This window comes from Pannonibacter sp., assembly GCF_051860505.1.
GTDB lineage: Bacteria > Pseudomonadota > Alphaproteobacteria > Rhizobiales > Stappiaceae > Pannonibacter.
Window position 1 is genome coordinate 1 of record NZ_JBHYDX010000022.1, and the last position, 57671, is coordinate 57671.

Here is a 57671-nt window from a genome sequence, read left to right on the forward strand (position 1 = left end):
AACAGCGCGGGTTTTCGCCCGTGCGCTACATCTGGCCGCCTCGATTACTGGGCTCCTGCCTGCGCAGGAGCGACGAGGGAGGGGGCCGGGGGCGAAATGGCGATTATCCTCGGGACCTGACCAACGCTCGTCGCTCCTGCGAAGGCAGGAGCCCAGTAGCCCCGGTCAAGATTGGTGAACTCGGCAACTGTTTTTGGCCAAAGAACAGCGCGGGTTTTCGCCCGTGCGCTACATCTGGCCGCCTCGATTACTGGGCTCCTGCCTGCGCAGGAGCGACGAGGGAGGGGGCCGGGGGCGAAATGGCGATTATCCTCGGGACCTGACCAACGCTCGTCGCTCCTGCGAAGGCAGGAGCCCAGTAGCCCCGGTCAAGATTGGTGAACTCGGCAACTGTTTTTGGCCAAAGAACAGCGCGGGTTTTCGCCCGTGCGCTACATCTGGCCGCCTCGATTACTGGGCTCCTGCCTGCGCAGGAGCGACGAGCGAGGGTATGAGCCAGGCCTTGCCTTCCCCTACCCCTCCTTGCCAGGGTCGTAGGCCAGGAGGCGGAGGGCGTTGAGGGTGACGAGGACGGTGGCGCCCGTGTCGGCCATGATGGCAATCCAAAGCCCGGTGAGGCCGAGGATGCTGGTCACCAAGAACACGGCCTTCAGTCCAAGCGCGATGGCGATGTTCTGGTGAATGTTGCCCATGGCCTTGCGTGCAAGGCGGATGAGGCCGGCGACATCGCTGACCCGGTCGCGCAGCACGGCGGCATCGGCGGTTTCCAGCGCAACATCCGTGCCCGAGCCCATCGCGACACCGACCGACGCTTGCGCCAGCGCGGGTGCGTCATTGATGCCGTCGCCGACCATCATCACTCCGCCGGTTGTGGCCAGATCGCGGATCGCACGCACCTTGTCTTCCGGCATCAGCTCGGCTCGGGCATCCAGCCCGAGGGTGCCGGCAATCGCCTTGGCGGTGCGGGCGTTGTCGCCCGTGAGCATGATGGCGCTAACGCCGAGCGCGGACAGCTGGCGAATGCCGCCACGGGCGTCCTCGCGCGGCTCATCGCGCAGGGCAATGAGGCCAAGAAGCTGACCATCCTGCAGGACGCAGACCACCGTCTTGCCTTCCCCTTCGAGCCGGGTCGCCTCCACCTCTGATGCTGCGGCCAGGACCTTCAGCTCCGCCGCATGGCGCGGGGAGACAACCTGAACAAGGCTGCCCTCGACCGTCGCCTCGACACCCTTGCCGGCCATGGCGCGACCGCCTTCAGCGGCCGGAATGGCGAGGGACAAGGCTTGCGTGCGGGCGACGATGGCCTTGGCCAGCGGATGCGACGAGCCGGCCTCGACAGCAGCGGCGGCCTGCAGCAGCGCGGCATCGTCCGCGCCGGCCACCGGCACCAGATCGACCACCTGCGGCCGGCCTTCCGTGAGCGTGCCGGTCTTGTCGAAGGTGACGGTCTTGACGCGGGCGATCGCTTCAATGACCGCGCCACCCTTCATCAGCAACCCGCGCCTTGCGCCAGCCGACAGGGCCGAGGCGATGGAGGCGGGCACGGAGATGACCAGCGCACAGGGGCAGCCGATGAGCAGCAACGACAGGGCGCGGTAGATCCAGGTATCCCAGTCTGCGCCGAGGCCAAGCGGCGGCACGACGGCGACGAGAGCGGCAAGGCCGACAATGAAAGGCATGTAGTAGCGGCTGAAGCGGTCGATGAAACGCTCGGTCGGCGCACGGGCGCTTTCAGCCTCCTCGACCAGCTTGATGATGCCGGCGATGGTGTTATCGGAAGCCGCCCGGGTGACCTCGACCTTCAGCAAGGCTTCGGTGTTGATCGAGCCGGCGAAGACATCGTCGCCCTCGCCTTTCGTGCGCGGCACGCTTTCACCAGTCACCGGGCTCTCATCTATGCCGGAGACGCCGGAGCGAATGACGCCATCAGCGGGGACCCGGTCGCCGGGGCGGACCAGAACGATCTGGCCGGGTTGAAGGCTGTCCGCCGCCACTTCGCGGGTGCCTGCGGGCGTTTCCAGCAGGGCGGTTTTAGGGACGAGACGCGCCAGCGCCCGGATGCCTTCGCGGGCCCGGTCGGCGGCGACACCCTCCAGCACCTCGCCGACGGCAAACAGGAAGACCACGAGTGCGGCCTCTTCCGCCGCGCCGATCAGCAGCGCGCCCGCTGCGGCGATGGTCATGAGCATCTCGATGGTGAAGGGCATGCCGGCGGACAGGGCTGCAAAAGCTCTCCGGGCAACCGGCAGCACGCCGATGACACAGGCCGCGACAAAGACCCAGGAGGCCAAATCCGGCGCCAGCACGTAATGCGAGGCCCAGGCGACCCCGAGCAGCGCCGCAGTCAGCACCACCAGCTTGCCCTTGGCCGTCTGATACCAGCTGCGCCGCTGACCATCGGGCGCAACCGGTTCGTCATCGCCATGCGAATGGGAGTGCGAATGCGGGGGGATACCGGAGAGTTCAGGGGCATGATCATGCGCATGGTCATGGCCATGCTCGGAGCCGTGATCGTGACCGCAACCGCATGCACCCGGTGCAACCTCAAACGCCGGGCCGGACGGGGCCGCACCTCTTGCCGAAATGCCATAGCCGAGAGCGCTCACGGCCTTCTCGATCCGTTCACGTGCCGTCTGCGTCTCGTCGAGTGTCAGCCGAAGACGTTCGCTCATCAAGGTGACCTCGACCGCGCTGACGCCCGGAAGCCGCTCCACCGCGCCCTTCACCTTGCCGGCGCACGACCCGCAGTCCATTCCCGAAATGGTCCATTCACAGAGGACCGGGCCCGTCTTTGTGTCCATGTCAATCTCCACGCCTTCCGGCGACCAAGCGTCCTGGCACCGGCGTAGCACCTCTAGCGACTAGAGCTTCAAGAGGTATTTTTCACCTGCGCAGTCTCCCGGATGACCGCTGCAAACTGTCAAAAAGCACAATCAGGGTCTGGGCCGGGCCATGTAATCATGAGACAGAAGTGCAACTGCGGACCCGTCACATGGGCCTGCGGCCACGTCAGTTGTGAAGCGCAGGCTCTTCCGGGCCTGCTCGTTACAAGGCAGTCAAACAGCGGGGGCCGGCAGGCCTAAAACGGCAGATGATGCCAAAAGCGGCATGCCTGGAATTTCGCCTTGCCGGCTCTTGCGGGAAAGTTCTACCATCTGGTCAAAAAGTTTGAGAGCCAACAGTTAGGGGACAGAAATGACGCAGAAATTCAGTCTTGATGTCAGCCGCCGCAGCCTGCTTCTGGGTGCTGGTGCAACCTTGGCCGGCAGTGCGCTGCTGCCACGAATCGCCTTTGGCCAGACCCCAATCAAGACCGCAGGTATCTACACCGTGCCGGTGGAACAGCAGTGGGTCAGCCGCATCCACATCGCTGCGGAAGCCGCCAAGGCCGCAGGCCAGATCGACTACACCTTCACCGAAAACACCGCCAATACCGACTATCCGCGCGTCATGCGCGAATACGCCGAAAGCGGCGTGAAGCTGATCGTCGGCGAGATCTTCGGCGTCGAGCAGGAAGCCCGCGAAGTGGCGGCCGAATATCCGGAAGTCGCCTTCCTGATGGGCTCGTCCTTCATGCCGGATGCCGCCGTGCCGAACCTCTCGGTGTTCGACAACTACATCCAGGACGCGTCGTATCTCTCCGGCATCATCGCCGGCGCCATGACCAAGTCCGGCAAGATCGGCATGGTCGGCGGCTTCCCGATCCCGGAAGTAAACCGCCTGATGCATGCCTTCATGGCCGGCGTGAAGGAAACGCGCGCGGACGCGACCTTCCAGGTCAGCTTCATCGGCTCCTGGTTCGATCCCCCGAAGGCCAAGGAAACCGCCTTCGCCATGATCGATGGCGGCGCGGACATGCTCTATGCCGAGCGCTTCGGCGTGTCGGATGCCGCCAAGGAACGCGGCGTCCTGGCCATTGGCAACGTGATCGACACACAGGCGGATTATCCCGAGACGGTGGTGGCCTCGGCCCTGTGGCATTTCGAGCCGACATTGCAGAAGGCCATCGCCAACATCAATGCCGGCAGCTTCAAGGCCGACAATTACGGCGTCTACTCCTTCATGAAGGAAGGCGGCTGCTCGCTGGCTCCCATCGGCACGTTTGAGGGCAAGGTACCGGCAGCGGCGATGGACCTCGTCAAGACACGCGAAGCGGCCATCAAGGATGGCTCCTTCACCGTCGAGATCAACGACAACGAGCCGAAGTCCTCGTGACCCAGCAACATCCGGAGGCGCAGGATATTGTCCTGCGCCTCGACGGCATCACCAAACGCTTCGGCCCGCTCGTCGCCAACAACGCCATCAGCCTGACCCTCAAGCGCGGAGAGATCATCGCGCTGCTGGGCGAGAACGGCGCGGGCAAGACGACGCTGATGAACATCCTCTTCGGCCACTACACGGCCGATGCGGGCGAAGTCGAAGTCTTCGGCAAGCTGCTGCCCCCCGGCCAGCCGCGTGCGGCGCTGGCGGCTGGCGTCGGCATGGTGCACCAGCATTTCACCCTCGCCGACCACTTCACCGTGACCGAGAACATCCTGCTTGGCACCCAGCCGCTGTGGCAGCTGGGCCTTGGGCTCGGCCCAGCCCGGGACAAGATTACCAAACTTTCCGTCGACTTCGGCCTTGCCGTCCATCCCGATGCCAAGGTCTCCGCCCTGTCGGTCGGCGAGCGGCAGCGGGTGGAGATCCTCAAGGCGCTTTACCGCGATGCGCGCATCCTGATCCTCGACGAGCCCACCGCCGTGCTGACGCCGCAGGAAACGGACGCGCTGTTCGAGACCCTGAAGAAGGCCGTGGCGCGCGGGCTCTCCATCGTCTTCATCAGCCACAAGCTGCATGAGGTGATGGCAGTGGCTGACCGCTGCCTGGTGCTGCGGCATGGCAAGCTGGTCGCCGAACGCGACACGCACCAGACCTCGGGCGCCGAACTGGCGGCCTTGATGGTCGGCGGTGCAGTCCCGGAGCTGAGCCCCTCGACGGCGAAGCCCGGCGCCCCGCTTCTGCTGCTGAGCCGGGTCACGACGCCGGATGCGGAAGCCGCGCCCGGCCTGAAGGACGTGACGCTCACCTTGCGCGCGGGCGAGATCACGGGACTGGCCGGCGTCTCCGGCAACGGCCAGGCCGCCCTGTCGGACCTCATCGGCGGGCTGATCCGGCCTGAGAGCGGCACGCTGGAGCTGGCGGGAGCAACCGTGGCCGCGTGGTCGGCGCATGACGCCATCCTCGCCGGCATCGCCCGCATTCCGGAGGACCGGCACAAGACCGGCACCATCGCCGATTTCAGCCTGACCGAGAACGCCATCCTCGAGCGCTACCGCGAGGCGCCGTTCAGCCGCAAGGGCTGGATGAACTGGGGCGCGGCCGAGGGCTTTGCCCGCGACATCATCCGGACCTACGACGTGCGCTGCCCAGGCCCGGACGCGCGCATCCGGCTCCTGTCGGGCGGCAACATGCAGAAGCTGATCCTTGGCCGGGTGCTGGAGCCGGGGCCGAAGGTCATCCTCGCCAACCAGCCGGTGCGCGGCCTCGACATCGGCGCGATCACCTTCATCCATTCCCGCCTGATCGCCGCCCGCGACGCCGGCGCAGCCGTCCTGCTTATCTCGGAGGATCTCGACGAGGTGCTGAAACTCTCCGACGTGGTGCATGTCATTTACGAAGGCCGCCTGTCGCCGGGCTTTGCCCGCGGCAGCATGGGGCCGGCCGATCTCGGCCTGTGGATGGCCGGACAAGGATTTGACCATGCGGCTTGAGCCGATTGCCAACCCGAGCCTTGCCCGCCGCATCGGCCTGCCGGTGCTGGCGCTGGCGATGACCGTGGTCTGCGGGTCCCTGCTGGCGCTGACAGCCGGGGCCGATCCCTTCGACACGCTGCGCCTGATCCTGGTCGGCGCGGCAGGCAGCAAGTTCGCCCTGCTCGAAACCTTGAACCGGGCGACGCCGCTGATCTTCACCGGCCTTGCCGTCGCGGTGGCCTTCCGCGCCAGGCTGTGGAACATCGGCGCGGAAGCCCAGCTTTATGCCGGGGCCATTGTCACGGTGCTGATCGGCACCGGGGCCACCGGCCTGCCACCCCTGCCCCTGCTGCTGGTGACTGGCATTGCCGCCATGTTTGCCGGCGCCGCTGTCCTGATCCCGCCGGTGCTCCTGAAGACACGGCTCGGCGTCGACGAGGTGGTGACGACGCTGCTGATCAACTTCATCATGCTGCTGTTCGTCTCCTATCTGCTGGAAGGGCCGATGAAGGACCCGGCCGGCATGGGCTGGCCCAAGTCGCCGGCGCTGGCGAAGGAGGCAAGGCTGCCTCGCATCGTCGACGGGCTGCGATTGCACTGGGGCTTTGCCCTGGCAATCCTGTCGGCCATCGCCGTCTGGGTGATCCAGACCCGCACGACGCTCGGCTACGAGATCCGCGCTGTTGGCCTCAACGCGAAAGCCGCGAAATTCGCCGGCATTCCGGTCAATGGCGTGCTCGTCAAGACCGCCCTCCTCTCGGGCGGGCTGGCGGCGCTGGCTGGCTACAGCGAAGTGGCGGGGCTGAAGGGTCACCTCAGCCTCGATCTGTCGCCGGGCTTCGGCTACACCGGCATCATCGTCGCCATGCTGGCGCTGCTGAACCCGCTCGGCGTCATCCCCTCGGCCATCTTCGTTGCCGGCATCTTCGTCGGGGCCAACAGCATGAGCCGGGCGGCGAGCGTGCCGACCTACATCGCCGACATGCTGCTCGCCATCGCCCTCCTGTTCATGGTGCTGGCGATCCTCCTCACACGCTACCGGGTGAAACGCGGATGAGCGAGATCTTCGACATCCTCCTCACGGCCTCGTTCTGGGCCGCCACGATCCGCATCGCCTCGCCGCTGATCTTTGCGACGCTCGGCGAGCTGATCTGCGAGCGCGCCGGCGTCCTGAACCTCGGCATCGAAGGCATCATGGTCATCGGCGCCTTCACCGGCTGGGTTGCGGTCTACATGGGCGCGCCTTTGTGGTGGGGCGTGATGGCGGCGATGCTGGCGGGCATGGCCTTCGGCCTGCTGCACGCCACCCTGACCGTCCCCTTCGGCCTGTCACAGCACGTGGTCGGCCTCGGGGTGACCCTGCTGGCCACCTCGACGAGCTATTTCACCTATCGCCTGATGTTGCCGCAGGTCACCAGCCCGCCGAAGATCGAGCCGTTCCAGCCGCTGCCGATCCCGGGCCTGTCCGACATTCCGCTGCTTGGCGAGGCGCTGTTCAACCAGACGGCACTGACCTATGCCGCCTTCGTCCTGGCGCTGGTCGTGGCGCTGGTGCTCTACCGCACACCGCTTGGCCTCGCCCTGCGCGCGGTCGGCGAAAACCCGGCCGCCGCCGCCGCCCAAGGCCTGTCGGTGACGGGCCTGCGCATGGGCGCGGTCATTGTCGGCTCCGGCCTGATGGCGGTGGGAGGGTCGTTCCTGACGCTCTCCGCCTTCTCGTCCTTCTTCTTCGAGATGATCAACGGGCGCGGCTGGATCTGCATCGCACTCGTTGTCTTTGGCGCCTGGCGTCCGGGCAAGGCGGTGCTGGGCGCGATCCTGTTTGCCGCCTTCGACGCGCTGCAGGTGCGCCTGCAGCAGACCGGCATCGGCGCCATCGTGCCCTACCAGGTGTTTCTGATGCTGCCTTTCATCCTTTCCATCCTCGCACTCATCATCATGTCGCGCCGCGCCGAAGTGCCGGCCGCCCTGATGCAGCCCTTCAACAAGGGGGAACGCTGACATGTTCGATCTCGTCATCGCCGGCGGCACGCTGCCCGACGGCACCGTCGCCGACATTGGCATTCGCGGCGACCGCATTGCCGAGGTCGGCCAGATCGATGCATCCGTCAAGGCAAGTGCCGGCCGGGTCATCGACGCCAGCGGCGACCTGGTGTCGCCGCCCTTCGTCGATCCGCATTTCCACATGGATGCGACGCTGTCTTACGGCCTGCCGCGCATCAATGCGTCAGGCACCCTGCTGGAGGGCATCTCGCTCTGGGGCGAGCTGCGCGAGATCGCCAGCGTCGAGGATATGGTCGCGCGGGCGCTGACCTATTGCGACTGGGCCGTGTCGATGGGCCTGCTCGCCATCCGCACCCATGTCGACACCACACCGGACCACCTGCGCGGCGTCGAGGCAATGCTGGAGGTGAAGCGCAAGGTCGCCCCCTATCTCGACCTTCAGCTGGTCGCCTTCCCACAGGACGGGCTCTACCGCACGAGAACGGGGCGCGAAAACGTCCTTCGCGCGTTGGACATGGGCGTCGATGTGGTTGGCGGCATTCCCCATTTCGAGCGCACGATGGAGGACGGTGCGGCCTCGGTGAAGGACCTTGCCCGCATCGCCGCAGAGCGCGGGCTGATGCTGGACTTGCACTGCGACGAGACCGACGACCCGATGAGCCGGCACGTCGAGACGCTGGCCGCCGAGGTGACCCGGCACGGGCTTAGCGGACGTGCGGCCGGCAGCCACCTCACCTCCATGCATTCCATGGACAATTACTATGTGTCCAAACTGCTGCCGCTGATCGCCGAAAGCGGTATGACAGTGATCTCCAATCCCCTGATCAACATCACCCTGCAGGGCCGACACGACACGTTCCCGAAGCGGCGCGGCCTGACGCGGGTGAAGGAGATGCAGGCGCTTGGCATCACCGTCGGCTGGGGCCAGGACTGCACGCTGGATCCGTGGTACTCGCTCGGCACCGCGGACATGCTGGATGTCGCCTTCATGGGCCTGCATGTGGCGCAGATGACGCACCCTGAGGAGATGGCGCGCTGCTTCCGCATGGTGACGGAAGACAACGCGAAGATCATGAACCTCGATGGCTATGGCCTGAAGCCGGGCTGCATGGCCTCGCTGGTGGTGCTGGATGCCGGCACGCCGACCGAAGCCCTGCGCCTCAGGCCCGACCGGCTCGCGGTCATCTCGAAGGGCAAGGTCGTCGCCGAGCGAACGCGCAACGACGCCCGTCTTGGTCTTGCTGGCCGGCCTGCAACTGTCCGCCGGAGGCATGCGGCGATCTGATCGCCCCGGGATTTGTCCGGCTCAAAGGAACCAAGGCGCAAGACGCTGCGTTGTGGCAGGCGATCCAAGCCTGTCCTCCTTTTGCCGGACCCTGAATGACCACGGACCAGATCCTTCTTCTCGCCATCCTGACCGCGACCCTGGCCCTGTTCCTCTGGGGACGCTGGCGGCATGACGTCGTGGCGCTGGCAGCGCTTGTCGCCTGTATCCTTGCCGGCCTCATCCCATCCAGGGAAGCGTTTGCCGGCTTTGGCCATCCAGCTGTCATCACGGTCGCCGCCGTGCTGATCCTCAGCCGCGGGCTGCAGACGACCGGCGCGGTTGACCTCCTGACACGGACGATCCTGCCGGCTGGCGCGGGACGGACACTGACCATGGCTGCGCTGCTCGGCCTAGGCGCAGCGCTCTCGGCCTTCATGAACAACGTCGGCGCGATGGCATTGCTGATGCCGGTTGCAATCCAGCAGGCCAGCCGCATCGGCGTCACGCCTGGCCAAATGCTGATGCCGCTCGCCTTTGCCACCATTCTGGGCGGCATGACGACATTGGTCGGCACGCCGCCGAACCTCATTGTCTCCGGCTTCCGGGAGAGCGCGGGCAATGGCGGCTTCGCCATGTTCGATTTCGCTCCGGCCGGCCTTGCCGTGGCGCTTGCCGGCATTTCCTTCGTTGTCCTGGGTGGCTGGCGACTGGTGCCGGTCAAGCGCCCCTCCGGCGCGGACGCCTTCGAAACCGCCGCCTATTTCACGGAAGTCGAGGTGCCGGAAGGCTCGAAACTCAGCGGCAAGTCGCTGCGCCATATCGAGGACAGCCTCTCGCAGATCGAGGCGCAGATCGTCGGTCTGGTGCGCAACAATGTGCGCATCAGCGCGCCGCATCGCGGCCTGACCGTCCGCGATGGCGACATTCTGGTGCTGGAGGCCGATGTGGAAGGCCTTGCCGAGACCCTGAGCGCGCTCGACCTGAAGCTTGAGGCAGAGAAGCGGCCTCGTACAAACCAGGATGATGCGGTACCGGCCCCTGAAACGGACAGCAATGCGGAAGACGACGGGAAAGAACCGGCACCGAAATCCGCCCCCCGGCCGGATGATATCGTAGTCAAGGAACTGGCGGTGCTGCCCGGGTCTACCCTCGTCGGCCGCTCGGCGCGCGACCTGCAGCTGCGCAGCCGTTACGGCTTGAACCTTCTTGCCGTGTCGCGCGAGGACCGCAAGCCGCAGGTGCGGCTGCGCACCTTGTCGCTGCGCTCTGGCGATGTACTGCTGCTGCAGGGGCCGGTCGAGACGCTTGCCGATTTTGCCTCGGAAACCGGCTGCGTGCCGCTGGCCGAACGCGAGTTGCGCCTGCCGCAGAAGCGCAAGGCAATCCTGGCCGGTGCGATCATGGTTGCGGCGGTCGCCCTTGCCACCTTCGGCATCCTGCCGGCAGAGGCGGCCTTCACACTGGGCGTTCTGGTCTCGATGGTGACCGGCACCGTGCCGCCGCGCACCGTCTACACTGCAGTCGACTGGCCAGTGATCGTGCTCCTCGGCGCGCTGATGCCCGTGGCCGGAGCGATGGAGACAACCGGCACGGCCTCGCTCATCGCCGAGACGCTTGTGGAGACCGTTGCCCAGGGCAACGCGATTGCGGCATTGGCCCTCGTGCTGGTCGTCACCATGACGCTTTCAGACGTCATGAACAATGCCGCGACCGCCGCCGTGATGGCCCCGATTGCCGTTGGCATTGCTGCCGCGCTTGGCGGCAATCCGGACAGTTTCCTGATGGCCGTCGCCATCGGCGCGTCCTGCGCCTTCCTGACGCCCATCGGGCACCAGAACAACACGCTGATCCTCGGCCCAGGAGGCTTCTCCTTCGGGGATTACTGGCGGCTGGGGCTGCCGATGGAGCTCATCATCACCGCTGTCGCCTTGCCAGTCCTGATCCTCGTCTGGGGATTATGACCTGGGCCTTCTGATCCGGCGGGCGACGAAAAGTCCGCCCGCCAGCACGAGCGCATAAGCGCCAAAGGAGAGGATCGCAGCGGTCGTCAGCCAGAGGAGCCCGGCCGGCAGCGGCGGGAAAATGAACAGGACGAGTTCCAGCGATGCCAGAAGCGCGTCGATGTTCCAGAGCGCCAGCGTCATGGAACCGGCCGCCAGTGGCACGAAAACCAAATCGGCCAGCGCGAAGGCGCTGACATAACCCCGCTTCCGACACAAGACATAGAGCGTGACGGCGTAGATCCAAACTCCGGCGGACGTGCCCATGGCGAGGCCCGCTGCGCCGTGCTCCGTGCTGAGCAGCGCCTTGAGCGCCACATTGACAACCGTGGCTCCTGCCAGGGCCTTCAAGGGGGTCGTCATGTCGCCGCGCCCGTTGAAGGCCGCAACCAGCGTGCGGATGGCAAGGGCCGCCGGCAAGGCAACCGCATAGGCCGCGAGCACGGCGGCAGAGCCAGCCGTCGCTGCCGCATCGAAGGCCCCGCGCTGGAACAGGACGCGGATCGCGTCCTCGCCCAGAAAGGCCATGGCAAGGCCGATGGGCAGGCCGACCATCAGGCAGATGCGCAGTGCCCGGTCCATCACGCGGCGCGCCTTGTCCTCGGCACCGACCCCGGCATCGCGGCCGATTTCTGGCAGCACCGCCGTGCCCAGCGCGATGCCGATGACGCCGAGCGGCAGCTGATACAGCCGGTCGGCATAGGCGAGATGCGACAGAGCGCCTGTGGGCAGGAAACTGGCAAGAATGGTATCGGCAAAGACGGCGACCTGCACCACGCCGGCCGTGAGCAAAGCGGGTCCGAGGCGTTTGAAGAACAGCGCCACCTCGCCGTCGCGCCGTGGCAGCGGCAGGGAAAAGCCGAGCCCGGCCCGGGCAACGGCGATGGTCAGCAGGATCACCTGCAGGACCCCGCCGGTGAGCGTGCCCCAGGCAGCCGCATGGGCCGCATCGGGGAACCACTGCACCGACAGGAAGGCTGCGATCATCGCCACATTCAGCAGCACCGGTGCGGCCGCTGCGACCGCAAACTTTCGCTCGGCATTCAGCACACCTGACATCAGCGTGACGGCGGACATGCACAGGAGATAGGGGAAGGTGATCCGGGTCAGTTCGATGGCAAGATCGCGAACCCCGTTGCTGCTGCTGCCGAGCCCCGGCGCCAGCAGGAACACCAGCCAGCCGGTGGCGACCAGCGCCAGCGCCAGAAGGACAAGGTTCACCAGCATCAGCCAGGACAGCATCTGCGAGCGGAAGGCGCGCGCGCGCGCCTCCCCGTCTCGCGCCAGCGTCGCGGCATAGGTGGGCACAAAGGCCGCATTAAAGGCACCTTCCGCCACGATGGCGCGGAAATGGTTGGGCAGGCGGAAAGCAATCAGGAACGCATCGGCAAGCGGCCCCGCACCGAGCACGCTGGCCATCACCAGATCGCGCAAGAAGCCGAACAGCCGGCTGACCAGCGTCCAGCCCCCGATGACACTCAGCCGCCGCAACATGACCCGGTCCCCAATCGACGCATTCGCAATGGCCGTGAGGCTTAGGCCCGGGCACGGGAAATGGCCAGCGGTTTCTTGACGACGGCTGGCCAGATCAGGGCAAGAACGCCAAGCTCAGACCAGCCGCGCCTCGTAGATCTCGGTGGCGGCCAGGGCAAGAAGGCGGGTGGCCATCTCCTGCTTCAACTCGGTCAGACGCGCCTCCTGGTCCGGAGTCCGGTCGGGAGTGGCGCCCAGCCGGACGAACTCCTCGCGCACATGCCCCGGGCGGATCGTCACCTCGGCGGTGCGACCACGATAGGTAAAGCGCCAGAGATAGGGCCCCGGCGGCTCGCTGAGCACATCACGTCCTCCAAGCGAACGGTCAACAGTCATGCGGCCATCTGTCAGCGCCCGGGTGACCATCTCCACCGCATCGCGTCCGCCCAGGCCGGAGAAGGCCGTCAAAACGGTGATTTCGCGCCTCTGCAAGGGAGCCTCATCTAGCAGCGGGAATGCCGCCTGCATCGCCTTGAAGGCATGGGCAACGCCACCGGGGAAACCGATGCCATGGTAGCGCAGCAAATCGGCAAACCGAAACGCCAGGGTCTCGTGGCCCTCGGCGACGGTCAGAACATCTTTATCCATTGATCCAGGCTTTCAGGTTGGGCAGGAACTTGTCGAGGAACCGGGTCGTCGCCGGCATGAAATGCGATCCGTGGTGATAGATCGGATCAAGCGAGGTCACGACGAGACGACCCGGCGTGGAGACATCATCGACATAGGCGATGACCCGGCCCTCGCGGTCTTCCGCGAGCACATCGACCCCCGTAGGCACGTCGAAGTGGCCGTGCAGGTGCCAGGTGACATCGTCCTTACCAATGCCGTGCATCAGCGGATGGGATGGTGCGGTGACCCGGTTGCCGAGATCGGCCTCCGGCTCCAGCCACCACCACCAGTTTGTCGGCCGCTCGTGGAACACGATGGCGGGTGCCCAGAGATCGCTGCGGCTTTCGCCCATGGCAATGACAGTCCCACCGGCGTCCAGATGCACGGCGACAGATGATTTCTGCCCGATCATCCGCTGCGGCGGCGTGCGGCAGGGCACGAACAGGCAATCCGACGGCAAGAGACCATCAGCAAGCTGCTCCGGCGGCACGACAAGGTCAAAGAACCGGGCGTAACGCTCCGCCTCCAGGCTCTCGATGTGATAATAGGTTCCGGCGGAGATGGCGATCAGGCGCACAGGCACGGCCCTCCTGCGGCCCAGTCGAGAATGCGGGTCTGCAGCAGCGGGGCTAGATCCCACTCAAGCCCCATCTGGCCGAGATCGTTTCCCGCATGGGAAAAGACCCGACCGCCGCGTGGCCGTGGCCAGACCCAGTCGACCGGAATTCTGCCGCCAGAAAGTCCCGTAACAGCGACAGCACCTGCCGGCAGGGGATTGGCACCGCGGCCATAGAACCCGGCAACGCCCTTGTTGGTCTCAAGCTTTTCCAGCGCAAGACCGTCAAAGATCGGGTGCTCCGCCAGCCGGTGCAGGGTGAAATCCGCCCGCTTTGGCGCGGTCATCGGCTGATAGATGCCGAGCCCGTCCAGCAGCGGACGGACAATGTGCCCGTTGAAGAACCACCTCCCGCCCCGATCCAGAAAGGCTTCCAGATCGGGCTTGAGGACGAGGAGTGCATCCTGGTCCAGGAGATTGCCGGTCACGAAACCTGTTGCCGCAGCAAGGTCTTGGCCACAGAGCGACGCCTGAGACACGATACGGGCGGCGGGATGCGCGCGGACCGTGGCGGAAGGCTCGGCGAAGCCGGAGTTGAGCACCAGAACAGTCATGCCGCAGCACTCCCGGCAAAGGCCGGCACGATGGCCTTGCGGCCGGTTGGCAGCGTCACCCAGTGCATCTCCACACCGTAGAGCCGCTGCATCAGGTCGGGCGTGATCATCTCGGCAAGCGGCCCATGCCGCTCCTCGCCGCCCGGCAGCATCAGGAGGACGTCATCGGCAGCCGCCAGCGCATGATTGGGATCATGCGTTGTGAAGAGAATTGCCCGGTCGCGACGATCACGAAGACGCGCCAACAGGTCCAGCGTGCGGGACTGGTTGCCAAGGTCCAGTGCCGAAGTCGGCTCGTCCAGCACAAGCGCCGGCGAGCCGGTGGCAAGAGCCCGGGCGATCAGCACGAGCTGACGCTGGCCGCCGGACAGGCGGTCATAGCGCAAGCCGGCCAGTTCACCGGCACCGACCTCGCGCAGGGCGCTTTCAGCCGCGGCAATGTCATCCCGTCCGGGTTGGCCGAACAGGCCGATACGGGCAGCACGGCCCATCACCACGACATCAAGACCTGTCAGCCGCGACTGGCTGGCCCCGTGCTGCGGTACATAGCCCGTGACATCGGGAGCGGTACGGCGTCCTTCGGCGAGCACCTGAAGCCCCAGCAGCGCGCGGATCAATGTGGTCTTGCCCCGCCCATTGGGTCCGAGCACGGCCAAGGTGCGGCCGGTGTCCACGGTAAAGGACATGCGCTGGAAGAGCGTGCGCCCCGAAAATACGACGGCGGCGTTGTCCAATCCGATCATGGCCGGTTCACCTGTCTGAAATGGCGGCGAAGGAGCAAGGCGAAGACCGGCGCACCAATCAGCGCAGTCAGCACGCCCAAGGGTATTTCCGCACTGGTGAGCGAGCGCGCGAGCGTATCGACGAAGACGAGATAGGCCGCCCCCAGAAGCGCCGAAGCGGGAATGAGCACGCGGTGATCCTCGCCAACGATGATGCGTGCGGCATGCGGGACGACCAGACCGATCCAGCCGACAATGCCGGCGACGGCGACGGATGTTCCTGTCATCAGCGCGATGGCGATGAACACAAGCCAGCGCTCCTTGTCCGGGCGAACCCCGAGGCTGCGCGCTTCCTGCTCCTCAAGCGCCAGAAGGTTGATGCGATAGCGCAACAGCCAGACGACGAAGAGACCGAGCGTCAAGCCGGGCACGGCAAGGCTGAGCCGGGCCCAGGTGGCGGTGGAGAAGGATCCCATCAGCCAGTAGACGATGGCCGGCAGGGAGGTGTTCGGATCGGCCACGAACTGGACGATGGAGACCAATGCCGCAAACAGGGCGCCGATGACCATGCCGGACAGAATGACGGTAATGACCTCGGTGCGGCCATCGATGCGCGCCAGCAAGCCGACCATGACCAGCGCCGCAAGCCCTCCCGCAAAGGCCATGCCAAGGAGCATCACGCCGGAAATTCCGATCAGGATGGCGAGCGCTCCGCCAAAGGCGGCGCCCTGGCTGATGCCGAGCACCTGCGGGCTGACGAGGGGATTGCGGAAGACGCCTTGCAGAGCTGCGCCGCCGACGGCCAAGGCTGCCCCGCTCAAAGCTGCCAGCAGCACGCGGGGCAGACGCACCAGAGCCACGATCCGGTCGGCCATCTCTGTGCCAACGCCATCGACCGCAGCGCGGGACAGGATCGCCAGGATCTCCATAGGTGCAACGGAAAAGCGCCCGGCAGAAATGGCGTGGATCATGGCAGCAAGCAGCAGCAGCACCAGCGCCGAAAAAATCCCTGCCCGCCGCATGGAAGCGGCAGGCAGCGCCTTGTGGTCAAGAGCGACAGTCATCCCTTGCGCGCAAAGGCGGAATAGTTGGTCTGTCCACCCTGCATGTCCATCCACAGGATGCCGTCAATTTCGTCGTCCGTAAGGTCATGGCCGTAAAGCAGCTTGTAGGCGGTCTTCATCTCGGCGCGCAGGTCATAGGAGAAGACATCCGGGTGCAGCAGGTTGGCGAGCCACATCCAGGTCAGCGGGCTCTCCTGGCTCGGTGGATCCCAGCGGTAGCCGCCAAGCGGCAGCTTGTAGACGCTGCCCGACTGGGCCGCCTTGGTCAGCGACAGGATCGGGTCATTGGCAATCCGCTCCAACCCGAGCTTGGCCTCGAAGCTGTTGAGCAGGATCACGTCCGGGTTCCACTCGGCAATCTGCTCCGGGCTGATGGTAACGCCATTGCCCTCGACAGTCGCCGATGCGTTCTGGCCACCGGCCAGCTCGATGTACCAGGCATTGTAGTTGCCCTTGGTGCCCGACGCGGTCAGGCCTTCCTGTGCTCGCAGCAGGTAGAGCACCTTCGGCTTCTTGTCGGCCGGAATTGCCTTGGACTTTGCGGCAAGATCGGCCTCAACCCTGGAGCGCCACTCGATCAACTCAGCGATCCGCTCCGGTTTGCCCATCGCCGTTGCGGCCATCGACATGTATTCCCGTGTCTTGGCCTCGGTGCCATAGGAGATCAGCATCGCGGTGAGGCCGGCATTGGTGATCGGATCGACATAGTCCTTGCCACGCCCTGCCCACTGGATGACGAGGTCAGGCCGCGTGGCGGCGAGTTCCTCAACGTTCGGAATGAAGTTCGGCGCGGTGATGTCGGACGGAATGTCCTTGGCCTCGGGGAAGATCGTGCCGAGGATCCCTTCAACGATGGCCGACTTGGCGGTCGGGTTCATGCCGACCAGCTTCGAGGTCGCGCCGTCAATGGCGATCAAGGTCGAGGCCATCGGGATCGGAATGGAGGCGATGCGGCCAGCTGGCGCCGCAAGCTCCACCGTGCGGCCTTCATGATCGGTGATGACAATCGGTTCAGCCTGGGCCGCCGTGGCCAGAAGGCCAAGCAGCAGAACGCCTGCAATGCGCATGATCTTGCTCTCTCATGTAACTGCGGGCCTGGCTGTTGGCTAACGCCCCTTTCGAGGTCTTGTCTAAAATTTATGAGTTTTAAAATCAAGTATTAATAGGCCTTGCGTCCCATTCTTTAGGGGGACCCGCCGCGTGCAACCTTGACAGGCGGCACAAGCGACCTGCATGTTGCGCTGCGAACGTGGTTCCGTCGGTGGACGGATGAAAAGGGAACACGGTGAGGCGTACCCAACAGGGACCGAAACCGTGGCTGCCCCCGCAACTGTGAACGGAGAGTGCGTGTCCACTCATGCCACTGGGAGGCCCAAGGCCCGATCCCGGGAAGGCGGACACACACGGCGACCCGTGAGCCAGGAGACCTGCCGCGCTCAGTCACCCGGCCTTCGATACGGGGTGTGTCGAGGCGCGGTTTCCCGTTGAGGTGACACCCAAACCTTGCCGTCTTTCCGGCGGGCGCTGAACCGCGTCCGCTTGCAAGGCGGTGCGTCGTCTTATGCTGGCGCGGGCCTCGCCCGCCGCCAAACGCGGGTGTTTGTCATGAAGAACCGGTTCACCACCGGCATTGCCCTGCCGTGCCTTCTGGCCGGCGGTCTTGTTCCTGCCCTGTCTCTCCCCCTTGCCGCACCAGCCGCATCCGAACCGGAACAACTGGACACGATCGTCATCAGCGCTGGCCGCACGCCACTTGCGGCGGAAAAGGTCGGGCGTGCCTCGACCGTGATCACCGGCGCGAGCCTCGAAAAGTCGCAGGTCCGCTATGTCGCCGATGCGCTGCGCCAGGTGCCCGGCGTCGCTGTTTCCCGTACGGGATCCTTCGGCGGCCTCACCCAGATCCGCCTGCGTGGATCAGAATCCAACCATGTGCTGGTGCTCATCGACGGAGTAGAGGTCGCCTCAGCCTCTTCCGGTGAATTCGATTTTGGCAGCATGCAGGTCGCCGACATCGACCGGATCGAGGTCCTGCGCGGGCCGCAGGGTGCGCTCTACGGTTCGAATGCCGCTTCGGGAGTGATCCACATCATCACCAAGGGTGGCCTGCGCAACGGCTACCGGGTCACCGGGCGCAGCGAGGTCGGTACCGACAAGACGGTCTTGACCGACCTGCTGGTCCAGGGCGGCAATGACCGCATCGACGGGGCCTTCTCGGCGGCGCTACGCCGGACCGATGGCTTCAATATCTCCGACTACGGCAAGGAGAAGGACGGCGACCGCAACATGACCTTGAACGGCAAGGTCCGGGCCGACCTGACCGACACTCTGGTGCTTGACGCCAACCTGCGCTTCGTCAACCGCAAGTCGGACACCGACGACCAGGACTTCGCCTATCCGGACCGCCCGACGCAGGGCCAGGTGATCGACACCTACAGCCACAACAAGACACGGGAGGTCTATGGTGGCGCGGGGCTGACATGGTCCCTGTTCGATGACCTGTTCGTGCAGCGGGCCAGGGTTGAATACACCGACCTGCATCGGCGCGGCCTCAATTCGAACAACCGCAACGGCAATGACGACAATCGCCTGCACCTCAGCTACCAGGGCACGCTTGCCTTCCAGACCGAGAGCTTTCTTCAGGCAGCCCACAGCCTGACCGGTGCCATCGAGTGGGAGCGGGAAAGCTACAAGAACGCCTATCCGGGCAGTCCTGACCAGGGCCGCCGGCAGCAGCGCGACCTGTCCGGCTATGTCGGGGAATACCGGCTGGAACTGATGGAGCGGATCTTCCTGTCCGGCGCCTTGCGCTATGACCGGAACGAGAAGTTCAAGGACACCCTTACCTACAATGCCAGCGCGGCCTATCTGCATCAGGAGACCGGCACCCGGCTGCACGCCTCGATCGGCACCGGAGTTACCAATCCGACCTTTTATGAGCAGTTCGGCTTCCAGCCCTCCCGCTTCGTCGGCAATCCGAACCTGACGCCGGAAGAGAACTTCGGCTGGGATATCGGCATTGAACAGAAGTTCCTCGACGAGCGGCTGACCGTCGACGTAACCTATTTCCGCGAACGGCTGACGGACGAGATCCAGACGCGGTACCTTCCCGGCTTCGCTTCGACACCCTACAACCTCCAAGGAACCAGCAAGCGCCAGGGCGTCGAAATCTCGGCCAGTGCGGAGATCCTCGACGGGCTCACCGGTCGCGCGTCCTACACCTATCTCGACGCCCGCGAGCCGAACGGCCAGAAGGAAGTGCGCCGGCCGATGCACAGCGGCTCTGCGGGGCTGCAGTACACGTTCCTCGACGGCCGGGCCTCCGCGTTCGTGGACGCCGTCTACAACGGGCAACAGATGGACAGCGAGTGGGTGAACGCCACGCCGCGGACACGCGTAAAGCTTGACGACTATGTCCTCGTCAACCTCGGCGCCGACTATAAGCTCAACGACAACTTCACGCTCTACGGCCGGGTCGAGAACGCCTTAGACCAGAACTACGAGGAGGTCTACGGCTACAACACGCAGGGCACGACCGCCTTCGTCGGCGTCAAGGGCACCTTCTGAGGAGATCGCATATGACCATGACCGCTGACCCGCACGTCTCGCCCCTTTCTCTGCCCGTCGCGGGGCCCGAACCGACGGATGTGCGCCGCAACCCCGACGGCACGACCGCCCGGGAGATCTGGGACATCCCGGCGACGCAGGAGGTGCTCGAGCCCCTGCTGCGCGAGATCTTCGAAGAGCACTGGCAGGGCATCCGGTTCGGCCCGATCATCGAAGGGGCGGCTTATGAATGGAAGTGCCCCGGCGCTCCGGTGAAGATCAGCCTATTCGATGCCTATCTGACGGTGATGTTCGCCAATGGCGGGCACTTTCACCTGTGCATTGGCGAGAACATGGGCTCGCCGAAGTTCCCGACACCGGAGGATAAACGCCGGCATCGCAAGCCGTCGCGCGCGTCGTTCTTCCGTAGCTTCGGCCGCGATGGCAAGCCGGTGAGCTGGGGCTTCGAGATGGTCAATGGAGCGGGCGAACCGATGATCTCGGTGTTCCTGCCCAATCCCTTCATCGAAGACAACGACAGCCTGTCCGAGACCCCTGACTTCTCGCGTCTTGCAAGCTGGCGCGCGCTGTCTGCCCGCTGGCTGGGCCGGCCGGAGGAGGCCCAGGACGCCGAGGGCAAGGGCTTCCGCCAGTCATGAGACAGCTGCGCCATCTGACGGTCGCGGTCCTGGCCCTGCTGATGCCCTTCGTCTCGGCAGGAGCCATGGCCGAAGCCCCCCCTGGCCCGAACCCGCCGGGTCAGGGGGGGCTTCGGGTTGTCTCGATGAACCTGTGTACCGACCAGCTGGCGCTGCTGATCGCGCGGCCAGGGCAGCTCGTGTCCGTGTCGCGTCTGGCGACGCGCGCGGACATGGCGGTCGTCAGCGATCTGGTCACGCCGGACATGAAGACCAACCACGGGCTGGCAGAGGAAATCATCCGTTTGGAACCGGATCTGGTGCTGGCCGGCATCTACACGACCCGGGCAACGGTGCAGCTGTTGAAGCGGCTGGGGACGCGGGTCGAGGAATTCACGCCGGAAGCCAGTTTCGAGGATCTCAAGGCCAACATCCGCCGCATGGCGGACCTGCTTGGCAACAAGGACAGGGGCGAAGCGCTGGTCACTGCCTTTGAGGCGGAACTGGCGAAGACGCCCTCCCACTGGAGCACAGGCGAGGCTCCTGTTGTCGGGTCCTACGCGACCAACACCTACACCGCCGGCGCGGGAACCCTGGAAAACCAGATCGTGCGTGCCGCGGGCCTGCGGCATCTGGGGGAAGAATTGGGCATCACGGGATCGCGGCGCGTGCCACTGGAGCGGCTGCTTCTGGCAGATCCTGACTTTGTGATGATCTCGCCGCGCTTCGTGAACAACCCGGCCCGGGCGGCCGAGATCCTGCGTCATCCGGCTCTCGACCTGCGCTTGCCCAACGAGCGGCGGATCGCGGCGGACGTGCGCTATTCGATCTGCGGCGCCCCCTTCACCGCTGAGGCCGTCACCCGGCTGCGTCGGGCTGTCGAGGGAACAGACCCCACTCCGGACGAAAGCAGCGCCAGACCATGACCGATCATTTTTCGCGCCATCCGATGCAACTGGCCGGGCTGCTGGCGCTTCTATGCCTCAGCCTGTTCGGCCTATCGCTGGCCTTGGGGGAAGTCTGGCTCAACCCGTTCCGGCTGCTGATGCCTGCCGGTTCAGATACGCAGACGGTCGACGCTGTCATCCTGCGCGAAATCCGCCTGCCGCGTGCCGTTCTGGCGGCGGCAATCGGTGCTATTCTTGGTCTCGCCGGCGCAGTGTTGCAGGGACTCCTGCGCAATCCGCTGGCCGAACCGGGACTTATCGGCGTGTCGGCAACCGCCTCGCTGGGCGCTGTCATCGCCATCTACAGCGGCGCCTCGGCACTGTTCGGTCTTGCCCTGCCGCTCAGCGCGCTGGCGGGCGCGCTGGTCGCTGTCGTGCTGCTGCAGGCCCTGGCGGGCCGCTCCGGCGACAGGCTGGTGCTGATCCTCGCGGGCGTTGCGATTTCGTCGCTGGCAGGTGCTCTCACATCGCTGGTGCTGAACCTGTCCGACAACCCCTTCGCCGCCATGGAGATCGTGTTCTGGCTGATGGGATCGCTGACGGATCGCAGTCTGCTGCATGTCGGGCTGGCCCTGCCCTTTATCGTCGTCGGACTGGCGCTGCTTTTGTCCTGCCAGCGCGGGCTGGAGGCGCTGTCGCTCGGCGACGATGTGGCGGCGAGCCTTGGCATCAACCTCAACGGCCTGCGCCGCCGGGCGGTTCTCGGCACCGCCATCGGGGTGGGGGCGGCAACGGCCGTGAGCGGGGCAATCGGCTTCGTCGGCCTGATCGTGCCGCATCTGCTGCGGCCGCTGACCGATCACCGGCCTGGCCGCCTCCTGTGGGCAAGCGCTCTGGGCGGGGCGGCCTTCCTGCTGGCCGCAGACTGTCTGGCCCGGGTGATCTTGCCGGACAGGGACCTGAAGCTCGGCGTCATCACGGCAACGCTGGGCGCTCCCTTTTTCCTCTGGCTGCTGGTCCGCCTCAGAAAGGACGCCGAATGAACAGCCACGCCTTCCCAGGACTTCTGGTCCAGAACCTGACATTGAAACGCGGCGACAAGACCGTCGTTCAGGATGTCAGCCTCACCCTGCCCCGCCCTGAACTGGTTGGCCTCATCGGACCGAACGGCGCCGGCAAGTCGAGCCTTCTCAAGGCCCTGGCCGGGCTTGGTCCGCGTGGCAGAGACATCAGGTGGCAAGGGCGGCCATTGGCGCAGATGACGTCCGCCGAACGCGGCCGGACCCTCGCCTTCCTGCCGCAGGAGCGCAGTGTTGTCTGGCCGCTGCGGTGCCGCGATGTGGTCGGGCTCGGCCGTATGCCGCATCAGGCGGGAGGGCTCGGCTTCATTCGTCCGGCGCCGTCTTTCGAGGACCTGAGAATTGTAGAAGAAACCATGCGCCGGATGGACGTTCAGGCCTTCGCCGACCGGCCCTTCAACCGCCTGTCCGGCGGCGAACAGGCGCGCGTGCTGATTGCCCGCCTGCTGGCACAGGATCCGCGCCTGATCCTGGCCGACGAGCCCTGCAATGGCCTCGATCCGGAGCATCAGCTCGCCCTCATGGAGTGCTTCCGCGATCTGGTCAGCGACGGTGTGAGCGTTGTGGTGTCGCTGCACGACCTGACGCTGGCCAGCGCCTGGTGCGACCGTCTCCTGCTGCTCGACAAGGGAATGCTTGTTGCTGACGGCCCTCCTGCGGAGGTTCTGGCACCGGACCGGATGGCCGCGACGTACAACATCCGCATTGGCCATTTGCCAAACGATCGCCGCCAATTGGTCGTACCGATCGCGCGGCTCTGCCAGCCGGAAGGTTGAGCCGCAAGCCACACCCGGCACCGCCACTTCATCAAATGTCAATTGCATTTGACAATTGTGCCATTCGCCCGTCATAACCTCAGGGAACCAACTTCCAGAGGGGACGGAGACGGCTGTGAAGAACGTCAAGACGACCGAGGAGATCGCGCTCGGCATCCGCAGGCGGGTGTTCGAGCATTGCATGCGCAACAATGGCGGCTACCTGAGCCAGGCTTGCTCAGCGGCCGAGCAGTTGGCCTTTCTCTACAACGAGGCGCTGAAGCTCGGCGATCCGACCCTGCCGATGATCCCGCCCCCGTTCGGCGGTGTTCCCTCCGCAGAGAACACGACCTATGTGACCGGCGCTGGCTACAATGGCCCGTTCGAGCCGCAGTATGACCGGCTGTTCATCGCCCCGGCGCATTACGCCCTCGTCGCCTATGCCACGCTGATCGAGGTCGGCCGCATGGCCCCCGAAGGCCTGGAGATGTTCAACCAGGATGGGTCTTCGGTCGAGATGATCGGCGCGGAGCACAGCCCGGGCATGGAAGTGCACAACGGCACGCTGGGCATCGGCCTGTCGACGGGCGCCGGCCTTGCCTGGGGCCGCAAGCGCCGCGGCGAAAGCGGCGAGGTCTGCGTGTTCATGTCCGACGGCGAAGTGCAGGAAGGCCAGACCTGGGAGGCCGTGCAGGCCGCCGCGCACCATGGCATCGACAATGTCTGGGCGATCATGGACGTCAACCGCCAGCAGTGCGACGGCGCCATGGACAGCGTCATGACCGTCGGCGACATCGCCACCAAGCTGCGCAACTTCGGCGCGGTCGTGGCCGAGATCGACGCCCATGACCTCACCGCCATGCGCCAGGCCAAGGCGACCCCGCATGAAGGCCAGCCACTGATTATCCTGGCCAACTCCTCGCCAACCAAGGGCATGGAGTTCCTGATGCGCCGCTTCCCGCGCCTGCACTATGTCCGCTTCAAGTCGGACACCGAGCGCGCGGAGATGAACATCGCCATCGCCGCCGAACTGGGCATCGAGCCGATCAAGCTGGGGGAACACTGAGATGGAAATGGTCAACCGCCCCTACGCGGCCGCCTTCGAGAGCTACGCGGTCAAGAACCCGGAGGTGCTGTGCCTCTCCGCCGACCTGACCTCGAGCTGCGAGATCGACGGCTTCCGTGACCGGCATCCCGAGCAGTTCCTGTCCATGGGCATGGCCGAGCAGAACATGCTGTCCTTCGCCGGCGGCCTTGGCCTCGCCGGCTTCCGGCCGTTCATCCATACGTTCGGCGTGTTCCTGTATCGCCGGCCCTATGACCAGCTGATGGCCTCCATCGCCTATCCGCGCCGCAAGGTGCGGCTGATGGGCTTCCTGCCGGGTATCACCACGCCGGGCGGCATGACGCACCAGGCCATCGAGGACATCTCGGTGATGCGCACCATCCCGAACATGACGGTGCTTGAAACCGGCGATGCGACCGAGGTTGAAGGCATCGTCGAGGCCGCGGACAGCATCGACGGCCCGGTCTATGCCCGCGTGCTGCGCGGCTCCGTCCCGCGCCTGTTCAAGGATCCGATGAAGGTCGGCGAGCTGCGCGTCCTGTCCGAGGGCAGCGACGTGCTGGTGATCACCGCCGGCATCACCACGGAAGAGGCCATGCGCGCCGGTGGCGCCCTCGCCAAGGTCGGCGTCTCCGTCCGCCACCTGCATCTGAACACGCTGAAGCCGTTCGACGCCAAGGCAATCCTCGACCACGCCGCCAGCGTCCGCTACGGCGTGATCACGCTGGAAAACCACCTGATCGCCGGCGGTATCGGATCGATGACGGCGGAAGCGATGGCCGACGCGGGCATGAGCCGCCGCCTGATCCGGCTGGGCCTCAAGGACACCTATGCCCATGGCGGCTCCAAGCCCTATCTGATGCGCTACTACGGTCTCGACGCCATGGCCCTGGTCAAGGCCATCGAGGACCTGACAGGCCAGAAAACCGGAATCGACGAGGACGCCCTCGACAGCGTGCGCGTCGACGCCGTGCATTCCGCCGTGAAGGCAGAGGCGCTCTGATGCGGTTTGCCGTTACCTACCGCATCTTCGCCGCAAGCGAGGCCGAGGCGCGCCAGCGCGCCGAAGCCATCGCGCTGGAGCAGACCGTGGAAGTCCCCCGCGATGTGGTGCCGGAAGGCTATATCGCCGACGAGATCCTCGGCCGGATCGAGGAGATCGGCCGCGAGAGCGATACAACGTTCCGGGCCGTCGTCAGCTACAGCCCGGACAGCGCCGGTTTCGAGATCGCCCAGTTCTTCAACGTGATCTTCGGCAATTCGTCGATCCAGCGCGGACTGAAGGTCATCGACATCGCTCTCGGCGAGACGATGCAGGCCCGCCATCCCGGGCCGCGCTTCGGCATCGAGGGTATCCGCCGGCTGGCAGGACGGCCGAAGGGCGGTCTGATCGCCCCCGTGCTGAAGCCGCAGGGCCTTAAGTCCGATGCACTGGCCCGCATCGCCTATCTCTGCGCCAAGGGCGGGGCCGACATTGTCAAGGAAGACCACGGCATCATGGACCAGCCGATGGCTCCCTTCCGCGAACGTGTCGAGAAGACAGCCGTAGCCCTGGCTCGTGCGGAGGAGGAGACCGGCCGCAAGGCGCTCTATTTCCCCTCGCTGGCCGGCGTGCCGCAGGAACTGGACGCAAACATCCGCTTTGCCCGGGACGCAGGCGCCGATGGCATCCTGATCATGCCAGGCCTGCTCGGCTTCGGCATCGCCGCCCGGATCGCCGCCGACGCGCGGCTCGCCATGCCGGTCATGACCCATCCGAGCTTCCTCGGGCCTTATGTCCTGTCGCCCGACACCGGCTTCACCCATGCCATGATGTTCGGCACGCTGCAGCGCATCGCCGGCTCGGACATTTCCGTGTTCCCCAATGTCGGCGGCCGCTTCGGCTTCACCGTGGCCGAATGCCAGTCGATCGCCGACGCCTGCCGCTCCACGTCCGGCCCCGGCCTGCCCATGCTGCCGAGCCCCGGCGGCGGTATGAGCGTGGAGCGCGCCGGCGAGATGGCCCGCATGTACGGCAGCGATGTGGTCTATCTCCTCGGCGGCAGCCTCCTGCGCCTCGGCGACGACATCGGCACCGGCATCACCGCCATGCGCCAGGCGCTGGACGCGGTCGAGCGGGAAAACGGTTGAACTCAGGCACAAGCCAACCTATAATTTTTATAGGTAGGATATACGAAGGTGAACTTGACCTCCTCTGGCTCAACTGTACCGGAGCACCTGTCCCGGCAGCAGGCGAAAAATGAGACCAAACGGCTTGCAGAGGCTGGGCAAGTTACCTTTACCAGGCATGTTTTAGAGCGTGGCGTCGAGCGGAACATTTCGACTTCACAAATTCTGGCATGCCTGATCAAGGGACAGGTAGTGACCGACCCCTGGCTGTCCGATAGAGGACATTTCAGGTTTGACATGGTTCGACGCCAGCATGGCGAGGAATTGACCCTTGCCATTGCCTTGGACTTCGAGCGGGATGTGATCGTTATTACTGCCTACTGAGTGCGAACCATAATATCGGAGTGCACGCAATGAGTTATCATTACAAGGCGAGCGGGCTCGATAACGTCATTCTGGTGAATGGCTACCGGATCGAACAGGATCCTGACTTTGGTGAGACTGTCCACATCGAAGACATTCACGGTCTGCACAGAGCCATTGCCAGGCAGCTGACCTCGCTCCCTCGTCCCCTGACAGGGGCGGAGTTCCGCTTTCTGCGGACGGCCCTTGATATGTCTCAGCAAGCCCTCGCGATCTGGCTTGGCTCCAGTGAACAGAACATTCGCAACTGGGAAGTAAAGGGCCGTGCGATCCATGTTGCTAACCAGCCGGCAGACAGATTGCTACGCGTGCTTGTGCTGTCCCGCCTTTTCAAGAATGACGATGTCGGGCAACTGCTAGAACAGCTTTCCTGTGTACAGAACAAGGCTGACGAACCATTGGAACTCAGACATGCTCGCGACAACTGGCTCGCTGCTGCCTGATCTCAAATCCGAAACTGGAACCACAAAAAGCCGGAGCGTGTGACCGCTCCGGCTTTGTTTCTATCTGCCTGACCGGCGATCAGCGCTTCGGCAGGGGCATCCAGGCCGGGACGGCGACATCGGCATGGGCGAAGGCGGGCAGCTTGGCGCCCAGTTCCTCCATGTTCTTGATGTCGAGCTCGTTGAGCATCTTCTGGGTGATCAGGGTCGGCGGCACGATGACGCTGCGGCCCGGATCTTCACCCGCGAGAAGCTGTGCAAGCGCACGGACGGAGACTTCGCCCACGACAGCCGGGTTGGTGGCGGCGGTGGCCTTCCAGGCAGAGCCCGCCTCGCGCATGGCGGCGATGTCGGAGGTGGAAACATCCGCCGAGTAGATCGACACCTGACCGGACATGCCGGCTTCATCGACGGCGATCTTCACGCCCTTGGCGAATTCGTCGTAAGGGGCGAAGACAACGTTGATGCCCGGGTTGGCCGACAGCACCGAACGGGCCTGGTTGGCGACCGAGTTGGCAATCGGGTTGTCGAGTGTGCCGAATTCGGCGACCTGCTTGATCCCCGGGTTTGCTGCCTTGACGGCCTTCCAGGTCTCGTCGCGGCGATCGAGCGGGGCAATGCCCGGAACGTAGACATAGCCGGCGGTCCAGGTGGTGCCGTTGTCGGCAATCGCCTGCTCCAGCGCGAGACGGGAAAGGTCGCGGTCGGACTGCTCGATCTGCGGGATCTTCGGGTTCTCGACATTCACATCGAAGGCGACGACCTTGATGCCGGCATCGACTGCGCGCTGTGCGGCGGCCTGCATGGACTCGGTCAGGCCGTGCTGGATGATGATGCCGTCAACACCAAGGGCAATGGCCTGGTCAACCATGTCCGCCTGCAGCGCGGCATCCTGGCGGCTGTCCAGAACGCGCAGGTCAACGCCAAGCGCGGCAGCCTGCTTCTCGACGCCGGACAGATAGGCCTGGAAGAAGTCGCCAGTGGAGAGATAGCGCACCAGCGCGATCTTGACCTCGGCCGGCTTGTCGAAGGGCTTCGGCATCTCGGCGGCAAAGGCGAGACCCGGGACCATCGCCACTGTGGCGGCAAGGGCCGTGAAGAGACGTCTGGTAATCATGATTCCTCCCGTTGCTGTTTTATATAGTCCACGTCAGCCGCGCGCCCGTCCCCCTCGGCCGGACAGCGCGAAAGTGAAGACAAGGGCGATGACGAGCACGCCGCCCTTGATGAAGTCCTGGGTGTAGTAAGGCGCGTTCATCATCGTCAGGCCCTGCAAAAGGATGCCGACAAAGAGCGCGCCGATGGCCGTGCCGAAGGCATTCGGCTTGGAGGCGCCGAGCACGGCAAAGCCGATGAGCGCGGCAGCGACAGAATCAAGCAGAAGGTTGTTGCCGGAAGCCACGTCACCACGCCCGAGACGGGCGGCCAGCAGCACGCCGCCGAAGGAGGCCAGCGTGCCGGAGATCATGTAGGCCGCGATCTTGTAGCCGTTGACATTGGCCCCGGCGAGACCGGCTGCCTTGGCATTGGAGCCGATGGCATACATCAGCCGGCCATGCCGGGTCAGTTCCAGGAACACCCAGACGCCGATAGCGATGAGCACGAGGAATACCACCGACAGTGGCACGAGGTTGGGCAGAATGAAGTCGAGCCGGTGGCGGCCAAGCATCAAAAAGCCTTCCGAGAAGACGCCGCTCGCCGTCGTGCCGTCCGGCAGGCTCATGCCGGTGGAGATGGAACGGCCTTCGGTCGGGATGCGCTGCAGGCCGACGAGCAGGAACATCATGCCGAGCGTCGCCAGAAGGTCCGGCACCTTCATCTTGACGATGAGAATGCCATTGACGAGGCCGACGAGCAGCCCCATGCCGAGACACAGCGCGACGGCCGATGCAGCGTCCAACTGCCAGACGACCATGGCATAGGCGGACAGCATCAGGGACGAGGTTGCCACAGCACCAATCGACAGGTCAAAGCCGCCGACGACCAGCGTGGCGGTGACGCCGAGCGCCAGGATGCCCGTGATTGCTACCGACTGCAGGATGAAGACGGCGCTGTGCGGCGAAAGAAACCCTTCCGCCATCACGCCAAAATAGGCGATCAGCCCGACCATCAGGGCCAGGAACCCATATTTGATGGCGAAATCAATCGCGTTCGGGGAACCACTCTGCATCTTACTGTCCTGCTGCGCTCTGGGGCGATGCATCGACCACCTGGGCCATGATCGCGGAGACGTCGATGTTTTCGTTGCGGTGTTCGCCAACGATGGAATGTTCACTCATCACCAGCACCCGGTCGGCAATCTCCAGCGCCTCGTCCAGTTCGGCGACGAAGACAACGGTGGCGCGGGTGGCCGCCGTTTCGCGGATCTTGTGACCGATGTCGCGCCGTGCCTGGATGTCGACGCCCTGGAACGGCTCATCGAGCAGCAGGAGCCGCGAGGCCTCGGCCATCCAGCGGGCAACCATCACCTTCTGCTGGTTGCCGCCCGACAGGGTGCCGATGCCGTCGGTGGGCGACTGGCAGACGACGCCCATCTCGGAAATCATCCGCCACGTCGTGGCAAGCTCGGACGCGCCGCGCACGAACTGGGCCGTGCTGTGGCGCTTCAGGAACGGCAGCGTCAGATTGCGCAGGATGTCGAAGTCGGCAACGACCGCGTTGACCGGCCGGTCCTTGGGCGACAGGAACACACCGGCATCGATGGCCGCGCGCGGACTTGCCGGGCGATGCGGCTTGCCATCCAGCCGGACCTCGCCGGAGACTGCCGCGCCGGTGCCGAACAGCACGGAGGCAAACTCCGATTTTCCAGCGCCGACCAGACCTGTGATCGCCACGACCTCATTGGCATGGCAGGTCAGGGAGAACGGTCTTGCTCCAGGCCGCAGCACCAGATCGCGCACCTCGAGCACAGGCAGACCGGGTTGCGGGATGGTGATATCGACCTCGGTGATCTCGTGACCGAGCATTGCCCGCACGGCGCCGGAATAGTCGAGTTCCGGACCTTCAAAGACACCGGAAATGCGGCCATCGCGCATCGAAACGATCCGGTCGGCGAGGCGTCGGATGTCCGACATGCGATGCGAGATGTAAAGAATGGCAACGCCCCGGGCGCGCAGGCTGTCGATGAGATCGAACAGCCGCGAGGCCTCGGCGGCGGACAGCGACGATGTCGGCTCGTCCAGGATCAGAAGGCGCGGCTGATGCGCCATGGCGCGGGCGATGGAAACCAGCTGCCGGTCCGCCAGTGACAGGCCGGCGACCGGACGGCTGACGTCAATGGTGAGACCGACGGCGGCAGCGATCTCGCGCGCCCGGGCCCGCATCTTGCGGCCATTCAGGAAGACGCCGCCACCGCTTGCCAGACCATCCAGCAACAGGTTGGAGGCCACATCGAGATCCGGCACGACGCCGTCATTGATGTTCTGGTGGACCGTGACGATACCGGCCCTGAGCGCCTCGGACGGCGTCTCGGGCTTGAAAGGCTGGCCAGCCAGGGTCACGCTGCCGCTGTCGGCCGCATGCACCCCGCACAAGATCTTCACGAGCGTCGATTTTCCGGCCCCGTTCGCTCCCATCAGAACGGTTACCTGTCCACCGGACAGGTCCAGATCGACCCCGCGCAGCACCTGGTTCCGGCCAAATGCTTTGCACAGGCCAGCCAGGCGGATTGCCTGATCACTCACAGTGTATTCTCCTCCACTGGGAACAGGCTACGTCCGGAAGCTTTCATATGTCAATATGATTTGACAATTGCATTAGAAGCCGATTTCCTGCATCGCATCAAACACTCAAGCGGCACGCCGCAATGGTACATAGCGCAAGTCGCACAAGGGAGGAGACCTGTGACGGACAGCACCTACAAGGCCCTGGAGCCAGCGACCCTCGCCGACCGGCTGGGCAGCATTCCCGCCATCCGCGAGCGCACGGGCGATCCGGCACGGTGGTCCGTGCGGGAAGTCGGTGACGGCAACCTGAACCTCGTCTTCATCATCGACGGACCGGACGGCAGCCTGATCGTCAAGCAGGCGCTGCCTTACGTGCGCCTCGTCGGGGAAAGCTGGCCGCTGCCGCTGAAGCGCGCCTTTTTCGAGTATAACGCCCTGATCCGTCAGGCGGAACGCGATCCCGGCAGCGTGCCGGAGATCTATCATTTCGACGAGGCGCAGGCGCTGATCGTGATGGAGTTCCTGACCCCGCACGTCATCCTGCGCAAGAGCCTGATGGAAGGGCGGACGCATCCTGATCTCGGCAAGGTGCTGGGCGAATTCTGCGCCCGCACCCTGTTCCGTGGGTCGGACCTGTCGATGCCGACCGCCCGGCGCAAGGCGGATCTGGCGCTGTTTGCCGGCAATGTCGAGCTCTGCGACATCACCGAGAACCTCGTCTTCTCCGATCCCTATTTCGCCGCCCCGCTCAACCGCCACACCCCGGCGCTGGATCCGGTGGTGGCCATGCTCAGGGCCGACACGGATCTGAAGATCACCGCGCAGCATCTCAAGATGGCCTTTGCCAACAACGCCGAGACGCTGCTGCATGGCGACCTGCACACCGGCTCGGTGATGGTTTCGGACAGCGAGACCCGGGTGATCGATCCGGAGTTTGCCACTTATGGCCCGATGGGTTTCGACATCGGCATGCTGATCGCCAACTTCCTGATGGCCTATTTCGCCCAAGAAGGCCACGCCGAGGCCCCCGGCGCCCGCGCACAGTACAAGGAGTGGATCCTGTCCGTCGTCGACGCGATCTGGGCCCATTTCAGCGCCGAGTTCACCCGGCTGTGGCGGACGGAGCGCAGCGGCATGCTGTATCCGGCGAGCCTGTTCGAAGATCAGGGCCACGGACTTGCCGCCGAGAAGGCGCGTCTGGAGCGGCTGGCCGCCATCTGGCGCGACACGCTGGGCTTCTGCGGCATCGAGATACACCGCCGCACGCTGGGGCTCGCCCACATTGCCGAATATGACCGCATCGAGGACGAAGCGCTGCGCGCCGCCTGCGAGGCGCGGGGCCTGATGCTCGGCCGCGCGCTGGCCGTCGGCCGGGCAGAGATCACCTCCATGGCCGAGGTTCTGGATCTGGCGCGCAAGATCAACGGAGAGGACTACCTATGAAAATCGACGGCATCCATTACCGCTCGATCTGGCGCGAGCCGTCGGGCGAGATCCGCATCATCGACCAGCGCTGGCTGCCGCATGACCTCAGGATCGTGCCGCTGACCAACCGGGCCGAATTCGCCGTTGCCATCCGCGACATGTGGGTGCGCGGCGCGCCGCTGATCGGCGCCACGGCGGCCTATGGCGTCGCGGTCCACATGGCGGCGGATCCGTCAGACGCTTCGCTTGGCGAGACCTACGACATTCTCAACGAGACCCGTCCGACCGCCATCAACCTGCGCTGGGCGCTGGACGAGATGATGAAGGTGCTGAAGCCGCTGAGCCCGGCCGCCCGTGCTGCGGCCGCCTTTGCCCGCGCGGCCGAGATCAGCGACGAGGACGTGGAGATGAACCGGCAGATCGGCCTCAACGGGCTCGAGATCATCCGCGACATCTCGCGCCGGAAAGGCGGCAGGCGCGTCAACGTGCTCACCCATTGCAACGCCGGCTGGCCGGCGACGGTGGACTGGGGCACCGCCACCTCGCCGATCTATCACGCGGTCGAGGACGGCATCGACATCCATGTCTTCGTCGACGAGACGCGGCCGCGCAACCAGGGCGCCCAGCTGACCAGCTGGGAACTGAACAGCCACGGCGTGTCGCATGACCTCATCGTCGACAACGCCGGCGGCCACTTGATGCAGCATGGCGAGGTCGATCTCGTCATCGTCGGCACCGACCGCACCACGGCGCGCGGCGACGTCTGCAACAAGATCGGCACCTATCTGAAGGCGCTGGCGGCCAAGGCCAATGGCGTGCCCTTCTACGTCGCCCTGCCCTCCCCGACCATCGACTGGACCGTCGTCGACGGCGTGAAGGAGATCCCGATCGAGGAGCGCAGCGGCGCGGAAGTGACCCATGTGCAGGGCCGCAGCGCGGACGGACGCATCCTGTCGGTGCAGATCTCGCCGACCGGCACCCCGGCCCGCAACCCGGCCTTCGACGTGACGCCGGCCGAACTCGTCACCGGGCTTATCACCGAACGCGGCATCTGCCCGGCCACCACGGAAGGCCTGGCGGCCATGTTCCCGGACCGGGCGGGCCGGCGCTGAAGTAGATCTCCACTCTGTCCCGGCCTTGTGCCGGGACAGCGCGGTGGGAAATGCAGTGCCGCGTGTCTCCTTCCGACGAAGGCGAGGCGAGTGGAGCGCACGCACTTCGCGGACGCTCAGCATGACCGGACTAACGCGGGCGGGCTTCCCCTACTCCGCCAGCAACGCCTCCGCGACCCCGACGCTGGTAACGATGTGGGTGGCGTAGCCGCCGCGGATGGCGGCGCGGGTGGCGGCGACCTTGTCGAGGCCGGGGGTGACCAGGATGCCCATGTCCAGTCCCGCGAGCCGGTTGACCGGAATGCCGATGACGCGGGCGTCGAGCGGACCTGGAATGGGCTTGCCGTCCGCATCGATGAAGCGGCCGCACAGCACCGCCGTCGCCCCTTGCGCGATGTACCAGTCCAGTTCCGTGAGTGTTGCCACGCCGGACCCGACGATATGGCTGGAGGGCTCGCAGGTGCCAACGGAATAGAGAAACTTGTTGCAGGTGAGCAGGCGCGCCAGCTGGTCGCGGATGATCGGCTCGGCCCGCAGCTGCGCCGCGATGTCGCCATTGGTGAGAACGGCCGGCGCATGCAGGTTGAGGCAGAGCGCGCCGAGGCGCTGCGCCAGCCGCGTCGAGCAGGCTTCCGCCGTGAAGCCATAGGGCGTCGCCATCGAGCCGACGAGCTGCAGGACCGTCAGATCCTCGATGCGGGTGTCATCGCTCACCTGCGCCAGTTCATAGATGGTGCGGCCCCAGGCAACGCCGAGCCGGTCGCCCTTTTCCAGCAGCTTTGGCAGCCATTCCGCCGCCCCGCGCACGACGCGCTGGAAGGTGGTCTCGTCATCCGCGCCCTCGTCAGGGATGACATAGGCCGCGGTCAGGCCGAAGCGGCTGCAGAGATCGACGGCGAGCCGGTGCCGCGTGAAGGCATCGGAATTGAGCGAGATGCGGATGATGCCGCGCTCGCGCGCGTCCTGCAGGTAGTTGACGACGGTGGCGCGCGAGATGCCCAGCCGGTCGGCGATCTCCTTCTGGTTCAGGCCCTCGTGGTAATACATCCAGGCCACCTCGATCACCACGTTCTCGCCGCTGATCTGTCCCGTCGTCCGCCGCTTCACACCCGCCATTCGCCCCACCATTTTATTTATGACAGCATGTTCTGACTTTTGTATAAAAGCTGCCGAAGATCAAGCTGATCCCTGCGCCGCGTGCCAAGAGACCGACGCTTGCGCGGGGATCATGTACGGGAGGATAGGAATGATCGCAAACCGGTGGCAAGACAGCGAAGCGGCGGCATTTCAGGATGCGGCCGGTCGGGACCCGGCTGCGCGTGAACTGGCGCTGCGCGTTTACACCTCCCGTCTCATCGGCATGGACCCGGATCTGGTCATGCATGGCGGTGGCAACACCTCGGTCAAGCTGAAGGCGCGCGACATTTTCGGCGAGGAGCTGGACGTCATCCATATCAAGGGTTCGGGCTGGGATCTGGAGACAATCAAGGCTGCAGGCCTGCCGGCCGTGCGCATGGCCCCGCTGATGCGGCTGCGCGAACTGGCGGCCCTGTCCGATGAGGACATGGTCAACATCCAGCGCTCCAACCTGATGGATTCGACTGCACCCAATCCGTCGGTGGAAACGCTGCTGCACGCCTACATCCCGCACACCTATGTCGACCACACCCACGCCACCGCCTTCCTGACGCTCGCCAACCTGCCGGAAGTGGCGGAAGCGACCCGCGAGATCTTCGGCAGCAAGCTGGCGCTGGTGCCCTATGTCATGCCGGGCTTCGCCCTCGCCAAGCTGGCGGCCGAGACCTATGAGGCCCATCCGGGGATCGAGGGACTGCTGCTCGTCAACCACGGCCATTTCGCCTGGGGGCCATCAGCCAAGGCCTCCTATGACAAGATCATCGAGCACACCAACCGGGTGGAAGAGTGGCTGGCCAGCCGCCGCCCGGGCAAGCTGGTGGCCGTGGCCCGGCCGCAGACGGCCAGCGTCGCCGAGACGCTTGCCACGCTGCGCGGCGCCATCGCCCGCCACCTGCCCGAGGGCGCGGCGATGTCGGTCTTCGACCTGCGCGACGGCGACGCGGTGCTGGACTTCCTGCAGCGCAAGGACCTGGCGTCACTGGCCACGCGCGGCGTTGCCACCCCGGATCACGTGATCCGCACCAAGGGCCACCCAGTGCATCTCACCCGCGCCGACGTCGCGCGGGGGCCGGAGGCGATCAGCGCGGTGGTGGACCGGTTCGTGGCCGACTACATCGCCTATTTCGAGCGCAATGCGCCGCGCTTCGGCGGGGCCAAGACCATGCTGTCGCCGGTGCCGAACCTTGCCTGGATTGAAGGCGTCGGCCTTGTCGGCATGGGCGCGAACGCAACGGCGGCGCGCATTGCTGCCGACATCGGCGAGCAGACCCTGCGCGTCATGGCGGATGGCGAGGCCCGCGGCGGGTTCCATCCGATCCGCGAGGCAGACCTGTTCGACATGGAATACTGGTCGCTGGAACAGGCCAAGCTCGGCAAGGGCGCCAAGCCCGCGCTGCAGGGGCAGGTCGTGCTGGTGACGGGCGGCGCCGGCGCCATCGGCCTGGCCACCGCCAAGGTCTTTGCAGCAGCCGGGGCAACGCTGTTCCTGGTTGACCGGGATCAGGCGGCGCTCGACACAGCCCTCGCCAGCCTCAGCCGCGACCATGCCGGCCACGCCTGCGACATCACGGCTAAGGGCGCGGCAGCCAGCGCGGTAGAGGCTTGCCTCGCCCGCTTCGGCGGCCTCGACATCCTCATCTCCAACGCCGGTGCGGCCATGACGGGGGACGTGGCAACGCTGGCCGATGAAACCCTGCGGGCGAGCTTCGAGCTGAACTTCTTTGCCCATCAGGCCTTTGCGCAGGCAGCCGTGGCCGTGTTCCGGCGCCAGGGACGCGGCGGCCAGATCCTGTTCAACGTCTCCAAACAGGCGGTCAATCCGGGCAAGGGCTTTGCCGCCTACGGCCTGCCCAAGGCGGCGACCTTCTTCCTCCTGCGCCAGCTGGCGCTGGAACTGGGCGGCGAAGGCATCCGCGTCAACGGCATCAACGCCGACCGCATCCGCTCAGGCCTGCTGACCCCGGAGATGATCGCGGCCCGCTCCTCCGCCCGCAACGTGGACGAGGCGAGCTACATGGGCGGCAACCTGCTGCGCAAGGAAGTCGAGGCCGTGCATGTCGGCGAGGCCTTCCTGGCGCTTGCCCGCTCCGAACGCACCACCGCGCATGTGATGACCGTCGACGGCGGCAACATCGAAGCAGCGCTGCGGTAAGGTCCCACGCTCATGTCGATCCCGCGTGGCAAAAGCAGCGTCATGCGGGATCCGATAGACGACCGCCGAGCCGGCTTTCCTGCTCCACTTTGTTGCTCCCGCAGCTGTGATCGCCCCCTGTGCCGCGCGTCACAAGGCGTTGCAAGACCTCGCGCTAGAGTGCTTCCGATGTGGCGCAAGCCGGATGGACAGAGCGAGGGGAGCGGAAGATGCGAGCGATAGCGATGGCAGTGGTAGGCGGCCTCGGGCTGGTCCTGGCAGGGTCCGGTCTGGCGATGGCGGCTGGAGACGGCGGCGGTGGTGGCAGTGAGCCGAGCCCGACCGTGCAGACCTGCAAGAAGGGCGAGATCTGGGACAAGAAGACCGGCAAATGCATCAGGGCACAGTCGGGTCTGGATCAGGATTCCGTCTATGAAGCTGGCCGCGATCTGGCGCTGGCCGGACGCTACGAGGAAGCGATCATCATCCTGTCGCTGGCCGATGACAAGGATGACACGCGCGTCCTGAACTATCTCGGCTACGCCAACCGCAAGCTCGGCCGGGTTCTCGTCGGTCTTGGCTACTACCGCGAAGCGCTACGCATCGATCCGGACGACGTGCTTGTGCGCGAGTACATGGGCGAAGCGCTGGTGGAGATGCGAGACCTGGCCGGCGCAAGGGCACAACTCTCCGAAATCGCAGCCCGTTGCGGCACCACCTGTGACAGCTACCAGTCGCTGTCGGAGACGGTCGCGACCGCCGGCGGCTGACACGGCAGAACGATGAAGGGAGGACACCGGCGGTGCACTCACCAAGATTGCCCATAGACCGCCCCTCCGTCATCCCTGGCCAAGCGAAGCGCCTCTTGCCAGATTGATCTGGTGGAGCGTGAAGGGTCCGCGGGCGTGCTGACCTGTCTGCCGATCCGCGACCGGCGCAGCCGGGGCCTGGCCGTGCAGATGTTCGCAGACGAGTTGCTGCGCAACCTTAAACTGTCCGCAGACCCAAACGGTGCTTCGGCAGGCAGCTAGGTCGATCATTCTTGGACTGACGATGATACCGGCTCAAGTTCACCTTCGGAGCCTCGCCGGCACCCTTGCCGACAAAAAGAAATAGACGCCCGAAAATCGGCGTTGCAGCACGCGAGGGCGATGTAGAAGCTGAGGCATGTTGTTCGACCTGCCTGACCACGACACCCTTTACGCTGCCCTGCTCGCCCGGGATGTCCGTTATGACGGCCAGGCCTTCGTGTGCGTGTCATCGACCGGTGTCTTCTGCCGCCTGACTTGTCCGGCGCGCAAGCCGAAACGGGAAAACTGCAGCTTCCATCCGACGATTGGCGCCTGCATCGAGGCCGGTTTCCGGCCCTGCAAGCGCTGCCATCCGCTTCAGGCAGCAGCCCTTGCCGACCCGGCCATTGCCGCCCTGCTGACCGCGCTGGACGAACGGCCGGACTTGCGCTGGTCGGAAAGCCATGTGGAACAACTCGGCTTTGACCTCTCCACCGTCCGGCGCAGTTTCAAGCGGCAGTTCGGCATGACGTTCCTGGAAATGGCCCGTCAACGCCGCCTGCGGGAAGGGTTCGAAACGCTTGCGGAGGGCGGCAAGGTGATCGCGGCGCAGCACGAGGCGAGCTTCTCGTCGGCCAGCGCCTTTCGCGCGGCATTCGCGCGCCTGCTGGGTTGCGCGCCTGCGGACCTGCGCGCCGACCGGCTTCTGCGCGCGACCTGGATTGCGACACCGCTCGGCGACATGATTGCAGTCAGCAGCCGCACCCATCTGCACCTTCTGGAGTTTGTTGATCGCAAGGGGCTGCCTGCAGAGCTGAAACGGTTGCAGGCCGGTTCAAAGGAAGGAATAGGCATAGGCGCCCTGCCGCCGTCGGAACAGGCAGCGAGCGAACTCGCCGACTATTTTGCAGCCCGCTCCGGCCGGTTCGCGACGCCGCTGGCACTCACCGCAAGCGACTTCACCCGGCAGGTCTGGGACGCCCTGCGCGAGATCCCGGTGGGCGAGACGCGCAGCTATTCCGACATCGCGCGGAAGATCGGACGCCCCTCGGCAACACGCGCCGTGGCCCGTGCCAATGGTGCCAACCAGATCGCCTTGATGGTCCCCTGTCACCGTGTCATCGGCGCCGATGGCGCCTTGACCGGATATGGCGGCGGTCTCTGGCGCAAGCAGCGCCTGATCGAGATCGAACGGCAGCTGAGAAGCAATTCCAGGAGTGCACCGACCTGACGCCCACGGCTTAGCCAGCCTTGAGCTGGAGCTCCGTGCTACTCCCAGAAGGGGCGCCGGGAAGAGGCGTGGAAAACTGGCCAAGCCCCGCCGCCACCCTGCCGAAGACCGACCCAAGACCGATCAGCACCGGCGCGTCACCAAAGGCGGCCATCGCTTCGCTGGTGAGGTTACGAAGCTCTCCCGTCCAGACCTGTTCATCTGGCCGGCTGACATTGGCATGGGCGACGACAGGCAGATCCGGGCGGACGCCTTCGGCAAGTAGGCGCGTCCGCAGGCTGTCGGCCATGCGCCGGCCCATGTAGAAGACTGTCGTCGCCGCCTCGCTGGACAGCGCATTGAGATCCAGCGTCCCGGGCAGGCCGCCGGACCGGGAATGCGCCGTCATCAGACGCAGGGTCTGGGCGTGATCGCGGTGGGTCAGCGAAACCTTGAGCCGCGCCGCCATGGCCGAGGCGGCCGTGATGCCCGGCACCACATGGACGGGAATGCCTTCCGCCTCCAGCCGGCCGATTTCCTCGCCCGCCCGGCCGAAGACCATTGGATCGCCCGACTTCAACCGCACCACCTTGCGGCCCTGGCGGGCAAGCGAGACCATCAGGTCGTTGATGTCACCTTGCGCGCAGCTCTCGCGTCCGCCGCGCTTGCCGACCAGGAGACGCTTTGCTTCCCGGCGGGCGAGTTCCAGCACCTCGGCACTGACGAGGTCATCGAAGAGGATCACATCTGCCGCCTGCAGCGCCCGCATCGCGGCGAGCGTCAGAAGCCCGGCATCGCCCGGCCCCGCCCCCACCAGTGTCACCTCGCCGACGGTCGACGTCCCGGCTGCCAGATGGGAAACAAAGGCAGGTGCATCTGCCTCGACCTCCCCTGACGGCGCAGCGGTTGCGGCAAAGGCGAGATCAGAAAAGCGCTGCCAGAACTGGCGGCGCTGGCGTATCTGGCCCAGCGTGGCGGCGACATGGCCCCGGATGCGCCCGGCAAAGCCTGTCCAGGCCGACAGGCTGCGCGGCAACAGCGTCTCGATGCGCTGACGCACCGCCTGCCCCAGCACGGGCGCGGCCCCGTCGGTGGAAATGCCCACCACCAGCGGTGAGCGGTTGACGATGCCACCGAACTGGAACTGGCAGAACTCTGGCCGGTCGATGACATTGACCGGAACGCCGGCTGCCCGCGCCGCAGCCACAAAGGCTGCGGCCTCCGCATCCTCTGCAACCTCGGCGACCGCCAGGGCCGCGCCGTCCAGATCGGCGGGCGTCCAGTCCCTTGCAGAATGACGGATGCGCGGAGCCAGCGCGGGATCTGCAATGAGGTCGGCCAGATCCGGGCAAGGATCAGAGGCAAGCAGATGCAGCTCCGCACCGGTGGCCAGCAGCAGTTCGGCCTTCCAGGCCGCCGGCTCGCCGCCGCCGGCGAGAACCACCTTGCGACCTGCGAGCGGCAGAAAGACGGGCAGGACGGCCAGAGGATCCATCCGAGCGGGACGAGGACGAGGCGACGGACCGCGCATTTCAGGCTGAACGGGCAACATGCGATGCCTCCTCTTGCTGTTCCACAATATCGGCAATCAGCCGGGCGATTTCGGACCGGCACGAGCCGCAGTTGCTGCCCGCACTGAGGCTGGCGCCGATCCCGGAGACGGTCGTGATCCCGGCGGCAACAGCCCCGCGGATCTCGTTGGCCCCAACCTGAAAACACGAACAGACGATGGCGCCCTTGTCCGGCTGGTCAGCCGCCGGGCGCCCGGCCAGTAGTTTCCAGCGGGTGCCCGGCGTCGGCGCTGACAGGCCCAGCAGGCCGCACGCCCAACTGCGCGAGACGGCAACAGGCTGGCGTGCCAGGAACACCGCGCCGACGAGCCGCCCGTCCAGGAAGGCCATCGCCCGGTAAAGGCCATCGCCGCGCGACTGGAACGAGAGGCTCTCCGTCCCATGGCCGCAGCGCTGCAACACCTCGGCGGCCAGCGCCTCGGGCTCAGCGTCGTCGATCGCAGCAAACTCCAGCCGTTGACCATCGTCGCGGCGGCCAGTTCCGAGGGGAGCAATGGCCCAGTAGGCAAATGGCAGGTGAGCGGGTACGCCGGCGAGAACCGCAAAGCCATACCAGCTTGCCTCCAGACGGCGCAGACCGACCGTGCTGCGCTTCAGGCCCGGCTGACCGGAATAGGGATCCGTTGCGGCGGACACGAGCACGTCAATGCGCGACCTTGCGGAAAACAGTGAGGTCCAGTGCATGGGCGCAAAGACCTCGCCGGGGCGCACCCGGTCGGTCACGACTGCGCGAAGGACCGCCTCGCCCTGCGCGTTGTCCAGCACCACGAGGTCCGCCGCCTCAATGCCCAGCGCTCGGGCATCGCCGGGATGGATCTCGGCAAAGGGCTCCGCGATATGCGCGAACAGCCGTCCGGTGCGGCCAGTCCGGGTCATGGTGTGCCACTGGTCGCGGATGCGGCCGGTGTTGAGAATAAGACAGTCCGAGGTTGCCGCCGCCGGGACTGGCGGCGTCACGGCCACAAGCCGCGCCCGGCCATCAGGCGTGAAGAAGCCGCCGTTTGCGAACTGGCGCCCGCCCTGCCCTGCCACACCAGTTGTCCCGGCCGGCTGTGGCCAGAGGAAGGGATCAAGGGCATCATAGGCCTCGGCCGAAATGCCAGCATGGGCGCTGATGTCGAAATCCCGGCTGCCCTGGTTGCCGGTGCCGGAGAGCCGGGCGTGCTCCGAAAAGATCGCCGCCGGGCCGTCATAGGCAAAGCCGGCACTGTGCCCCATGCGCCGGGCAACCGCTGACAGGATCGCCCAGTCTGGCCGCGCCTCGCCCGGCAGCGGCAGAAAGGCACGCTGGCGCGAGATGCGCCGTTCGGAATTGGTCACCGTGCCATCCTTCTCGCCCCAGGCAGCCGCCGGGAGCAGAACGTGGGCATATGGGGCGGTGTCGGTGGCGCGGATGACGTCGGACACGACGACGAAGGGACAACGGCTGAGTGCCTCGGCCACCCTATCGGCATCCGGCAGGCTGTCGACCGGGTTGGTGCCCATGATCCAGACAGCCTTGATGCGGCCCGCATGAATGGCCTCGAACAGGTCGACAGCCTTCAAGCCTGGCCGTGCCGCAAGGCGTGGGGCGCCCCAGATGGACTGCACGATGACCCGATGCACCGGGTTGTCGAGATCCATATGGGCGGCCAGCATGTTGGCCATACCGCCCACCTCGCGCCCGCCCATGGCATTGGGCTGGCCGGTGACGGAAAACGGCCCCATGCCCGGCTTGCCAATCCGGCCTGTGGCGAGATGGACATTGAGGATGGCATTGACCTTATCCGTGCCGCAGACGGACTGGTTGACGCCCTGGCTGTAGACGGTCACGACCTTGTCTGTGCGGGTAAACAGCTCGTAGAAGCGACCGACATCGGCGGCGGCAAGACCGGAAGCAGCGGCGACGGTGGCAATGTCGCAGGCCGACGCCGCCGCAAGGGCTGCCTCGGCCCCGCCAGTGTGCCGGGCCAGATACGCCTCATCCAGCCGCCCGGCTTCGGCAAGATAGCGCAGCAGCCCGGCGAACAGCGCCACATCCCCATCGGGCCGCAAACCGAGATGCAGGTCGGCGATCTCGCTGGTGGCGGTGCGGCGCGGGTCGATGGTGACAATGCGCAAGCCCGGTCGCTCCGCACGGACCGCCTCCAGCCGCTGGAACAGCACCGGATGGCACCAGGCCAGATTGGAGCCCACCAGCACGACCAATTCGGCCAGTTCCAGATCCTCGTAGCATCCCGGCACCGTGTCGGAGCCAAAGCCACGCCGGTGGCCGGCAACCGATGACGCCATGCAGAGGCGCGAATTGGTGTCGATGTTGGCTGTGCCGATGAAACCTTTCATCAGCTTGTTGGCGACGTAGTAATCCTCGGTCAGCAGCTGGCCGGACCCGTAGAGCGCGATGCTGTCCGGCCCGTACTCTGCCACGGTTTCGGCGAAGCGCCGCGCCACCACACCCAGCGCCATGTCCCAGCTGGCCCGGCGGCCACCGATTTCCGGATGAAGCAGACGTCCATCCAGCGACAGGGTTTCGGCAAGCGCCGAGCCCTTGGAGCAGAGCCGGCCAAAATTGGCCGGATGCGACGGATCCCCGGCCACGCGCACCGTGCCATCCGCCTGGCGGCTGGCCAACACACCGCAGCCAACGCCGCAATAGGGACAGGTGGTGCGCGTCACCGTTTCAGCCATCCGCTGCTCTCCGGGCGAGCACCGTCCGGGCCAGGTAGACACGGCCGCCCTCAACCCGCGCTGGCGTGGTGGCCACAGCCCCCTCGTCGGCGCCCTGGGCGAGACCTGTCGCAAGGTCGAACACCCAGTTGTGCAGCGGACAGGTGACGAAGCGGCCATGGACAATGCCCTGGCTCAGCGGCCCGCCCTTGTGCGGGCACCGGTCGTCGAGCGCGAAGACCTCGTCGTCGCCGGTGCGGAACAGGGCGACGCATCCCGCCGGCGTCTTCACGACGCGCGCGCCCTCCTTCGGGATATCGGTGAGGAGGCCGATCTCGATCCAGTCCCGTGTCATCGCGTTCATTCGGCCGCCTCCAATCCGAGCACGGCCATCGGCCGGAATTCATGCTTGTCCTTGCCCGAGACGCGCTCGGACCAGGGGTCGGTCTGGGCGAAGGCCTGCGACTGGACGAAGCGCTCGAAATAGGCGCGGCGGCGGTCGCCATCGTCCATGATCTGGCGGCGCACCTCGTCATGGCCGATGCGCTTGGCCCACTTGTAGATGCGTTCCAGGTAGTGGCCCTGCTCGCGGTACATCTGGATCAGCGCCGTGATGGTCTCCAGCGCCTCATCCTCGGTCTGGACAAGGCCCAGGACATCGGTGCCCTTGATGTCCAACCCGGCGGCACCGGCGAAGTGGATTTCGAAGCCGCTGTCGACGCAGATGACGCCGACGTCCTTGCAGGTGGCCTCGGCGCAGTTGCGCGGACACCCGGATACGGCGAGCTTCACCTTGGCCGGGGTCCACGAGCCCCAGAGGAATTTTTCCAGCCGGATGCCGAGCCCGGTGGAATCCTGCGTACCGAAGCGGCACCAGTCGGACCCGACACAGGTCTTCACCGTGCGCAGGCCCTTGGCATAGGCATGGCCCGAGACGAAACCGGCCTTGCCCAGATCCTCCCAGACGGCAGGCAGGTCCTCCTTCTTCACACCCAGCATGTCGATGCGCTGGCCGCCGGTGACCTTGACCGCCGGGATCTCGAACTTGTCGACCACATCGGCGATGGCGCGCAGTTCGGCAGCCGAGGTCATGCCGCCCCACATGCGCGGCACGACGGAATAGGTGCCATCCTTCTGGATGTTGGCGTGCACGCGCTCATTGATGAACCGCGACTGATAGTCGTCCTCGTACTCGCCCGGCCAGTCGGCCACGAGATAGTAGTTGAGCGCCGGCCGGCACTTGGCGCAGCCGCCGGACGAGGACCATCCAAGCTCCTGGATGACGGCAGGGATCGACTTCAGGTGCCTGGCCTTGATCAGCCGCCGGACGTCATCATGGCTGTGCGTGGTGCAGCCGCACATCGGCTTCACAGCCTGCGCCTGGAACCGGTCGCCAAGGGTCAGCTGCATCACCTTCTCGACAAGGCCCGTGCAACTGCCGCAGGAGGCCGAGGCCTTGGTATGCGCCCTGACCTCCTCCAGCGTGGTCAGCCCCTTGGCGGTGATGGCCGAGACGATGGTTCCCTTGCATACGCCGTTGCAGCCGCAGATTTCCGCATCATCCGCCAACGCTGCAACGGCCGCCGTAGGGTCCAGCACGGCCCCTCCCTGATAGGCCTGGCCGAAGATCAGGGTCTCGCGCAGATCCGCAACATCCGTCGCCTTTTTCTTCAGGTCCGTGAACCAGGCCGCATCACCGGTGTCACCGAACAGGACCGAGCCGATGATCCGGTTGTCCTTCAGGATCAGGCGCTTGTAGACCCCTGCGCTGGCATCGCGCAGGACGATTTCCTCCCGGTCATCGCCATCGGCAAAGTCACCGACCGAGAAGAGATCAATCCCGGTGACCTTCAGCTTCGTCGGCGTGTCCTGGTGCACGAAGGGCGCCGGCTCCAAGCCGGTTACAGGCTGCGCAAGTTCGGCGGCGAGAATGCGCGCCATCTCATAGAGCGGGGCAACCAGACCATAGACCTGGCCGCCCACTTCCGCGCATTCCCCCAGCGAATAGATCGCCGGATCGCTGCTGCGCATGCGGGCGTCGACGACAATGCCGCGATTGACCTCCAGTCCGGCCAGGCGGCCGAGGGCCGCATTGGGGCGGATGCCGGCGGCCATGACGACAAGCGTTGCGGGCACTTCCGTGCCGTCCTGCAAGGCAACGGCCCGGACCTTGCCATGTGTATCGGGCAGTAGCGCCTGAGTGTTGGCCCGGGTCATCACCTTGATGCCGCGCGCTTCGAGCGAGCGCTGCAGGAGATATCCGGCCGCCGGATCCAGCTGGCGTTCCATCAGGCTCGGCATCACATGCAGGACGGTCACATCCATGCCGCGCGCTTTCAGACCCGCTGCGGCTTCCAGTCCCAGCAGCCCGCCGCCGATGACGACAGCGGTCTCCCGCGACTGCGCCGCCAGGAGCATGGCATCGACATCATCGAGATCGCGGTAGGTGATGACACCTTTTAGGTCCGCGCCCGGCACGGGCAGGATGAACGGAACCGAACCGGTGGCGATGATCAGCCGGTCATAGGTGGCGGTTGCGCCCTGATCGGAGATCACAGTCCGGGATGCACGGTCAATGGCGGTGATCCGGTGCCCCTTGTAGAGGGTAATGCCGTTGCGGATGTACCAGCCATCCCCGTGGATTACGATGTCCTCGAAGGACTTTTCGCCCGAGAGGACCGGCGACAGCATGATCCGGTCGTAGTTGACGCGCGGCTCCGCGTTGAAAATGGTGATGTCGTAGAGATCGGGCGCAAGCTCGAGGAGATGCTCCAGCATCCGCCCCGGGGCCATGCCATTGCCGATGATGACGAGTTTCTGGCGCATGGGGATCACTCCGCCGCTTCCACGAAGCGATGCCGCTCGTAGAGGAATTTCAGAACGGCCTCGCGGCACTTGAGGTAGGTGCGGTCCCCGGCCAGCTCGATGCGGTTGCGCGGGCGGGCAATCGGCACGTCCAGCACTTCGCCGATGCGGGCGGCAGGACCGTTGGTCATCATCACGATGCGGTCGGACAGAAGCACCGCCTCGTCGACATCATGGGTGATCATGATCATCGTGTTGCCAAGCCGGGCATGGATCTCCATGACCGCATCCTGCAGATGCGCCCGGGTCAGAGCATCCAGCGCGCCGAAAGGTTCGTCCAGCAGCAGCACCTTCGGTTCCATGGCAAGCGCCCGGGCAATGCCGACACGCTGCTTCATGCCGCCGGAGATTTCCCCCGGGCGCTTGTCGCGGGCATGGACCATCTGCACGAGGTCAAGATTGTGCAGGATCCAGTCCTGCTGCTCGGCGCGGGACTTGACACCCCGGAACACCTTGCTGACGGCCAGTGCCACGTTCTCGTAAACGGTGAGCCAGGGCAGCAGGCTGTGGTTCTGGAACACGACCGCACGTTCCGGTCCAGGGGCCTCCACCGTCTGACCTTCGAGAAAGACGACGCCGGACGTCGCTGGCGTCAGCCCGGCGATGATGTTGAGCAAGGTCGACTTGCCGCAGCCCGAATGGCCGATGACGGAGACGAAATCCCCTTTCGCAACGCCAAGAGACACCTGCGAGAGGACCTCCGTGCGACTGCCACCACGTTCGAAGGACTTGTCAATGAATTCGAGGGCGAGATATTGCTGAGCCATGGTCAATCCTCCGGTCAGGCCGTTGCCGTGCCGCGCGTGACGAGCCGTCCGGCAAGGGCAATGAGACGGTCGAGGAAAAAGCCGACGACGCCGACGTAGATCAGCGCGACGATGATGTCGCTGATCAGCGACGAGTTCCACGCATCCCAGATGAAGAAGCCGATGCCGACGCCGCCGATCAGCATTTCGGCCGCGACAATCGCCAGCCATGACAGGCCAACGCCGATCCTGAGGCCGGTGAAGATGTAAGGCGCCGCAGCCGGCAACATGATGCGGACGAAATACTCGATGCCCCCCAGGCGCAGCACCCGCGCGACATTGCGATAGTCCTGCGGGATGTTGCGCACGCCGGCGGCGGTGTTGATGATCACCGGCCAGATGGCGGTGATGAAGATAACGAAGATCGCCGAGGGCGCGCCATCCTGGAAGGCGGCCAGCGACAGGGGCAGCCAGGCCAATGGCGGCACCGTGCGCAGGATCTGGAAGATCGGATCCAGCCCGCGCATGGCCCACTGGCTCTGCCCGAGCAACACGCCAAGGGCGATACCGGCGATAGCCGCGAGCGTATAGCCAACCGCCACACGCTGGAGCGAGGCGAGGATCTGCCAGAACATGCCCTGGTCGGTGCCCTGCCCGCGGTAGAACGGATCAACGATGATCTGCCAGCTCTCCGTCAGCACACGCGACGGCGGCGGCAGCGGGGCGGTCGGGCTGGAACACAGCACTTCCCAGATCGCCAGAAGCACCAGCGTCGTGAGCAGCGGCGGCAACAGATCCGCGATCACACCCCGTAAAATGCGATGTGCGTCAGCAATCATCCCTTGCGAGGGGCGGCGTGGCATGAAGGCAAGGATGCGCGCCGGGGTGGTGGACCGGACCGGCGAAGGTGCAGAGACTTGATTGAGTTTTGCGACGGACATGCCGATCTCCTTCGGGTTTCTGGGTGCCGGGCGGACCTGCCGCCCGGCATGAGGATCGGCTCAGGCCAGGCGGCTGATCGCGAGGCTGGCGAGATAAGCGGAGGGATCCTCCGGGTCGAAGATCTTGCCATCGAAGAAGACTTCCTTGCCGCGCGAGACGCTGGCCGGAATGTCAGATATGCCAAGCTCGGCTGCCGCCGCACGCCAGATGTCCTCGCGGTTGACGGCGTTGACGAGCGCTTTCAGGTCCGTATCGGGTTCAAATTTGCCCCAACGGATGTTCTCGGTGAGGAACCAGGTGTCATGGCTCTTGAAGGGATAGGAGGCAGCGCCCTGCCAGAATTTCATTTCAAGGCCGGAGTTCTCGACCACCTTGCCGTTGCCGTAATTGATCGTGCCCTTGAGACGGCCCAGCACATCCTTGGCCGGCACGTTGAACCACTGGCGCTTGCCAAGGATCGCAGCCATCTCTTCCTTGTTGTCCATGCTGTCAGCCCAGATCTGGGCTTCCATCACGGCCATCAGCAAGGCCTTGGCAGCGTTCGGGTTCGCCTCGACCCAGTCAGCCCTGACGCCGAGTGCCTTTTCCGGGTGGCCCTTCCACAGTTCACCCGTGGTGCAAGCGGTGAAGCCGATGCCCTGGTTGACCAGTTGTTCGTTCCAAGGCTCGCCAACGCAGAAGGCGTCCATGGTGCCGACCTTCATGTTGGCAACCATCTGCGGCGGCGGCACGACGATGGTCGAAACGTCCTTGTCCGGATCGATGCCACCGGCAGCCAGCCAGTAACGCAGCCAGAGGTCATGCGTCCCGCCCGGGAAGGTCATCGCAACCTTGACCTCACCGCCAGCGGCCTTCTTGGCCGCGAAAATCTCCCGCAGCGGCCCCGCATCGAGGCCAACGCCGGAGCCTGCATATTCCTTCGCGACGGAAAGGCCCTGACTGTCGAGATTGAGCCGCGCAAGGATCGCCATTGGCACGGGCACGTTGTTCTGCGTCACCTTGCCGGTGTGCATGAGATAGGGCATCGGCGTCAGGATATGTGCCCCGTCAATGCCATTGGCAGCACCGCCAAGAACGATGTTGTCCCGTGTTGCGCCCCAGGACGCCTGCTTCAGCACCTCGACGTCGGGCAAGCCGTACTTGGCGAATATGCCCTTTTCCTTAGCGATAATAAGCGGAGCGGCATCGGTCAGGGCAATGAAGCCCAGCTTGAGACCTGTCACTTCGGGTGCCGCCCCGGCGGCGAAGGCACCCGATGGAAAACTGGCGCGGATGGCGGTGATCAGGGCTGCGGCGGCGGAGGTCTTGAGCAAGCTGCGGCGGGTGAACCCGTTTCCTGAACCTGTTGTCGTCATGATCTGTTCCCTCTGGATGCAACTGGTGTCTGGAAAACAAAAAACGCCGCCCGGTGACTGCGCCGAACCTCCTTGCGGTGTCCGGCAGCAAACCAAGCGACGTCGGTGTCATTGGTGGGAGCGTTCCCCGCGCCCGTTTTCTCCGATCCTCGTTGACCGGAGCTATGTTGATAGATGCAACGTCCATGCCAATCTGAGTGAAACGAAGTAAATTTTTGATTTTAAATGATTTTTCAAGATATATGCGAACTTGAGCTGCACCACCCCCGGTTCACCCGATGGAATATTGTGCATCTATTGCATCGCAACAAATCAGCTGCACAAATGTAAGGCGGGCTACTCCGGCGCCTCCCCCGTCGCGGAATGGCCCTGATTGCGAATGGCGGCGGCCTCGACATGCGCCATGACATTCGCCGGATCGAACACCAGGTCGTCCATGAACCGTGTCGCGGCAAACAGGGACGGATCCAGCTGCTGTTCAGCGCCTGGCCCCAACGCCTTGTCGTAGAGATCACTGCGGCAGGCCGAGATGGCCAGCGCTTCACCGGCGGCGGAATGGGCCACCTGGCCCCAGCGGATCATCTGACTGTAGATCCACAGCACCTGGCCGGGGCTCGGGCGGTTGGCACCCGGCCCATGAAACAGGAAATATCCGTCAATCCGGCGCAGGGTGCCCTTGTCATCCAGGCTGAACTCGCCGGCCAGAACCCGGCGCAGGATCGCAACGGGCGCCGCAAGATGCTGCGGCAGCGCCAGGATCCGGGCAAGGTCGTCGTGGTGACCTGGATCGGCGCACCAGCGGGCGGACCGGTCCAGCGCTTGCAGCAGTCGCAGGACCGTATCCTCGTTGGCTTCGATGTAGTCCGGACGCAGGCCAATGACCTTTTCCGGCGCGAGCGGCCAGATGTCCTGCTTCGCCGCAACGATACGCCCGACGCCGCGCTCGCAGGCGATCATGTTCCAGGGGGCACCGACACAGAAACCGTCGATGGCCCCGGCCTCCAGCGCATCCGTGGTCATCGGCGGCGGGACGACAACCAGCCGGACATCCCGATCCGGATCGACACCGCCGGCCGCAAGCCAGTAGCGAAACTCGTAATTATGCGAGGAAAACGGATAGGTCACACCGAGGGTGAGTGGAGGCAATCCGGCTTCCTTGCGGCTGGCAACCAGTGCCGCAAAGGCCTTCGCACAGGCAAGCGCATCAGCCGTATCGGACAGGCCTGTCTGCTGGCGCATCCCGTCATAGATCCGGACTGACAGGGTGATCGCGTTGCCGCCACGCCCGAGCGTAAACGGCGTGACCACGGGTGCGGGATTGGAGCCAAGGCCCAACTGGGCTGCGACCGGCATTGGCGCCAGCATATGCGCAGCGTCGAACTGACGGAAGGCGAGCCGGTCGCGAACATTGGCCCAGGACACGTCGCGCACCAGATCGAGTTGCAGCCCTTCACGCGCGGCAAACCCCAGTTCGGACGCCGCAATCAGGATCGAGGCATCGACGAGCGGGATGAAACCGGCCCGCACCAGCCGCGTCTCGCGCCGGCCGATCGCTGCTGCAAAGGGTTCACCGCTCGATGTCTTGGGGCTTGCGTTCATATCCTCAGGCTCCCTGTCGGCGGCGGGTCACAGCAGCAAGCTGGCCGCAGTGACAACGCTTTGGGCGATGTCCGCCATCTTCTTCTTTTCGTTCATTGCGGTTTGTCGCAGCAGGGCGAAGGCATCGGCCTCCGACAAGCCGCGCGACTGCATCAAGATACCCTTGGCCCGTTCGATGATCTTGCGTTCTTCCAGCGCATTGCGCGCATCGGCCAGTTCCCGCTGCAGCCGCGCGAAGGCATTGAACCTGGCAATCGCCATGTCGAGGATCGGCTTCACCCGCTCCTGTCTGAGGCCGTCAACCACATAGGCCGACACCCCGGCATCGACGGCCGCTTCCAGCATGCCGCTGTCGGATCGATCAACAAACATCGCGATTGGCCGCTGTGCTGCGCGGGAGACCTGAAACAAATGCTCGAGTTGGTCGCGGTTGGGGTTTTCCAGATCGATCACGATGACATCCGGATCGATATCCAGAATGCGGCGCAGCAAGCCGTCCATGGTCGTGACGAGAATGACCCGTTCGTGCCCAGCCTCCCGCAATCCGCGCTCGATGATCGCGGCGCGGATCTTGTTCTCATCGATCACGAGTACAGTAAGGGCGTCCATACCCCATTATGCGGCGCAGCAAATGCAGCGCAACAATCAGGCATGCGCATTTTTTAGGCATTCGCGAGCGGAGCACCTGGATCCTTTACAGCGTAACTGCAAAGGCGCCGAGGCAGAGCCTATTGATGCGGCGTTTGACGCACTTTCTCAAGGCAGATGCCCGCATTGCCCCATCGAGGCCAAAGGCGCGTTCAGCCGGGACAAGCGGCAAGCTCCCTTGCTGAGGCACAACACGCCCCGGACGACTGCCCGCGTCAAGGCTTCACGAACTGGGACAGATACTCATCGGAATAGTCGACCTCAAGCTCAACCCAGACCGGCAGGTGATCGGACATCTGATGCGTGACCCACGTTTTCCAGTAACTGTCCCAGGTCCAGCGGTCACGGGACGGATCTGCAGGGTCGCGGTTCGCGAGCGCTGCATAATGATCCTTCTCGCTGTCAAGAAACAGGATGCTGCGATAGTCGATCTTGCCGGACCGCAGCAGCTTTACTTTCTGCCCTTCGCCTGTAAACGCAATCTGATCATAGTGTTTCGTGCCGCCGAGATTGGTTGGCCCGAATTCCGGCACCGTGAAAGCCCGGCTGGTCAATGCGGTCATGGTCGGGTCCCGTGGCCCGACGATGTTCAGATCGCCGAGAAGGATATAGACCTCGTTCTCGCGCTTTGCGCGTTCCTCGAGGATTTCAGCGATCGCCGCGATCTCGGCGACCCTTTTGGCTTTCTTTTCGCCGCGTTCATCGCCGAAGTAGATGTGCGCGCTGCACAGGATGAAACGGAACCAATGCGCCTGAAATGCCGCAAAGAACGGCGTTCGGGCAAACTGCGGCTTGCCCTCCGGCTGCACGATTTCACCAACGAGATTGCGGAAGAACACCTTGGCCTTGTTGTAGAGAAAGGCGATCCGCTCATCATTCCCCTGTCGGCCAACCGTAATGTCTGTGACAAAATAGTCCCAATTCGGACCAAGCAGGGTAACCAGTCGCTGCAAAGGCCGGAGGTCATTGCGGATTTCCTGGACCGCGCAAATGTCGAACCGGTCGATGATCTCGGCGAGATAGTGATAAGTCTCACGCAGCCGCGCCCCACCCTTGCCGCTGTCGAATTCGCGGATGTTCCAGGAGCCTATGATCAGCGAGTTGCTGCGACGCCCCTGGGTGATCTGGCTTGCGAGTTCCTGGCGCAGGGCAAGAAGCTTGCGGGCGATGAAATCCGCATGTGCCGCATCGGTTTCGCGGTACCCGCGCAGATCCTTGTACATGGCCATGGTCTTGTCTCCTGCGCGTGGGGCACATCAAAACACTGTGGTCCACCCTTCCCGGGCAACGTCCTGCTTCTGGTAGATAACCCTGTCCGTGATCGTACCGTCAGGGGCAACGAGCTGGATGCCCCCCTTCTTGTTGGACAAACGCGGGCCGAGCGGCGTGGCGGTCAGACGAACCCGCAAGGTCTCCCCTGCCCCCAGCAATCCCTTCAGTTGTTCCGTGCGGCCGCTCATGTCAGCCAGCGTCCAGCCGGTCAGGTCGATGGCAATATCGGTCCGGTTGAGAACTGTTACGGTCTCCTCGCCGTCTTCAGGCGAAGCACTCGGATCGATCAGCGCCGCAAGGATCGACAGGGCGGCCGTCATCGGATTGATCGCTTGATCCGGCTCGGGCTTGGCCTTCAAAGGATGGCCGGTCTGGGCATTCGTCGACCAGTCCTGGCTCTGGAAGGCAAGAAAGATCGCCGTCCATGTATCGGTTTCACCGAAATGAATGAGCAAGGCACCGTCCTGATTGACCCCATTCGAACTGGCAAAGCTGCCACGTGAGCCCTGATTCATGTGGATGTCATGAATGCCATTGCCAGGCAGAAAGCCGAAATAGGCATCCGGCTTGCCCGGTTCCGGCCCCCAGACCTCTCCAAACGCGTAGAAACTGATGTGATGATCCTCGGCAATCGCAGTCTCGACCAGGGGTTCGATGAGATCGCGCAGGTCATTGGCTGGGCCGCTTCGCTGGAACGGAGCGATTTCCATGTCCTCCCGTCGCACGATACCACCACGCACATAGTCGAGCGCCAGGTGCGGTCGATCCCGACGGATGTCCGTGATACCGGCAGGCAGTTGTTTCAACTCAGATAAAATCGGATGGGCGAAACTGTGCTGGATATCGAACAGGAGGTCATGCGGCGCCTGCTTGGACCGCACATTGACGGCAATGCGATAACTTGTCCCGAGGGCCTCAATTCGGATCTCGATGTGGGGACTGTCATCATCATCAAGGGTCATGGCTGAGGCAATGCCCTTGAGGAGCCCGTAGTTCTTCAAGGCCATGCCAATCTCCACCCGAAGGGCACCAGCCAAACCCGGCTGCGCCGCCAAATACAAACTACTTTAGATTGATCCTGCGTAACGTCAATTTTGTGACGCAGGGATATGTTCCGAACCTGTCCGCCTGTCGCCGGCTTGACCCATGACCGTGCCATGTCACATTGACGTGAGGCAGAAACGGGCGTGATTCGGCTTGGTTTCCTGCAGTCGGGCAGATGAACGGGGACGGTGGTGGCAGAGACCGGTTGGATTGAACTCTTGCGCCGGGTAGCGGCGCTGGGTCTGGCGGTGCTGGGCCTGGCCGGCGGGCTCAGCGTGTTTTCGCCGATCACCGGACTTGTCTGCCTTGCTGCTGCCGTCGGGGTGTATGTCGGCTTGCCCTATCAGACACCGCCAACCGGTTCAGTCCAGCCGGACTGGCAGCCATCGATCCTCATGTCGGATATGATCGGATTTGCGGTCGGCGTGCCGTTCTTCAGCCTGCCGCTTCTGGCTGCAGCCGATATGCCGACCCCGGCAGCATTTGTTTCAATGCTGTTCTTCCTCCCGGCCTCGCTGTGCTTTCCGATTTTCTACCTGTCGGCACGCCAGGCAACATCCTATGCCCGGTTCTTCGGCAACGGCTTCGAGGTGACGGAGTTCGGCCTGACCATGCGCCTGCGTTATACCGATCTGGCACGGGCCGAAATACGGATCTGGCAAATGAAGCGCGGTCTTTCGCTGCTGTCGCCGTTCCTGGACCGGCGACACGGGGTGACGCTGGTGGCCGGATCCGCTCCCTCGAAGACGCTGCGGCTGACCTCAAAAACAGGGGCCGTTTTCGTTATTTCGACGGAGACAATCCCTGATCTTGAACGCATCTTCGTCGACATGGACCGCGCCGGCATCGAGTTGCCGAAGGGATTGTCCGATCTGGGACGGCGCCGGATCCGCAGGGTACGGGAAAAGCGCTGGGGCAAGGTCGAAGACACTGTTCCAGCTCCGGCACCAGGTTTGGACCGCCTGCGCAAGCCGCGTTGAAGTCAGGCATTTTCCGCCAAGTCAGGGCTGAACGTTCCCGGTCTGGCCCGGATGAGGGTATTCGGTTCTGCTTTTGCGACAAATGGAGCGCGCCGATTGCTTCATATTGCCTTTCGGGCAATGCTAATGTCCTGTTGGACCGGGGGCGAGCAAACGGGGCGGCGCACAGCACATGACTTTTGACCAGATTTTCGTCTTGCTGTTGCTGGCTCTCGTGTTATTTGGTTTCATCAAGGAAATATATCCACCGGAACTGACCGCGCTGGCCGCCTCTGCCGTGCTGATAGCCGTCGGAATTGTCGACACGAAAGAGTTCCTTGGTGTCTTCTCCAACAGTGCGCCAATCACGATTGCCATGATGTTCATCATCAGTGCAGCGCTGGAGCGGACCGGCGTGCTGCAACTGGCTGGCAACGTCCTGGAGAAGCACTCGAAAGGATCGTATCTGCGGGCTGTCTTCATCATGATGCTGTTCGCAGTGACGGCCTCTGCCTTCATGAACAACACTCCCGTGGTAATCCTGCTGACGCCAGTGATGATTGCCGTGGCCACCGGGCTTGGCACGACCCCCTCGAAATTCCTGATCCCACTGTCCTATGCTGCGATCTTCGGTGGCACGCTGACGCTGGTTGGCACCTCGACCAACATCCTGATGAGCGGCATCACGCTGAAGGCCGGCCTAGAACCGATCGGCATGTTCGAGATGACCCTGCCCGGGCTCATCCTTGCGTCGGCAGGCCTTGTCTACATGATCTTCGCCGTGCGTTACCTGCTGCCGGAGCGTCAGTCGATGGCGGGTTTGCTGAGCCAGGGCGGCACGCGCCGTTTCATGGCCAGGCTGCTGATCCCGGCAGGCTCCCGCTACGTTGGCAAGAGCCTGGAAGACCTGCCGTTCACGGGGGCCGGCACCCGGATCCTCGACGTGCTGCGCGGCGAGCACTCGATGCGCCACCGGCTTGACGACCTGACGCTGATTGCCGGCGACCGGATCGTGATGAAGACCGGGACAGGCGAAATCCTGGCGCTGAAGGAAGATGGACAGATCGAGTTCCGGGATGTCTCTGACCAGGGGTTCGAGCCGGTTGCTGCCGCGCAGACCTTGATGCTGGAGGCCAGCGTCGGGCCGAACTCGCATCTCATCGGCCGGTCGCTGAGCGCGCTGAACCTGCGCCGGACCTACGGCGTCTATGTGATGGCCGTGCATCGCCAGGACCGCAACATCTCGGACGAGATCGACCACTTGCGCCTGCAATTTGCCGACACGCTGCTGCTCGAAGGACCGGCGGAAGGGCTGCAGCGGCTGGCCGAGGACGAGGGCCTGATCAACCTGTCCGCGCCGCAGGAACGCGCCATCCGCAGGCAAAAGGCTCCAATCGCCATTGCCACCATCATAGCTGTCATGGGACTTGCCGCCCTCGGGATCATGCCCATCGAAGGGCTGGCCGTGATTGGCGCGGTCGTCGTGATGCTGACGCGCTGCATCGATCCGGTCGATGCCTTCGAGGCTGTCGACTGGCGCATCCTATTCCTGATCTACGGCATGCTTGGCTTCGGCATCGGCCTCGAGAAGACGGGGGCTGTGGAACTGATCGTCGACAATGCCATGGCCCTGATCGGCCATGCCCATCCGATGCTGGTGCTGGCCGTTGTCTATGTGCTGACCTCGGCGCTGACCGAACTGGTCAGCAACAATGCCGTCGCCGTATTGGTGGGCCCGATTGCCATTGCATTGGCCCAGCAACTTGGGCTGGATCCGCGCCCCTTCATCATGGCGGTGATGTTCGCCGCCAGCGCCAGCTTCGCAACGCCGATCGGCTATCAGACCAACACATTCGTCTACAGCGCCGGCGGCTACAAGTTCCGCGACTTTCTCATCGCCGGCGTGCCGCTCAACATTCTCTGTGCCGTTATCGCGGTGCTTGTTATCCCGCTGTTCTTCCCGTTCTGACGGCAAACAGCCTGATCACAGCCACGCCGGCTTGCGCTTGTCGAAGAAGGCGGAAATGCCCTCGTGCGCTTCCGGGTCTTCCCAGCAATCGGCCAGCCGCTCGATGGTGGCGGCAATCACCGCCTCGGTGATCGGCGTGCCAAGCGAGCGGGCGAGCGCCTTGGCGCGGGCGACTGCGCCGGGGGCCGCCGCCAGATAGGGCTTCACCTCGCGCTCGATGGCCGCGTCCAGTTCGTCCGCCGCCACTACCCGGGCCACGAGATCGAGGTCGCGGGCTTCCGCCGCATCGAACAGGCGCGCCGACATGAACACCCGCCGCGCCTTGCCCTCGCCCATGCGGGCGACAACATAGGGGCTGATGGTCGCCGGGATCAGGCCGAGGCGCGTTTCGGTCAGGCCGAACTTCGCGCCGTCCACGGCGATGCAGACATCGCAGACGCTCATCATGCCGATGCCGCCGCCGAAGGCCTGGCCCTGCACGCGGCCGATCAGCGGCTTGGGCAGCTCGTTCAGCGCCTTGAGCATCAAGGCCAGCTTGCGCGCCTCGGCGATGCGCGTCGCCCGGTCGGCGGTGAACTGCGCCCGCATCCAGTCGAGATCCCCGCCGGCACAGAAGCTTGCCCCCTCGCCGGTCAGGATGACGACGCGCACGGCGGGATCAGCCCCCAGCTCGGCCGCTGCCGCCGTCAGCTCGGCAATCATGGTCGCAGACATCGAATTGTGCTTCTCGGCCCGGGCCAGCGTCAGCGTGGCGACCCCGCGCGGGTCGGTTTCGATGCGAATGGTCTCGAACATCTCAGGCCTCCTCACGCAGGGAACGGGCAAAGGCGGCGGCTTCCGCCAGCTTTTCAAGGTCCAGCCCCGTCTCGTAGCCGTGATCGGCCAGCAACCGGGCGACGGCCTCGGTCGCCACGTTGCCCTTGGCGCCGGGCGCATAGGGGCAGCCGCCGAGACCGCCGACAGCTGCATCGAACGTCCGCAGCCCCTTGTCGAGGCTGACTTCGATATTGGCGAGCGCGTTGCCGCGCGTGTCGTGATAATGGCCGGCGAGGCGATGGGCGGGCACCTTTGCCAGAACCGCATCCAGCATCCGGCCGATGCTCTCCGGCGTGCCAGCGCCGATGGTGTCACCGAGCGAGACCTCGTAGCAGCCCATGGCAATCAGCTCAGCGGCCACATGGGCGACGCTTTCGGGCGGTGTCGGGCCGTCATAGGGGCAATCGGTGACGCAGGAGACATAGCCGCGCACCGGAATGCCGTCGTCCTGCGCCTTGTCCAGCAGCGGACGGAAGCGTTCCAGGCTCTCGGCGATGGAGCA

The 57671-nt window shown here is 64.9% G+C and carries 48 protein-coding genes and 1 riboswitch (1 of these 49 running past the window's edge); of the genes, 23 read left to right on the forward strand and 25 right to left on the reverse strand.

Annotated features, from left to right (window positions below):
- Window positions 1–512: 512 nt before the first annotated feature.
- Window positions 513–2801 (reverse strand): heavy metal translocating P-type ATPase, encoded by a 2289-nt coding sequence (locus tag ACTIFE_RS15240; protein WP_439530016.1) that lies wholly within the window; start codon window positions 2799–2801, stop codon window positions 513–515.
- Between the two features lie 394 nt (window positions 2802–3195).
- On the opposite strand from ACTIFE_RS15240, the gene ACTIFE_RS15245 reads away from it, so the two are divergent.
- The 6 genes from ACTIFE_RS15245 to ACTIFE_RS15270 all read left to right on the forward strand — a co-directional run bounded on the left by ACTIFE_RS15245 (window position 3196) and on the right by ACTIFE_RS15270 (window position 10967).
- The gene (locus tag ACTIFE_RS15245; protein WP_439530017.1) at window positions 3196–4215 is read left to right on the forward strand and encodes a BMP family protein; all 1020 of its coding nucleotides are present in this window, start codon (window positions 3196–3198) and stop codon (window positions 4213–4215) included.
- Complete coding sequence (locus tag ACTIFE_RS15250) at window positions 4212–5753, forward strand: ABC transporter ATP-binding protein (protein ID WP_439530018.1); 1542 nt, start codon at window positions 4212–4214, stop codon at window positions 5751–5753. Before ACTIFE_RS15245 ends, ACTIFE_RS15250 begins: the two co-directional genes overlap by 4 nt.
- Window positions 5743–6792 (forward strand): ABC transporter permease, encoded by a 1050-nt coding sequence (locus tag ACTIFE_RS15255; RefSeq protein WP_439530019.1) that lies wholly within the window; start codon window positions 5743–5745, stop codon window positions 6790–6792. The genes ACTIFE_RS15250 and ACTIFE_RS15255 overlap by 11 nt, the downstream gene beginning before the upstream one ends.
- Window positions 6789–7736 (forward strand): ABC transporter permease, encoded by a 948-nt coding sequence (locus ACTIFE_RS15260; RefSeq protein ID WP_439530020.1) that lies wholly within the window; start codon window positions 6789–6791, stop codon window positions 7734–7736. The genes ACTIFE_RS15255 and ACTIFE_RS15260 overlap by 4 nt, the downstream gene beginning before the upstream one ends.
- A 1-nt stretch (window position 7737) precedes the next feature.
- Window positions 7738–9024 (forward strand): amidohydrolase family protein, encoded by a 1287-nt coding sequence (locus ACTIFE_RS15265; RefSeq protein WP_439530021.1) that lies wholly within the window; start codon window positions 7738–7740, stop codon window positions 9022–9024.
- A 95-nt stretch (window positions 9025–9119) separates the two neighbouring features.
- A complete protein-coding gene (locus ACTIFE_RS15270) occupies window positions 9120–10967 on the forward strand; it encodes an SLC13 family permease (protein ID WP_439530022.1) in 1848 nt (615 codons plus the stop codon).
- On the opposite strand, the gene murJ is transcribed toward ACTIFE_RS15270, so the two are convergent.
- The 7 genes from murJ to ACTIFE_RS15305 form a co-directional block, all read right to left on the reverse strand.
- Window positions 10962–12500 (reverse strand): murein biosynthesis integral membrane protein MurJ, encoded by a 1539-nt coding sequence (gene murJ / locus ACTIFE_RS15275; RefSeq protein WP_439530023.1) that lies wholly within the window; start codon window positions 12498–12500, stop codon window positions 10962–10964. The genes ACTIFE_RS15270 and murJ overlap by 6 nt on opposite strands.
- 114 nt (window positions 12501–12614) lie before the next feature.
- Window positions 12615–13127: a hypothetical protein gene (locus ACTIFE_RS15280; RefSeq protein ID WP_439530024.1), complete on the reverse strand. Its 513-nt coding sequence runs from the start codon at window positions 13125–13127 to the stop codon at window positions 12615–12617.
- On the reverse strand, window positions 13120–13725 hold the full coding sequence (locus ACTIFE_RS15285) for a hypothetical protein (RefSeq protein ID WP_439530025.1): 606 nt from the start codon (window positions 13723–13725) through the stop codon (window positions 13120–13122). The genes ACTIFE_RS15280 and ACTIFE_RS15285 overlap by 8 nt, the downstream gene beginning before the upstream one ends.
- Window positions 13716–14318: a hypothetical protein gene (locus ACTIFE_RS15290; protein WP_439530026.1), complete on the reverse strand. Its 603-nt coding sequence runs from the start codon at window positions 14316–14318 to the stop codon at window positions 13716–13718. The genes ACTIFE_RS15285 and ACTIFE_RS15290 overlap by 10 nt, the downstream gene beginning before the upstream one ends.
- Complete coding sequence (locus ACTIFE_RS15295) at window positions 14315–15061, reverse strand: ABC transporter ATP-binding protein (RefSeq protein ID WP_439530027.1); 747 nt, start codon at window positions 15059–15061, stop codon at window positions 14315–14317. Before ACTIFE_RS15295 ends, ACTIFE_RS15290 begins: the two co-directional genes overlap by 4 nt.
- The gene (locus tag ACTIFE_RS15300; protein WP_439530028.1) at window positions 15058–16104 is read right to left on the reverse strand and encodes a FecCD family ABC transporter permease; all 1047 of its coding nucleotides are present in this window, start codon (window positions 16102–16104) and stop codon (window positions 15058–15060) included. Before ACTIFE_RS15300 ends, ACTIFE_RS15295 begins: the two co-directional genes overlap by 4 nt.
- A complete protein-coding gene (locus ACTIFE_RS15305) occupies window positions 16101–17171 on the reverse strand; it encodes an ABC transporter substrate-binding protein (RefSeq protein WP_439530029.1) in 1071 nt (356 codons plus the stop codon). Before ACTIFE_RS15305 ends, ACTIFE_RS15300 begins: the two co-directional genes overlap by 4 nt.
- A gap of 166 nt (window positions 17172–17337) precedes the next feature.
- A riboswitch (cobalamin riboswitch) is annotated at window positions 17338–17553 on the forward strand.
- Window positions 17554–17709: 156 nt separating this feature from the next.
- Between ACTIFE_RS15305 and ACTIFE_RS15310 the strand changes: the two genes are divergently transcribed.
- The 10 genes from ACTIFE_RS15310 (at window position 17710) to ACTIFE_RS15355 (ending at window position 27047) form a co-directional block, all read left to right on the forward strand.
- Complete coding sequence (locus ACTIFE_RS15310; protein WP_439530030.1) at window positions 17710–19668, forward strand: TonB-dependent receptor plug domain-containing protein; 1959 nt, start codon at window positions 17710–17712, stop codon at window positions 19666–19668.
- 11 nt (window positions 19669–19679) lie between these two features.
- Window positions 19680–20306, forward strand: coding sequence for a DUF7676 family protein (locus ACTIFE_RS15315; protein ID WP_439530031.1), 627 nt, complete (start codon window positions 19680–19682; stop codon window positions 20304–20306).
- Window positions 20303–21211, forward strand: coding sequence for an ABC transporter substrate-binding protein (locus ACTIFE_RS15320; RefSeq protein WP_439530032.1), 909 nt, complete (start codon window positions 20303–20305; stop codon window positions 21209–21211). Before ACTIFE_RS15315 ends, ACTIFE_RS15320 begins: the two co-directional genes overlap by 4 nt.
- Window positions 21208–22215, forward strand: coding sequence for a FecCD family ABC transporter permease (locus tag ACTIFE_RS15325; RefSeq protein WP_439530033.1), 1008 nt, complete (start codon window positions 21208–21210; stop codon window positions 22213–22215). The genes ACTIFE_RS15320 and ACTIFE_RS15325 overlap by 4 nt, the downstream gene beginning before the upstream one ends.
- Complete coding sequence (locus ACTIFE_RS15330) at window positions 22212–23027, forward strand: ABC transporter ATP-binding protein (protein WP_439530034.1); 816 nt, start codon at window positions 22212–22214, stop codon at window positions 23025–23027. Before ACTIFE_RS15325 ends, ACTIFE_RS15330 begins: the two co-directional genes overlap by 4 nt.
- Before the next feature lie 115 nt (window positions 23028–23142).
- Window positions 23143–24072 (forward strand): transketolase, encoded by a 930-nt coding sequence (locus ACTIFE_RS15335; protein ID WP_439530035.1) that lies wholly within the window; start codon window positions 23143–23145, stop codon window positions 24070–24072.
- Between the two features lies 1 nt (window position 24073).
- The gene (locus tag ACTIFE_RS15340; RefSeq protein WP_439530036.1) at window positions 24074–25075 is read left to right on the forward strand and encodes a transketolase family protein; all 1002 of its coding nucleotides are present in this window, start codon (window positions 24074–24076) and stop codon (window positions 25073–25075) included.
- Window positions 25075–26202 (forward strand): RuBisCO large subunit C-terminal-like domain-containing protein, encoded by a 1128-nt coding sequence (locus ACTIFE_RS15345; RefSeq protein WP_439530037.1) that lies wholly within the window; start codon window positions 25075–25077, stop codon window positions 26200–26202. Before ACTIFE_RS15340 ends, ACTIFE_RS15345 begins: the two co-directional genes overlap by 1 nt.
- A 48-nt stretch (window positions 26203–26250) precedes the next feature.
- A complete protein-coding gene (locus ACTIFE_RS15350) occupies window positions 26251–26565 on the forward strand; it encodes a DUF4258 domain-containing protein (protein ID WP_439530038.1) in 315 nt (104 codons plus the stop codon).
- Window positions 26566–26594: 29 nt separating this feature from the next.
- Window positions 26595–27047 carry a helix-turn-helix domain-containing protein gene (locus ACTIFE_RS15355; RefSeq protein ID WP_439530039.1) on the forward strand — a complete coding sequence of 151 codons (453 nt, stop codon included), beginning with the start codon at window positions 26595–26597 and terminating at the stop codon, window positions 27045–27047.
- A gap of 79 nt (window positions 27048–27126) precedes the next feature.
- Here ACTIFE_RS15355 and ACTIFE_RS15360 read toward each other — a convergent pair whose 3' ends face one another.
- From ACTIFE_RS15360 to ACTIFE_RS15370, 3 genes are read right to left on the reverse strand one after another with little or no spacing between them, the layout of a single operon-like run.
- A complete protein-coding gene (locus ACTIFE_RS15360) occupies window positions 27127–28164 on the reverse strand; it encodes a substrate-binding domain-containing protein (RefSeq protein ID WP_439530040.1) in 1038 nt (345 codons plus the stop codon).
- A 33-nt stretch (window positions 28165–28197) separates the two neighbouring features.
- The gene (locus ACTIFE_RS15365; protein WP_439530041.1) at window positions 28198–29217 is read right to left on the reverse strand and encodes an ABC transporter permease; all 1020 of its coding nucleotides are present in this window, start codon (window positions 29215–29217) and stop codon (window positions 28198–28200) included.
- Between the two features lies 1 nt (window position 29218).
- The gene (locus ACTIFE_RS15370; protein ID WP_439530042.1) at window positions 29219–30730 is read right to left on the reverse strand and encodes a sugar ABC transporter ATP-binding protein; all 1512 of its coding nucleotides are present in this window, start codon (window positions 30728–30730) and stop codon (window positions 29219–29221) included.
- 159 nt (window positions 30731–30889) lie between these two features.
- Here ACTIFE_RS15370 and mtnK point away from each other — a divergent pair, with 159 nt between their 5' ends.
- Together mtnK and mtnA are read left to right on the forward strand one after the other, a co-directional pair.
- Window positions 30890–32155, forward strand: a complete 1266-nt coding sequence (gene mtnK / locus ACTIFE_RS15375; RefSeq protein WP_439530043.1) for an S-methyl-5-thioribose kinase — start codon at window positions 30890–30892, stop codon at window positions 32153–32155.
- A complete protein-coding gene (mtnA, locus tag ACTIFE_RS15380; RefSeq protein ID WP_439530044.1) occupies window positions 32152–33249 on the forward strand; it encodes an S-methyl-5-thioribose-1-phosphate isomerase in 1098 nt (365 codons plus the stop codon). The genes mtnK and mtnA overlap by 4 nt, the downstream gene beginning before the upstream one ends.
- Window positions 33250–33399: 150 nt before the next feature.
- On the opposite strand, the gene ACTIFE_RS15385 is transcribed toward mtnA, so the two are convergent.
- Window positions 33400–34365 carry a sugar-binding transcriptional regulator gene (locus tag ACTIFE_RS15385; protein WP_439530045.1) on the reverse strand — a complete coding sequence of 322 codons (966 nt, stop codon included), beginning with the start codon at window positions 34363–34365 and terminating at the stop codon, window positions 33400–33402.
- Window positions 34366–34498: 133 nt separating this feature from the next.
- Here ACTIFE_RS15385 and ACTIFE_RS15390 point away from each other — a divergent pair, with 133 nt between their 5' ends.
- From ACTIFE_RS15390 to ACTIFE_RS15400, 3 genes are all read left to right on the forward strand, one after another.
- Complete coding sequence (locus ACTIFE_RS15390; protein ID WP_439530081.1) at window positions 34499–36538, forward strand: bifunctional aldolase/short-chain dehydrogenase; 2040 nt, start codon at window positions 34499–34501, stop codon at window positions 36536–36538.
- A gap of 224 nt (window positions 36539–36762) precedes the next feature.
- Entirely contained in the window at window positions 36763–37287 is a 525-nt protein-coding gene (locus tag ACTIFE_RS15395; RefSeq protein WP_439530046.1) for a tetratricopeptide repeat protein, read from the forward strand.
- A gap of 397 nt (window positions 37288–37684) precedes the next feature.
- The gene (locus ACTIFE_RS15400; protein ID WP_439530047.1) at window positions 37685–38758 is read left to right on the forward strand and encodes a bifunctional transcriptional activator/DNA repair enzyme AdaA; all 1074 of its coding nucleotides are present in this window, start codon (window positions 37685–37687) and stop codon (window positions 38756–38758) included.
- A 10-nt stretch (window positions 38759–38768) separates the two neighbouring features.
- Here ACTIFE_RS15400 and cysG read toward each other — a convergent pair whose 3' ends face one another.
- The 11 genes from cysG to ACTIFE_RS15455 all read right to left on the reverse strand — a co-directional run bounded on the left by cysG (window position 38769) and on the right by ACTIFE_RS15455 (window position 53388).
- A complete protein-coding gene (gene cysG / locus ACTIFE_RS15405) occupies window positions 38769–40289 on the reverse strand; it encodes a siroheme synthase CysG (RefSeq protein ID WP_439530048.1) in 1521 nt (506 codons plus the stop codon).
- Window positions 40270–42975, reverse strand: coding sequence for a nitrate reductase (locus tag ACTIFE_RS15410; RefSeq protein ID WP_439530049.1), 2706 nt, complete (start codon window positions 42973–42975; stop codon window positions 40270–40272). Before ACTIFE_RS15410 ends, cysG begins: the two co-directional genes overlap by 20 nt.
- Window positions 42968–43309 carry a nitrite reductase small subunit NirD gene (gene nirD / locus ACTIFE_RS15415; RefSeq protein WP_439530082.1) on the reverse strand — a complete coding sequence of 114 codons (342 nt, stop codon included), beginning with the start codon at window positions 43307–43309 and terminating at the stop codon, window positions 42968–42970. Before nirD ends, ACTIFE_RS15410 begins: the two co-directional genes overlap by 8 nt.
- A 5-nt stretch (window positions 43310–43314) precedes the next feature.
- The gene (gene nirB, locus ACTIFE_RS15420) at window positions 43315–45780 is read right to left on the reverse strand and encodes a nitrite reductase large subunit NirB (RefSeq protein ID WP_439530050.1); all 2466 of its coding nucleotides are present in this window, start codon (window positions 45778–45780) and stop codon (window positions 43315–43317) included.
- Between the two features lie 5 nt (window positions 45781–45785).
- Window positions 45786–46586 carry an ABC transporter ATP-binding protein gene (locus ACTIFE_RS15425; protein WP_439530051.1) on the reverse strand — a complete coding sequence of 267 codons (801 nt, stop codon included), beginning with the start codon at window positions 46584–46586 and terminating at the stop codon, window positions 45786–45788.
- A 14-nt stretch (window positions 46587–46600) separates the two neighbouring features.
- A complete protein-coding gene (gene ntrB, locus ACTIFE_RS15430) occupies window positions 46601–47404 on the reverse strand; it encodes a nitrate ABC transporter permease (RefSeq protein WP_439530083.1) in 804 nt (267 codons plus the stop codon).
- Between the two features lie 162 nt (window positions 47405–47566).
- Window positions 47567–48862 carry a CmpA/NrtA family ABC transporter substrate-binding protein gene (locus ACTIFE_RS15435; protein WP_439530052.1) on the reverse strand — a complete coding sequence of 432 codons (1296 nt, stop codon included), beginning with the start codon at window positions 48860–48862 and terminating at the stop codon, window positions 47567–47569.
- A 336-nt stretch (window positions 48863–49198) separates the two neighbouring features.
- Window positions 49199–50461, reverse strand: a complete 1263-nt coding sequence (locus ACTIFE_RS15440; RefSeq protein WP_439530053.1) for a CmpA/NrtA family ABC transporter substrate-binding protein — start codon at window positions 50459–50461, stop codon at window positions 49199–49201.
- Window positions 50462–50488: 27 nt separating this feature from the next.
- Window positions 50489–51070 (reverse strand): ANTAR domain-containing response regulator, encoded by a 582-nt coding sequence (locus ACTIFE_RS15445; RefSeq protein WP_439530054.1) that lies wholly within the window; start codon window positions 51068–51070, stop codon window positions 50489–50491.
- Window positions 51071–51324: 254 nt separating this feature from the next.
- Window positions 51325–52338: an endonuclease/exonuclease/phosphatase family protein gene (locus ACTIFE_RS15450; RefSeq protein ID WP_439530055.1), complete on the reverse strand. Its 1014-nt coding sequence runs from the start codon at window positions 52336–52338 to the stop codon at window positions 51325–51327.
- Between the two features lie 27 nt (window positions 52339–52365).
- Complete coding sequence (locus ACTIFE_RS15455) at window positions 52366–53388, reverse strand: DUF2278 family protein (RefSeq protein WP_439530056.1); 1023 nt, start codon at window positions 53386–53388, stop codon at window positions 52366–52368.
- A 228-nt stretch (window positions 53389–53616) separates the two neighbouring features.
- Between ACTIFE_RS15455 and ACTIFE_RS15460 the strand changes: the two genes are divergently transcribed.
- Together ACTIFE_RS15460 and ACTIFE_RS15465 are read left to right on the forward strand one after the other, a co-directional pair.
- On the forward strand, window positions 53617–54405 hold the full coding sequence (locus ACTIFE_RS15460; RefSeq protein WP_439530057.1) for a hypothetical protein: 789 nt from the start codon (window positions 53617–53619) through the stop codon (window positions 54403–54405).
- Window positions 54406–54577: 172 nt separating this feature from the next.
- Entirely contained in the window at window positions 54578–56353 is a 1776-nt protein-coding gene (locus ACTIFE_RS15465; protein ID WP_439530058.1) for an SLC13 family permease, read from the forward strand.
- 15 nt (window positions 56354–56368) lie between these two features.
- Here the strand turns inward: ACTIFE_RS15465 and ACTIFE_RS15470 are convergent, their stop codons facing one another.
- Entirely contained in the window at window positions 56369–57148 is a 780-nt protein-coding gene (locus ACTIFE_RS15470) for a crotonase/enoyl-CoA hydratase family protein (RefSeq protein WP_439530059.1), read from the reverse strand.
- A 1-nt stretch (window position 57149) separates the two neighbouring features.
- Window positions 57150–57671 carry the 3' portion of a hydroxymethylglutaryl-CoA lyase gene (locus ACTIFE_RS15475; protein ID WP_439530060.1) on the reverse strand. The gene runs 336 nt beyond the window's last position, so 522 of the gene's 858 nt are visible here — the last part of the coding sequence; the start codon falls outside the window, past its right edge; the stop codon is at window positions 57150–57152.

Coding starts and splice junctions, on each gene's coding strand:
- ACTIFE_RS15455 (WP_439530056.1), bottom strand. CDS start 53,388: ATGGCCTTGAAGAACTACGGGCTCCTCAAGGGCATTGCCTCAGCCATG.
- ACTIFE_RS15395 (WP_439530046.1), top strand. CDS start 36,763: ATGGCAGTGGTAGGCGGCCTCGGGCTGGTCCTGGCAGGGTCCGGTCTG.
- ACTIFE_RS15470 (WP_439530059.1), bottom strand. CDS start 57,148: ATGTTCGAGACCATTCGCATCGAAACCGACCCGCGCGGGGTCGCCACG.
- ACTIFE_RS15410 (WP_439530049.1), bottom strand. CDS start 42,975: ATGGCTGAAACGGTGACGCGCACCACCTGTCCCTATTGCGGCGTTGGC.
- ACTIFE_RS15245 (WP_439530017.1), top strand. CDS start 3,196: ATGACGCAGAAATTCAGTCTTGATGTCAGCCGCCGCAGCCTGCTTCTG.
- ACTIFE_RS15340 (WP_439530036.1), top strand. CDS start 24,074: ATGGAAATGGTCAACCGCCCCTACGCGGCCGCCTTCGAGAGCTACGCG.
- ACTIFE_RS15280 (WP_439530024.1), bottom strand. CDS start 13,127: ATGGATAAAGATGTTCTGACCGTCGCCGAGGGCCACGAGACCCTGGCG.
- cysG (WP_439530048.1), bottom strand. CDS start 40,289: ATGTTGCCCGTTCAGCCTGAAATGCGCGGTCCGTCGCCTCGTCCTCGT.
- ACTIFE_RS15435 (WP_439530052.1), bottom strand. CDS start 48,862: ATGACGACAACAGGTTCAGGAAACGGGTTCACCCGCCGCAGCTTGCTC.
- nirD (WP_439530082.1), bottom strand. CDS start 43,309: ATGACACGGGACTGGATCGAGATCGGCCTCCTCACCGATATCCCGAAG.
- ACTIFE_RS15365 (WP_439530041.1), bottom strand. CDS start 29,217: ATGCAGAGTGGTTCCCCGAACGCGATTGATTTCGCCATCAAATATGGG.
- mtnA (WP_439530044.1), top strand. CDS start 32,152: ATGAAAATCGACGGCATCCATTACCGCTCGATCTGGCGCGAGCCGTCG.
- ACTIFE_RS15345 (WP_439530037.1), top strand. CDS start 25,075: ATGCGGTTTGCCGTTACCTACCGCATCTTCGCCGCAAGCGAGGCCGAG.
- ntrB (WP_439530083.1), bottom strand. CDS start 47,404: ATGATTGCTGACGCACATCGCATTTTACGGGGTGTGATCGCGGATCTG.
- ACTIFE_RS15330 (WP_439530034.1), top strand. CDS start 22,212: ATGAACAGCCACGCCTTCCCAGGACTTCTGGTCCAGAACCTGACATTG.
- nirB (WP_439530050.1), bottom strand. CDS start 45,780: ATGCGCCAGAAACTCGTCATCATCGGCAATGGCATGGCCCCGGGGCGG.
- ACTIFE_RS15290 (WP_439530026.1), bottom strand. CDS start 14,318: ATGACTGTTCTGGTGCTCAACTCCGGCTTCGCCGAGCCTTCCGCCACG.
- ACTIFE_RS15310 (WP_439530030.1), top strand. CDS start 17,710: ATGAAGAACCGGTTCACCACCGGCATTGCCCTGCCGTGCCTTCTGGCC.
- murJ (WP_439530023.1), bottom strand. CDS start 12,500: ATGTTGCGGCGGCTGAGTGTCATCGGGGGCTGGACGCTGGTCAGCCGG.
- ACTIFE_RS15315 (WP_439530031.1), top strand. CDS start 19,680: ATGACCATGACCGCTGACCCGCACGTCTCGCCCCTTTCTCTGCCCGTC.
- ACTIFE_RS15425 (WP_439530051.1), bottom strand. CDS start 46,586: ATGGCTCAGCAATATCTCGCCCTCGAATTCATTGACAAGTCCTTCGAA.
- ACTIFE_RS15255 (WP_439530019.1), top strand. CDS start 5,743: ATGCGGCTTGAGCCGATTGCCAACCCGAGCCTTGCCCGCCGCATCGGC.
- ACTIFE_RS15260 (WP_439530020.1), top strand. CDS start 6,789: ATGAGCGAGATCTTCGACATCCTCCTCACGGCCTCGTTCTGGGCCGCC.
- ACTIFE_RS15320 (WP_439530032.1), top strand. CDS start 20,303: ATGAGACAGCTGCGCCATCTGACGGTCGCGGTCCTGGCCCTGCTGATG.
- ACTIFE_RS15450 (WP_439530055.1), bottom strand. CDS start 52,338: ATGGCCATGTACAAGGATCTGCGCGGGTACCGCGAAACCGATGCGGCA.
- ACTIFE_RS15265 (WP_439530021.1), top strand. CDS start 7,738: ATGTTCGATCTCGTCATCGCCGGCGGCACGCTGCCCGACGGCACCGTC.
- ACTIFE_RS15465 (WP_439530058.1), top strand. CDS start 54,578: ATGACTTTTGACCAGATTTTCGTCTTGCTGTTGCTGGCTCTCGTGTTA.
- ACTIFE_RS15300 (WP_439530028.1), bottom strand. CDS start 16,104: ATGACTGTCGCTCTTGACCACAAGGCGCTGCCTGCCGCTTCCATGCGG.
- ACTIFE_RS15440 (WP_439530053.1), bottom strand. CDS start 50,461: ATGAACGCAAGCCCCAAGACATCGAGCGGTGAACCCTTTGCAGCAGCG.
- ACTIFE_RS15325 (WP_439530033.1), top strand. CDS start 21,208: ATGACCGATCATTTTTCGCGCCATCCGATGCAACTGGCCGGGCTGCTG.
- ACTIFE_RS15400 (WP_439530047.1), top strand. CDS start 37,685: ATGTTGTTCGACCTGCCTGACCACGACACCCTTTACGCTGCCCTGCTC.
- ACTIFE_RS15270 (WP_439530022.1), top strand. CDS start 9,120: ATGACCACGGACCAGATCCTTCTTCTCGCCATCCTGACCGCGACCCTG.
- ACTIFE_RS15360 (WP_439530040.1), bottom strand. CDS start 28,164: ATGATTACCAGACGTCTCTTCACGGCCCTTGCCGCCACAGTGGCGATG.
- ACTIFE_RS15240 (WP_439530016.1), bottom strand. CDS start 2,801: ATGGACACAAAGACGGGCCCGGTCCTCTGTGAATGGACCATTTCGGGA.
- ACTIFE_RS15445 (WP_439530054.1), bottom strand. CDS start 51,070: ATGGACGCCCTTACTGTACTCGTGATCGATGAGAACAAGATCCGCGCC.
- ACTIFE_RS15355 (WP_439530039.1), top strand. CDS start 26,595: ATGAGTTATCATTACAAGGCGAGCGGGCTCGATAACGTCATTCTGGTG.
- ACTIFE_RS15295 (WP_439530027.1), bottom strand. CDS start 15,061: ATGATCGGATTGGACAACGCCGCCGTCGTATTTTCGGGGCGCACGCTC.
- ACTIFE_RS15305 (WP_439530029.1), bottom strand. CDS start 17,171: ATGCGCATTGCAGGCGTTCTGCTGCTTGGCCTTCTGGCCACGGCGGCC.
- ACTIFE_RS15385 (WP_439530045.1), bottom strand. CDS start 34,365: ATGGCGGGTGTGAAGCGGCGGACGACGGGACAGATCAGCGGCGAGAAC.